At 68.5% G+C, this 56,261-nt stretch carries 57 protein-coding genes, 1 tRNA gene and 1 pseudogene (1 of these 59 running past the window's edge); 34 read left to right on the forward strand and 25 right to left on the reverse strand.

Going from position 1 to position 56,261, the window contains the following annotated elements; all coding sequences use genetic code 11:
- A pseudogene (locus AWB92_RS29885) lies at positions 1–245 on the forward strand (molecular chaperone); the annotation flags it as partial.
- 1 nt (position 246) lies between these two features.
- On the opposite strand, the gene AWB92_RS24635 reads toward AWB92_RS29885, so the two are convergent.
- From AWB92_RS24635 to AWB92_RS24645, 3 genes are all read right to left on the reverse strand, one after another.
- A complete protein-coding gene (locus AWB92_RS24635; protein ID WP_068182631.1) occupies positions 247–666 on the reverse strand; it encodes a hypothetical protein in 420 nt (139 codons plus the stop codon).
- Between the two features lie 72 nt (positions 667–738).
- On the reverse strand, positions 739–1,845 hold the full coding sequence (locus AWB92_RS24640) for an SAM-dependent methyltransferase (protein WP_085190348.1): 1,107 nt from the start codon (positions 1,843–1,845) through the stop codon (positions 739–741).
- A 13-nt stretch (positions 1,846–1,858) separates the two neighbouring features.
- Complete coding sequence (locus tag AWB92_RS24645; protein ID WP_085190349.1) at positions 1,859–2,815, reverse strand: SDR family oxidoreductase; 957 nt, start codon at positions 2,813–2,815, stop codon at positions 1,859–1,861.
- A gap of 86 nt (positions 2,816–2,901) precedes the next feature.
- Here AWB92_RS24645 and lnt point away from each other — a divergent pair, with 86 nt between their 5' ends.
- The 3 genes from lnt (at position 2,902) to AWB92_RS31175 (ending at position 6,305) form a co-directional block, all read left to right on the forward strand.
- Complete coding sequence (lnt, locus tag AWB92_RS24650; protein WP_085190351.1) at positions 2,902–4,350, forward strand: apolipoprotein N-acyltransferase; 1,449 nt, start codon at positions 2,902–2,904, stop codon at positions 4,348–4,350.
- Positions 4,347–5,072 (forward strand): SHOCT domain-containing protein, encoded by a 726-nt coding sequence (locus tag AWB92_RS24655; protein WP_085190353.1) that lies wholly within the window; start codon positions 4,347–4,349, stop codon positions 5,070–5,072. Before lnt ends, AWB92_RS24655 begins: the two co-directional genes overlap by 4 nt.
- Positions 5,073–5,153: 81 nt before the next feature.
- Entirely contained in the window at positions 5,154–6,305 is a 1,152-nt protein-coding gene (locus AWB92_RS31175) for a PE family protein (RefSeq protein WP_085190355.1), read from the forward strand.
- 53 nt (positions 6,306–6,358) lie between these two features.
- On the opposite strand, the gene AWB92_RS24665 is transcribed toward AWB92_RS31175, so the two are convergent.
- The 8 genes from AWB92_RS24665 to AWB92_RS24700 all read right to left on the reverse strand — a co-directional run bounded on the left by AWB92_RS24665 (position 6,359) and on the right by AWB92_RS24700 (position 12,095).
- Positions 6,359–6,634, reverse strand: coding sequence for a hypothetical protein (locus AWB92_RS24665; protein ID WP_085190357.1), 276 nt, complete (start codon positions 6,632–6,634; stop codon positions 6,359–6,361).
- 50 nt (positions 6,635–6,684) lie between these two features.
- A complete protein-coding gene (locus AWB92_RS24670) occupies positions 6,685–8,226 on the reverse strand; it encodes a multicopper oxidase family protein (protein ID WP_085190360.1) in 1,542 nt (513 codons plus the stop codon).
- Entirely contained in the window at positions 8,223–8,633 is a 411-nt protein-coding gene (locus tag AWB92_RS24675; protein WP_173817485.1) for a hypothetical protein, read from the reverse strand. Before AWB92_RS24675 ends, AWB92_RS24670 begins: the two co-directional genes overlap by 4 nt.
- A gap of 2 nt (positions 8,634–8,635) precedes the next feature.
- Positions 8,636–9,004, reverse strand: coding sequence for a DoxX family protein (locus AWB92_RS24680; protein WP_085190362.1), 369 nt, complete (start codon positions 9,002–9,004; stop codon positions 8,636–8,638).
- A 129-nt stretch (positions 9,005–9,133) separates the two neighbouring features.
- Positions 9,134–9,610, reverse strand: a complete 477-nt coding sequence (locus AWB92_RS24685; RefSeq protein ID WP_068182604.1) for a MarR family transcriptional regulator — start codon at positions 9,608–9,610, stop codon at positions 9,134–9,136.
- A gap of 44 nt (positions 9,611–9,654) precedes the next feature.
- The gene (locus tag AWB92_RS24690) at positions 9,655–10,293 is read right to left on the reverse strand and encodes an SDR family oxidoreductase (protein WP_085190364.1); all 639 of its coding nucleotides are present in this window, start codon (positions 10,291–10,293) and stop codon (positions 9,655–9,657) included.
- A 93-nt stretch (positions 10,294–10,386) separates the two neighbouring features.
- Positions 10,387–11,010, reverse strand: coding sequence for an MBL fold metallo-hydrolase (locus AWB92_RS24695; protein WP_085190367.1), 624 nt, complete (start codon positions 11,008–11,010; stop codon positions 10,387–10,389).
- Positions 11,010–12,095 (reverse strand): S-(hydroxymethyl)mycothiol dehydrogenase, encoded by a 1,086-nt coding sequence (locus tag AWB92_RS24700; protein WP_085190369.1) that lies wholly within the window; start codon positions 12,093–12,095, stop codon positions 11,010–11,012. The genes AWB92_RS24695 and AWB92_RS24700 overlap by 1 nt, the downstream gene beginning before the upstream one ends.
- Before the next feature lie 178 nt (positions 12,096–12,273).
- Here AWB92_RS24700 and AWB92_RS24705 point away from each other — a divergent pair, with 178 nt between their 5' ends.
- From AWB92_RS24705 to AWB92_RS24715, 3 genes are all read left to right on the forward strand, one after another.
- A complete protein-coding gene (locus tag AWB92_RS24705; protein ID WP_085190371.1) occupies positions 12,274–13,293 on the forward strand; it encodes a class I SAM-dependent methyltransferase in 1,020 nt (339 codons plus the stop codon).
- A complete protein-coding gene (locus AWB92_RS24710) occupies positions 13,290–14,114 on the forward strand; it encodes a serine hydrolase domain-containing protein (protein ID WP_085190373.1) in 825 nt (274 codons plus the stop codon). The genes AWB92_RS24705 and AWB92_RS24710 overlap by 4 nt, the downstream gene beginning before the upstream one ends.
- Before the next feature lie 123 nt (positions 14,115–14,237).
- Positions 14,238–14,750, forward strand: a complete 513-nt coding sequence (locus AWB92_RS24715) for a DUF3145 domain-containing protein (RefSeq protein ID WP_067160110.1) — start codon at positions 14,238–14,240, stop codon at positions 14,748–14,750.
- Between the two features lie 9 nt (positions 14,751–14,759).
- Here AWB92_RS24715 and AWB92_RS24720 read toward each other — a convergent pair whose 3' ends face one another.
- Positions 14,760–15,641 carry an LLM class flavin-dependent oxidoreductase gene (locus AWB92_RS24720; protein ID WP_241523568.1) on the reverse strand — a complete coding sequence of 294 codons (882 nt, stop codon included), beginning with the start codon at positions 15,639–15,641 and terminating at the stop codon, positions 14,760–14,762.
- Positions 15,642–15,740: 99 nt separating this feature from the next.
- On the opposite strand from AWB92_RS24720, the gene AWB92_RS24725 reads away from it, so the two are divergent.
- Entirely contained in the window at positions 15,741–16,751 is a 1,011-nt protein-coding gene (locus tag AWB92_RS24725) for an Lrp/AsnC family transcriptional regulator (protein WP_142282299.1), read from the forward strand.
- Here AWB92_RS24725 and AWB92_RS24730 read toward each other — a convergent pair whose 3' ends face one another.
- Both AWB92_RS24730 and AWB92_RS24735 read right to left on the reverse strand, forming a co-directional pair.
- On the reverse strand, positions 16,752–17,666 hold the full coding sequence (locus tag AWB92_RS24730) for a diacylglycerol kinase (protein WP_085190375.1): 915 nt from the start codon (positions 17,664–17,666) through the stop codon (positions 16,752–16,754).
- Positions 17,663–19,243, reverse strand: a complete 1,581-nt coding sequence (locus AWB92_RS24735) for an FAD-binding oxidoreductase (protein WP_085190470.1) — start codon at positions 19,241–19,243, stop codon at positions 17,663–17,665. Before AWB92_RS24735 ends, AWB92_RS24730 begins: the two co-directional genes overlap by 4 nt.
- 47 nt (positions 19,244–19,290) lie before the next feature.
- Between AWB92_RS24735 and AWB92_RS24740 the strand changes: the two genes are divergently transcribed.
- From AWB92_RS24740 to AWB92_RS24760, 5 genes are all read left to right on the forward strand, one after another.
- Positions 19,291–19,860: a TetR/AcrR family transcriptional regulator gene (locus AWB92_RS24740; RefSeq protein ID WP_085190378.1), complete on the forward strand. Its 570-nt coding sequence runs from the start codon at positions 19,291–19,293 to the stop codon at positions 19,858–19,860.
- Positions 19,848–21,383: a glycerol-3-phosphate dehydrogenase/oxidase gene (locus AWB92_RS24745; protein WP_085190380.1), complete on the forward strand. Its 1,536-nt coding sequence runs from the start codon at positions 19,848–19,850 to the stop codon at positions 21,381–21,383. The genes AWB92_RS24740 and AWB92_RS24745 overlap by 13 nt, the downstream gene beginning before the upstream one ends.
- 41 nt (positions 21,384–21,424) lie before the next feature.
- The gene (locus tag AWB92_RS24750) at positions 21,425–22,054 is read left to right on the forward strand and encodes a TetR/AcrR family transcriptional regulator (protein ID WP_085190382.1); all 630 of its coding nucleotides are present in this window, start codon (positions 21,425–21,427) and stop codon (positions 22,052–22,054) included.
- 78 nt (positions 22,055–22,132) lie between these two features.
- Positions 22,133–23,743 carry an FAD-dependent monooxygenase gene (locus tag AWB92_RS24755; protein WP_085190384.1) on the forward strand — a complete coding sequence of 537 codons (1,611 nt, stop codon included), beginning with the start codon at positions 22,133–22,135 and terminating at the stop codon, positions 23,741–23,743.
- Positions 23,740–24,483, forward strand: a complete 744-nt coding sequence (locus tag AWB92_RS24760) for a GDSL-type esterase/lipase family protein (protein ID WP_085190386.1) — start codon at positions 23,740–23,742, stop codon at positions 24,481–24,483. The genes AWB92_RS24755 and AWB92_RS24760 overlap by 4 nt, the downstream gene beginning before the upstream one ends.
- A gap of 81 nt (positions 24,484–24,564) precedes the next feature.
- Here AWB92_RS24760 and AWB92_RS24765 read toward each other — a convergent pair whose 3' ends face one another.
- From AWB92_RS24765 to aceE, 7 genes are all read right to left on the reverse strand, one after another.
- Positions 24,565–25,986 carry an acyl-CoA carboxylase subunit beta gene (locus AWB92_RS24765; RefSeq protein ID WP_068108940.1) on the reverse strand — a complete coding sequence of 474 codons (1,422 nt, stop codon included), beginning with the start codon at positions 25,984–25,986 and terminating at the stop codon, positions 24,565–24,567.
- A gap of 44 nt (positions 25,987–26,030) precedes the next feature.
- Positions 26,031–27,284 (reverse strand): 3-oxoacyl-ACP synthase KasB, encoded by a 1,254-nt coding sequence (gene kasB, locus AWB92_RS24770; RefSeq protein ID WP_085190388.1) that lies wholly within the window; start codon positions 27,282–27,284, stop codon positions 26,031–26,033.
- An 80-nt stretch (positions 27,285–27,364) separates the two neighbouring features.
- Positions 27,365–28,615: a 3-oxoacyl-ACP synthase KasA gene (kasA, locus tag AWB92_RS24775; RefSeq protein ID WP_085190390.1), complete on the reverse strand. Its 1,251-nt coding sequence runs from the start codon at positions 28,613–28,615 to the stop codon at positions 27,365–27,367.
- Complete coding sequence (acpM, locus tag AWB92_RS24780; RefSeq protein WP_068108932.1) at positions 28,612–28,959, reverse strand: meromycolate extension acyl carrier protein AcpM; 348 nt, start codon at positions 28,957–28,959, stop codon at positions 28,612–28,614. The genes kasA and acpM overlap by 4 nt, the downstream gene beginning before the upstream one ends.
- An 80-nt stretch (positions 28,960–29,039) precedes the next feature.
- Positions 29,040–29,948: an ACP S-malonyltransferase gene (locus AWB92_RS24785; RefSeq protein WP_085190392.1), complete on the reverse strand. Its 909-nt coding sequence runs from the start codon at positions 29,946–29,948 to the stop codon at positions 29,040–29,042.
- 140 nt (positions 29,949–30,088) lie between these two features.
- Entirely contained in the window at positions 30,089–31,414 is a 1,326-nt protein-coding gene (locus AWB92_RS24790; RefSeq protein WP_085190394.1) for a PucR family transcriptional regulator, read from the reverse strand.
- Positions 31,415–31,533: 119 nt separating this feature from the next.
- Positions 31,534–34,323, reverse strand: a complete 2,790-nt coding sequence (gene aceE / locus AWB92_RS24795; RefSeq protein WP_085190396.1) for a pyruvate dehydrogenase (acetyl-transferring), homodimeric type — start codon at positions 34,321–34,323, stop codon at positions 31,534–31,536.
- Between the two features lie 116 nt (positions 34,324–34,439).
- On the opposite strand from aceE, the gene AWB92_RS24800 reads away from it, so the two are divergent.
- The 14 genes from AWB92_RS24800 (at position 34,440) to AWB92_RS24865 (ending at position 47,533) form a co-directional block, all read left to right on the forward strand.
- Positions 34,440–35,030, forward strand: a complete 591-nt coding sequence (locus AWB92_RS24800; RefSeq protein ID WP_068108919.1) for a hypothetical protein — start codon at positions 34,440–34,442, stop codon at positions 35,028–35,030.
- Positions 35,031–35,123: 93 nt separating this feature from the next.
- Complete coding sequence (locus AWB92_RS24805; RefSeq protein WP_068108916.1) at positions 35,124–35,546, forward strand: DUF3052 domain-containing protein; 423 nt, start codon at positions 35,124–35,126, stop codon at positions 35,544–35,546.
- The gene (locus AWB92_RS24810) at positions 35,546–36,007 is read left to right on the forward strand and encodes a peroxiredoxin (RefSeq protein WP_085190398.1); all 462 of its coding nucleotides are present in this window, start codon (positions 35,546–35,548) and stop codon (positions 36,005–36,007) included. Before AWB92_RS24805 ends, AWB92_RS24810 begins: the two co-directional genes overlap by 1 nt.
- 65 nt (positions 36,008–36,072) lie before the next feature.
- Positions 36,073–36,144 (forward strand) — tRNA-Val (locus AWB92_RS24815).
- Between the two features lie 275 nt (positions 36,145–36,419).
- Positions 36,420–37,088, forward strand: a complete 669-nt coding sequence (locus AWB92_RS24820; protein WP_085190400.1) for a TetR family transcriptional regulator — start codon at positions 36,420–36,422, stop codon at positions 37,086–37,088.
- Positions 37,085–37,702, forward strand: coding sequence for an MmpS family transport accessory protein (locus AWB92_RS24825; protein ID WP_241523569.1), 618 nt, complete (start codon positions 37,085–37,087; stop codon positions 37,700–37,702). Before AWB92_RS24820 ends, AWB92_RS24825 begins: the two co-directional genes overlap by 4 nt.
- Positions 37,699–40,629, forward strand: coding sequence for an MMPL family transporter (locus AWB92_RS24830; protein ID WP_085190402.1), 2,931 nt, complete (start codon positions 37,699–37,701; stop codon positions 40,627–40,629). The genes AWB92_RS24825 and AWB92_RS24830 overlap by 4 nt, the downstream gene beginning before the upstream one ends.
- Positions 40,630–40,893: 264 nt before the next feature.
- Positions 40,894–41,223, forward strand: a complete 330-nt coding sequence (locus AWB92_RS24835) for a hypothetical protein (protein WP_085190404.1) — start codon at positions 40,894–40,896, stop codon at positions 41,221–41,223.
- A 182-nt stretch (positions 41,224–41,405) separates the two neighbouring features.
- Positions 41,406–42,254: a hypothetical protein gene (locus AWB92_RS29890; protein ID WP_085190406.1), complete on the forward strand. Its 849-nt coding sequence runs from the start codon at positions 41,406–41,408 to the stop codon at positions 42,252–42,254.
- Positions 42,255–42,567: 313 nt separating this feature from the next.
- Positions 42,568–42,876 carry a hypothetical protein gene (locus tag AWB92_RS24845; protein ID WP_142282302.1) on the forward strand — a complete coding sequence of 103 codons (309 nt, stop codon included), beginning with the start codon at positions 42,568–42,570 and terminating at the stop codon, positions 42,874–42,876.
- A gap of 141 nt (positions 42,877–43,017) precedes the next feature.
- Entirely contained in the window at positions 43,018–44,562 is a 1,545-nt protein-coding gene (locus AWB92_RS24850) for an arylsulfatase (protein ID WP_085190474.1), read from the forward strand.
- A complete protein-coding gene (locus AWB92_RS24855; RefSeq protein ID WP_085190410.1) occupies positions 44,559–45,488 on the forward strand; it encodes an HAD family hydrolase in 930 nt (309 codons plus the stop codon). Before AWB92_RS24850 ends, AWB92_RS24855 begins: the two co-directional genes overlap by 4 nt.
- Complete coding sequence (locus AWB92_RS24860; RefSeq protein WP_085190412.1) at positions 45,481–46,374, forward strand: formylglycine-generating enzyme family protein; 894 nt, start codon at positions 45,481–45,483, stop codon at positions 46,372–46,374. The genes AWB92_RS24855 and AWB92_RS24860 overlap by 8 nt, the downstream gene beginning before the upstream one ends.
- Before the next feature lie 40 nt (positions 46,375–46,414).
- The gene (locus tag AWB92_RS24865; RefSeq protein WP_085190476.1) at positions 46,415–47,533 is read left to right on the forward strand and encodes an epoxide hydrolase family protein; all 1,119 of its coding nucleotides are present in this window, start codon (positions 46,415–46,417) and stop codon (positions 47,531–47,533) included.
- An 85-nt stretch (positions 47,534–47,618) separates the two neighbouring features.
- On the opposite strand, the gene AWB92_RS24870 is transcribed toward AWB92_RS24865, so the two are convergent.
- Complete coding sequence (locus AWB92_RS24870; protein WP_085190414.1) at positions 47,619–48,434, reverse strand: oxygenase MpaB family protein; 816 nt, start codon at positions 48,432–48,434, stop codon at positions 47,619–47,621.
- Positions 48,435–48,510: 76 nt separating this feature from the next.
- On the opposite strand from AWB92_RS24870, the gene AWB92_RS29895 reads away from it, so the two are divergent.
- Positions 48,511–48,651 (forward strand): hypothetical protein, encoded by a 141-nt coding sequence (locus AWB92_RS29895; protein WP_156766715.1) that lies wholly within the window; start codon positions 48,511–48,513, stop codon positions 48,649–48,651.
- A 40-nt stretch (positions 48,652–48,691) separates the two neighbouring features.
- Positions 48,692–49,624 carry a cobalamin biosynthesis protein gene (locus AWB92_RS24875; RefSeq protein WP_085190416.1) on the forward strand — a complete coding sequence of 311 codons (933 nt, stop codon included), beginning with the start codon at positions 48,692–48,694 and terminating at the stop codon, positions 49,622–49,624.
- Positions 49,625–49,703: 79 nt separating this feature from the next.
- Here the strand turns inward: AWB92_RS24875 and AWB92_RS24880 are convergent, their stop codons facing one another.
- The 3 genes from AWB92_RS24880 to AWB92_RS24890 are packed head-to-tail and all read right to left on the reverse strand — an operon-like array spanning position 49,704 to position 51,638.
- Positions 49,704–50,516, reverse strand: coding sequence for an SURF1 family protein (locus AWB92_RS24880; RefSeq protein WP_085190418.1), 813 nt, complete (start codon positions 50,514–50,516; stop codon positions 49,704–49,706).
- The gene (locus AWB92_RS24885) at positions 50,513–51,016 is read right to left on the reverse strand and encodes a low molecular weight protein-tyrosine-phosphatase (protein WP_085190420.1); all 504 of its coding nucleotides are present in this window, start codon (positions 51,014–51,016) and stop codon (positions 50,513–50,515) included. Before AWB92_RS24885 ends, AWB92_RS24880 begins: the two co-directional genes overlap by 4 nt.
- Positions 51,009–51,638: an HAD-IA family hydrolase gene (locus AWB92_RS24890; protein ID WP_085190478.1), complete on the reverse strand. Its 630-nt coding sequence runs from the start codon at positions 51,636–51,638 to the stop codon at positions 51,009–51,011. The genes AWB92_RS24885 and AWB92_RS24890 overlap by 8 nt, the downstream gene beginning before the upstream one ends.
- Before the next feature lie 39 nt (positions 51,639–51,677).
- Here AWB92_RS24890 and cobC point away from each other — a divergent pair, with 39 nt between their 5' ends.
- The 5 genes from cobC to AWB92_RS24915 form a co-directional block, all read left to right on the forward strand.
- Positions 51,678–52,760, forward strand: coding sequence for an Rv2231c family pyridoxal phosphate-dependent protein CobC (gene cobC, locus AWB92_RS24895; RefSeq protein ID WP_277622333.1), 1,083 nt, complete (start codon positions 51,678–51,680; stop codon positions 52,758–52,760).
- On the forward strand, positions 52,757–53,902 hold the full coding sequence (locus tag AWB92_RS24900; protein WP_085190424.1) for a Nif3-like dinuclear metal center hexameric protein: 1,146 nt from the start codon (positions 52,757–52,759) through the stop codon (positions 53,900–53,902). The genes cobC and AWB92_RS24900 overlap by 4 nt, the downstream gene beginning before the upstream one ends.
- Before the next feature lie 4 nt (positions 53,903–53,906).
- Entirely contained in the window at positions 53,907–54,644 is a 738-nt protein-coding gene (locus tag AWB92_RS24905; protein ID WP_085190426.1) for a zinc ribbon domain-containing protein, read from the forward strand.
- Positions 54,641–55,756: a bifunctional RNase H/acid phosphatase gene (locus AWB92_RS24910; protein ID WP_085190428.1), complete on the forward strand. Its 1,116-nt coding sequence runs from the start codon at positions 54,641–54,643 to the stop codon at positions 55,754–55,756. Before AWB92_RS24905 ends, AWB92_RS24910 begins: the two co-directional genes overlap by 4 nt.
- A gap of 67 nt (positions 55,757–55,823) precedes the next feature.
- Positions 55,824–56,261: the 5' portion of a TetR-like C-terminal domain-containing protein gene (locus tag AWB92_RS24915; protein ID WP_241523571.1), read on the forward strand. 90 nt of this gene lie beyond the right edge of the window; only the first 438 of its 528 coding nucleotides appear in the window; its start codon is at positions 55,824–55,826; the stop codon falls past the right edge of the window.

Raw genomic sequence — 56,261 nt, forward strand, 5'->3', positions numbered from 1 at the left:
GCGCCGAGCCCAACCCGCCGCCCGCGAGCGATGCGCCCAGCCCCGCGCCGCCGGCGGCCCAAGAGCCCGTCGCACCGGCCGAGCCGCCCGCGCCGCCGCCGGCAGTCGCCGAGCCGCCCCTCCCACGGATCCCGCGAATCCCCGCGATCCCGGCCCTGCCGCCAATCCCGGGGATCAACGAACCGATCCCGGGCTTCCCGGAAATCCCGACCCTACTGAGCCAGCTCGCTCCGCGCGCCCGCTGAATCAGCTTCCGCTGGGGCGCTTTTCGCCCTTGTTCTCCTCGGCCGAGGCCTTCTTCAGCTCTTCGTTCAGGGCCTTGTCCTTCTCGATTTGCTCTTTGTAGGCTTCGGGGTCCCTGCCTTCGTCGTCCTGCTGGTCCGAGCCGGCGTTCGAGTCGGCACCCTCGGGCGTCTCGCATTTCGGGTTGCCCTCGTCGTCCAGCCAATCGTTGACCGCCGTGCCCGACACCATCGCACCGGAACCCGGCAGCACCAGAGTGGGGCGCTCTTCGTAGGCCGTCATCATCTCGGCGGCCTTTTCCTTGTGCTCCTCGTTCGGCTCCGGCTTTTCGGTTTGCTGCCGATCGTCTTGTTCGCCCGACTCCTGGTCGGTTGCCCGCTGGTCCTCTTCCTGGCCAGCCACTTTGTCGTCCTGCACGCTCATGACGTACCCCCTTTGGAGTCGCGGCGACTATCTGCGGGGGTTACCCGCTGTGGCGGCGCGCCGAAACTCCCGTCACTGCGATCGGCCGCGCTTGACGAGCACCACCGTGGCGATCGGAATGCGCATGGGCTCGGGCGCGGTTGCCAAGCGTCCAGCAACGGCGGTCTCCAGGTGGTCGACGAACGCGGTCGCTCGCGGGTCACCGGCGCCGCCATTCAGCCCGCCCACCAGGGCCGGAAAGAGCGCGGCCCGCGCGAACGCCGCCCATTGCGCCCCGAAAGCATTTGCGTCATCGTCAATTTGGAGCCGGGCCCAGAATCGGTCCTCGGCGTTGAACGTCTCGAGATGCTCTATCCTCAGGCCCTCGAACCGCCCGCTCGGCGCGAATGGCGCGTGAAAGTCCTTCTCGCTGCGGGCGAATGTGGGGATGGCCATGCGGCGCAGCTCGTCCTCGCCGAGCCGGCCGTCCCGTGCCTGATCGGCCAGCGCCGCGACGATCGCGTCGAGCAGCGGCCGGAAGCCCGACGTGCCGTCCTCGTCGACCGCCGATGTCATCACCACCAGCCGCCCGTCGGGAGCCAACTCGCGGCCGCGGAACGCTACGAAGTCGTTCCAGTCCACGGCGGCCTGGTGCGCGTAGGCCGCGCGGGCGGCGTCGTTGCTGCTGTAGCCGACGTGCACGTGATCTTCTAGCTCGCAGGGGATCCGGCTCACCCACTGCGTCGCCCACGACGTCCAGCCGAGGTTGACCGTGTTCGACGGCAGGATCTGACCGTAAAATGACCGCCCGATCGCCGAGGCGAAACTCGCTGTGTCCGAATGCAAGTAGCTGTCCGGGTCGTCGGACAGGGTGCGAAACAGCGTGGTGAAGTCATTGTCCGGGACGTCGGTGTGCGCGACCAGGATCGCGTGGTCGTGGCGGGTGCGGAGGCGCAGCACCGCGATGCCGGCCGACATCGGCTTGAGCGAGTTGTGCCCGTTGGCGGCGCCGTAGTCGGCGATGACGATCGGCTGCGGAGCTGCGGGGATCGGCACCTGTTCGGCGGCGCGCTCGAACAACGCGATGCCCTGGGCCAGGCCGGCGGCCTGCAGCCGGGATGACTGGGTGTAGGTCGCGCTGTCCGTCGGCTCTGGCCGGACCACGATGCTCGACTCGGGCAGTCGACGTTCCGGCCGCATGCACCAACGATAGTCAGTTCGGCCCCGGATAGCTGACTCCGGTGAGCTGCTCGGAAAGCTCCCAGAGGCGCCGGCAGTCGTCCTCGTTCTGGGCGAGCTTGGGCACCCGGGCGAGGGCGACGCCGCCGCCTGCCAGCTCCTGGAACCCGCGTGGCCCGTAGAAGACGCCGCCCTCGGCATGCGGCGCGGCGGCCGCGTACAGCGCCGGCAGGATCCCCTCGTCGATCTCCTGCCACAAGAACGGCGTGAACCGCCAGGACGCCTTGTACAGCCGCTCCATCAGGGCGGGCCGTTCGCGGCCGTGCGAGGGTCCGGCGATCTGCAGGTTGGTCTTGGTCAGGCCGGGGTGCGCGGCGTTGGACACGATGCCCCAGCCGCCCGCGCGGCTGCGCCGGTCGAGCTCGAGGGCGAACATCAACACCGCCAGCTTCGACTGGCCGTAGGCCGACATGGCGGCGTAGGACTTCTCGAACTGCGGGTCGTCGAAGTGGATCTTGCCGCTCTGGCGGGCCGCGAGGCTGCTCAGCGAGACGACGCGGGCGCCCTTGGCGGCGCGCAGCAGCGGCAGCACGTGTCCGGTCAGCGCGAAATGCCCGAGATGGTTGCTGCCGAACTGCAATTCGAAGCCGTCGGCGGTGGTGTCGCGTTCCGGTGGCGTCATGACGCCGGCGTTGTTGATCAGGATGTCGATCGGGCGGCCCTCGGCGTTGAGCTGTTCGCCCAGCGCGGCGACCGAGGTCAGCGACGACAGGTCGAGGGCCTTGATGGTCAGCTTGGCGTCGGGAACCGTGGCGCGGATTTCCTCGATCGCCTTTTCCCCCTTGGCGCGGTTGCGGATCGCCATCACGACGTCGGCGCCGGCGGCCGACAGGCGCCGGGCCAGCCCGAACCCCAGACCGCTGTTGGCCCCGGTGACGATTGCCAGCTTGCCCGACAGGTCGGGAACCGTGGCGACGAGATCGTTGGCCATGCGTGTCACTCCTCTCGTATGAGCCCGGTCTTAGTCTGCTCTTTGTGTCGCGGTCAGCGAACCCCTGCGGAAATCTGATCGCCGCGTTGGTGCTCGGTGCGCTGCCCGCCCTCGCCTTCCCCGCGCTCGCGTGGTGGTGGCTGGCCTGGGTCGGCCTGGTTCCGCTGCTGTTGCTGGTGCGCGCGGCGCCGTCCGCCTGGGCGGGGGCAGCGCGGGCCTGGTGCGGTCTGGCCGGGTTCGTGCTGGCCACCCAGTACTGGCTGGTGACCAGCGCCGGCCCGCTGCTGGTGCTGTTGGCCATCGGGTTGGGTGCGCTGTGGCTGCCGTGGGGGTGGCTGGCGCATCGGTTGTTGGCCGCGCCCGTCGGCTTTCGGCGCACCGTCGCGGCCGTGGTGGTGCTGCCCAGCGCGTGGTTGCTGGCCGAAGTCGTGCGGTCCTGGCCGCCGCTGGGCGGTTCGTGGGCGTCGCTGGGCGCGTCGCAGGCCGCCCAGCCGGTGACGCTGGCGTCGGCGTCGCTGGGCGGAGTGTGGTTGACGAGTTTCCTTGTGGCCGCGTGCAATACGGCTCTGGTGGGCGTGCTGGTGCACCGCAACGCTCTGGGCCGTGCCGTGGCGCTGGGGTGCGCGGTGGTGTGCGTCGCTGTGGGGCCGTTGTGGTACGGGCTGGGCCCGTCGCCGTCCGGCGGTGCGACGGTGCGCGTGGCGCTGGTGCAGCCCGGGCAGATCGCCGACGCCGGCGAGCGTCTAGAGGCCGGCGAGGCGCTGACGGCGGGGCTCGCCGGGCAGCGGCTCGACCTTGTTGTCTGGGGAGAAAGCAGCGTGGGCTCCGACCTCACGGGCCACCCGGAGGTGTTGGCCCGGCTCGCCGACCTGTCCCGGCGGGTGGGCGCGGACCTGCTGGTCAACGTCGACGCGCCCGCGCCGGGCGGCGGCATCTACAAGTCGGCCGTGCTCGTCGGGGAGACCGGGGTGTTGGGTAGTTACCGCAAGACCCGGCTGGTGCCGTTCGGCGAATACGTCCCGCTGCGAACGCTTTTCGGCTGGATCACCCGGCACAGCCGGGCCGCCGCGCAGGACCGGCAGCGCGGGACCGGCCCGGTGCTGCTGCACGCCGGCGACCTGCCCATCGGGCCGCTCGTCAGCTACGAGACCCTGTTCTCCGACCTGGCCCGCCGGGAGGCACGGCTCGGCGCCGGGTTGCTGGTGTACCAGAGCTCCACCTCGTCGTTCCAGGGCAGTTGGGCGCAGCCGCAGCTGGCCGCCCAGCCCGCGGTCCGCGCCGTCGAGGCGGGCCTCCCAGCGGTGCACGTCGGGTTGTCCGGCGACAGCTCCGCCTTCGACGCCCGAGGCCGCCGCCTGGCCTGGTGCCCGTCCGGATTCCGGGGCGTCACGGTGGTCAGCGTCCCGATGGGATCGACCGCCACGCCGTACGTACGGCTGGGGGACTGGGTGCCGGTGCTGGCGGTGGTGATCCTCGTCGGCGCCGTGCTGCTTACCTGGCGTCGCCTGGGCCGCGGTGCCACACTGCGGGGATGACCAGCCGTCGGCTCGCGAAGATTTCGCTGTCCACCGCCGTCGTGCTGATGGTGGTGTCGGTGGCCGGGTTCATCGTCGCGCTGGTGCTCAACGCGTTCTTTTTGGACAAGTACAACGCCTACGGCGAGGTGCCGATCCCGGGGTCGAACAGCCTGAACCTGCCCGCCGGCGAGGTCACCATCAGCCTGCACGCCGTCGTCGTCGGCAGTCCCAACGGCGGCCTGCCGGTGCCGCCGCTCGGGGTGACGATCGCGCCGCCCGACGGGGTCGCGCAACCCGCGCTCAACGAAAGCATCGGCAGCACAACGACGGTCAACAACGACGCGCACGTGCGCGTGTGGGTGGCCCAGATTCCCGTCGCCGGCACCTACAACGTCACGACCGACGGCCAAGTCAACGGGTACATCAACCCGCGACTGGCCTTCGGCCACAAGAGTTCGTACGGCTATCTCGTGTGGTTGTTCGTCGGCCTGTTCGTCGCGGGACTGGTCGGTTCGATCCTGTCGGGCCTGTGGCTGTCGCGCACCCGGCGGAAGGCGGTGGTGGCGGCCAACCCGTACTACCCACCGCCGGTGCCGGTGTCGCCGACGACCCCGGTGGAACCCAGCGACGACGGGGTCCGCCTCGAGCGGCTCAAAACGCTGGCGGCGCTGCGGGATTCCGGGGCGTTGACCGCCGAGGAGTTCGAGGCCGAAAAGCGCCGGATCCTCGAGGGGCATTGATTCGGCCCGAACCCTAGGATGTCCGTTCCGACCGCGCTACGATCCGCCGTACAAGGTCGACCTGGGGCTGGGAGGTAGCTCATGTCGCATGTGACCGCCACGCCGCACCTGCTGGCGGCCGCGGCCGGGGATCTGGCCTCGGTCGGGTCGACGATCAACGCGGCCAATTCGGCCGCCGCGGCCGGGACCGCGGGAGTGGACGCCCCGGGCGGCGACGCGGTTTCGGCGTTCGTATCGGCGCTGTTTTCCGCGCACTCGAAGGCCTATCAGGCCGCCGGCGCCCAAGCAGCGTATTACCACGACCAGTTTGTGCAGGCGCTGCGCGCGAGCGCGGGAACGTACGCCAGCACCGAGGCCGTCAACGCGTCGCCGCTGCAGAAAGTGCAGGAATTTGTCGGCGCGGCCAGCCAGTCTCCAGCCGGGCACCTGATCGGCAACACCGCCCATGGGGCGATGGATGCCGCGCAACATAGCGGAACCGGCGGGCCGGTGCCGGGCAGCGTCGGCGCCGCGCCCGTCAGCGCCAACCACGTGGGCGCCGGCGCCGGCGCATCGACCGGGGACGCCCACGCGGCCGCGGCCGGTGGCCCACCAGGCGGCAATGCCAGCGGTGCCAGCGCGGTCACCGGTGACGGCGGCGGCCCCGGCGGTGGCGGTGGGGGCGGCGACGCCCCTCAGCCGGCCGGTGGTGCCGTCAGCGTCGGCGGAGGCACCGCCGCGGCGGCCGTCCCACCTGCCTGGGGGGCGGCGCCGGCTGCGCCGGCCGCGCCGCTGGTGCCGGGCATAGCGACGCCGCCGCCAGCGCCCCACGTCATGGCGACTGCCTACCCGGCCGCGGCGGTGCTGCCGGGGCTGGACGGCGTCAGCGGCCATTCCGCCGCCGTCACCGGCTTGGGGGAGCCGGTCGCACCGGCGGCCTCCGTCGAAGCGGTACCTCCGCCCGCGGCCCCGGCCATACCAACGGCAGCCAAGGCGCAGCCGCTGCACCAGGGCGGCCCGGCGCACCCGGGCGATGCGGCGCAGCCGGATCACTCCGACCGCGACAAAGCGGCAGTGCCCCTGCCCATCCCGCCGCTACGGCTGCGAAGCCTTCGGGGGTTGCGCGACAAGCTGCGATTGCGGCTGCGCGACAAGGACGAATGGCGGGACGAACTTCGTGAGGCCGCCACCAGCAAGCCTTGGGGACGCGACGAACTGCTGGGTGCTCTCGGTCTTCGACCGCCCGCAAACTAAGGGTCTTCGTCGCGAGCGTAACCACACTGCGAAATCCGGCGGGCGGCGGAGCATCAGCGGGTTGATTCGATGGCGCGCAGCAGCCTGCGCAGCCGCGGTGCGTCGGCGCTGTGCGTGTATGCCCCGAGCCAGTCGGTGAGCTTGGTGATCAGCTCGGACGATATCGGCGCGCGCTGCCGTGCCATGGTTTGCAGCGCCGTGTCGATCGCGGTGTATGACTCGCCCGACCCGATGGCGGCGTAAAACCGGCTGCGGTCGCGGTCGGTCAGTAGCGGGCTGACCGCATCAGCCAGTTCCCACGCCAGGTCGGATTCGGCCCTATCGTCCACGTACTCATTGTCGTTGGCCGGGGCGGTTTCTGCTGAGCGAGCTGGGCGACCTAGTGCGTGACGAAGTCGGCCATCATGGCCATGTCTTCGTGCTCGAGGTTATGGCAATGCACGAGATACGTTCCGCGGTAGTCGGTGAATTGGACGGCGACCTCGACCGCCGCGGACGGCGCGACATCGACGGTGTCTTTCCATCCGCGATCGAAGCGGCTCGGCGGCCTGTTGTTGCGGGATAGCACCTGGAAGTGGTTGAGATGCACATGGATCGGGTGCCGGATATCTGTGATGAACCGCCAGATTTCGATGTCACCCAGGCGCGGTGTGGCCAGCGGAACCCCCGGCCGGTAGGGCTTGTTGTTGATCGTCCACATGCCCGCGCGGCCTTGCCCGAACAGGAAGGTGCGGGTGGCCACGGCGCGACCACGCTCTAGCGGGGTATAGCTGTCACCAAGTTTCTCGGGAATCGTCGTGTCGTCCGATCGGTCGGTGCCGACAATGTCGAAGCGCATGATCTCCGAGGTGGACTGGGCGCCAAGCGCGTTGGTGAGTCGCACCCGGGTTCCCGACGGGTAGCGGGAGAAATCGACGATGAGGTCGAACCGTTCGGCCGGGGCGATGTCGATCGCGTCGTGGTTGACCGGTGCGCCCAGCAGGCCGCCGTCGCTTCCTATTTGGGTGAATGCGGACCCGCCGGGCGGCGGCGGGTCGAGTTGTAGCCGATACCGGCGCGCGTTGGAGGCGTTGAGCACCCGGAATCGGTACCGCGCGGGGTCGGTTTCCAGCACCGGCCACGGCGCCCCGTTGACCAAGACGACGTCACCGAGCACACCGTTCATGTAGGGATGGGCGACGTCGCCGCCCTCCGTGGTCGGATACTGGAACGAGCCGTCGGCGCCGAACGACCGATCGGCGATCATCAGCGGTATGTCGCGGCGGCCGCGCGGCAGCGGCAGCGCGTCCTCTTCGTCGTCGTGCACGATGTGAAAGCCCGCGAGCCCCCGCCAGACGGCCTGACCCGTGTAGCCCATGCGGTGATCGTGATACCAGAGGGTGGCCGCGCGCTGCTGCATCGGGTAGACGTACTCACGTTGCCCGACAACCGAATTGCGCGACATACCGGACATGCCGGTGTGGCCGGCCGCGGCATCTGGCGCATGCGGCTCGATGAGATCGAGCGGGTACCCATCGCTGTCCGGTGGGGTGTGGCCGCCGTGGAGGTGCACCGCCACCGGTACGGGCAGGGCGTTGTGATGGCCGATCGCGGTTCGCCGACCCGACCGCGACTCGATCGTGGGCCCGGGAAACGTCCCCCCGTAAGTCCACGCTCGCGTGGTCAGGCCGGGAAGTATCGCCAAATCCGCGACCTGCTGGGTGATGATGTAGTAGTCCGTCGTGCCGTCGGTTTCGTTGGGGGCCAGCCGAACCGGGATGGGCAGCGGCGTCTGATAACGCGGCGGCAGCGGCGTGCGGCTTGGCAGCAGCGTGCCCGGCTCGGCCGGCCCCAGCGCCGTCTGCGCCGTCGGCAACGCGGCTGCGACGACGCCGACGCCCGCGGTGAGCAGCCCCGCGCGCAGCACGGCGCGGCGGTTCATCGTGTCGCCCCCAGGTCCGCGCCGGCGCGTCGCACCGGCAGGGGGATGCGCCAGATCATCGTCACCAGTTGGACAATCCCGGCGACCAGCAGCACACCGAGCGGGACGTGTAGGGCGGTGAGGCGCAGTTCGCCGGTTGCGAATTCGGCGACGAGCAGCAGGGTCTGCACGACGCCGGCGAAGAACGGTCCTCGGCGGCCAGTGCTGCGCCAGACCCACGCCAGGATCACGATCTGCACCGCGGAGGTGACGGTGATCGCTCTGGCGCCGAGCGCGTGCAGCCGCAGCGCGTCGTACTGGCCGCCGAGGAAGTTGCCGGCCAAGATCGCCTGCGTCAGGGCCCAGGCGATCATCAACGCGGTGCTGAAGCGCGCCAACAACAATGGCGCACGCGCGGCCGGTTTCATGGTCACAAGATCCCTGGGTGGGCCGCGATCGCGGCGGTCAAGGTGGCACAATTGAGCGCGAGCAGAAACCCGCCGAACATCATCTGACCGGTGATGTCGTGGGCGAGCACATGGGTGTACACGGCGCACACGAAGAACATCACCAACCCTGCCGCGGCCGCGATGCCGATAGCCGGAACCCAGAGGCCCACAACGAGTCCGACGGTCCCCAGCGTCTTCAACGTGCCGATGGGAAACCTCAACCAAGAGACCGGCACGCCCGCGCTTGCCATGCCCGGAAGTATCGGTGCGAAGTGAACCAGTGCCGCGACGCCGGAAAATCCATCGAAGGCGATCGCGATGAGCGTTATGACGAGATATGCGGTGTGCACGGCGCTCTCCTATCGAGCCAGAGGCATATTAGTCACATATAGTGATCATCATGATATGTGACAATCATGAGGAGTGCTAGACCCCCGCCGGTCTCAGTGGAGCTCGGCGGAGTGGTTGCAGAACGCGTGTCAGCGCGTCAGGCCCGGGTGGACCCCCGGGATGAGGCCCGCTCCGGCCGCGACTCGCTGCAAAAGTCGCCGCAGCGTGGCCCGTTCCGTCGCGGACAGCGGTGCGGCGATCTCGTCTTCGAGCTCACGGCCCTGGTCGTGCAGGGCCGGCAGCAGGCGGCGGGCTTTGGCGGTAAGGGTCACGGCCACCGCCCGTCTGTCGTCGGGATGGGTCAACCGTTTGGCCAGCCCGCGTTGCTCAAGGTTGTCGATGACCATGACCATGGCGTTGCGGTGAATGCCGAGGCGTTCGGACAGCTGGCGCTGGGACTGGCCGTCGGCGGCGGCCAAGGCCAGCAGCACCGCGTACGTGCGCGGGTCGGTTCCGATCGGCGCCAGCCGCCGCTGGAAATCGCTGCTGACATGGGCGCCCAGCTGTGAGAGCAGAAACGGGATCCGTTCGTCGAGTTCGGTGATGCCGGAGCCCTGTTCAGTCATCGGCCAAGGCTAACACCGGCCGGGATTGTCACGGGTCAGGATAATCAGTACGACACGCCGACTGGCTGCCGGATCGTCTGTGCCGACGCCAGGGCGTCGAGCATGGCGTGCGCAACGTCGGCCCTCGAAATGGCCGAGCCGCGGGCCACGTTGGCGCCCACCACCGTGCGGTAATCACCGGTGAGGGGCCGGTCGACAAGCCGGGGTGGACGCACGACGGTCCAATCGACGTCGCTGTGCTGCAAGAGAGATTCCATGTCCGCGAGGTCGGCATAGACGTTTCCCAGAACGGTTTTCAGCACAGGAAGCAACACCCAGCGCGTCATCAGACGCTCGCCTTCGGCCGTCGGACCCACCGGCAGCGCGCTGACGGCGACGAATCGCTTCGTCGCGCAGGCGTTCATCGCTGCCAGGATCGCGCGGGTGCTGCTGCTCACGACGGCCCCGTCTTTGCGTCCACGCGGACCGAGGGCCGACAGCACGGCGTCGCTGCCGCGGATCGCCGGGATGAGGGTGCCGGGATCGTCGAGCGCGATGACCGTGACGACGTCCAGCGCTGGATGTGTCACGGCCAGCCGCCCGGCATCGCGTACGACTGCGACCACGCCGTAACCGCGTCCCAGCGCTTGCTTTACCAGCTCGCGACCGACGCCGCCGGTCGCGCCGAATACCGTGATCTTCATAAGTCCGCCTTCCGCGATGATTATCACTAAATGTGACAATACAGGAGAATGACGGAATCGAACAAGGAGGTTGAGCTGGGTGGAGCGGGTGGCCTAGTGGCCGCGGGCGACCCACTCTTCGTAGTGCACGATCTCGTCGCCGATGGTGGTGCTATCGCCGTGGCCGGTGTCCACGATCGTCTCGCCGGGCAGCGTGCCGAGGCGCTCCGAGATGGATTGCAGGATCGTCGGGAAATCGGAGTACGACCGGCCGGTGGCGCCAGGGCCGCCGGAGAACAGGGTGTCGCCGCTGAACACGACGCCCAGGTCGTGCGAATACCAACACACCGACCCGGGGGAGTGGCCCGGGGTGTGCAGCGCCCGCAGCTCCGTGCCCCCCACGCTGAGCGTCTGGCCGTCGGAGATGGAGCGGAAGTCGCTGTCCGGGTGCGTCATTCGCCACAGGACCTCGTCGGCGGGATGCAGCAGCACTGGCGCGTCGAGGGTCTTGCCGAGCTCGGGCGCGACCGTCACGTGGTCGTTGTGGCCGTGCGTGCACACCACCGCGACCACGTGGCGGCCGGCCACGGCCTCGACGATCGGTGCCGCATCGTGGGCGGCGTCGAACACCACGACGTTGGAGTTGTCGCCGATCAGCCAGATGTTGTTGTCGACTTCCCAACTGCCGCCGTCTAATTCGAACGTGCCGTGGGTCACCACCCGATCGATGTCCACCATCAGAGCAGCACCACCGATCGCAATATCTTGCCTCCATGCATCTTGTGGAAAGCCTCCTCGACGTCGTCGAGACCGATGCGCTCGGAGACGAACTTGTCCAACGGCAGCCGGCCCTGCAGGTAAAGGTCGATCAGGGTGGGGAAGTCGCGCTCGGGTAGGCAGTCGCCGTACCACGACGACTTCAGCGAGCCGCCGTGGCTGAAGAAGTCCACCAGCGGCATCTCCAGGCGCATGTCGGGCGTCGGAACACCAACCAGCACAACGGTTCCCGCGAGGTCGCGGGCGTAGAAGGCCTGCTGCCAGGTTTCGGGGCGGCCCACCGCATCGATCGCCACGTTGACGCCGAAGCCGTCGGTGAGGTCCTGGATGGTCTTCACCACGTCGAACTCGCGGGCGTTGATCGTGTGGGTGGCGCCGAACTTGCGGGCCAGGTCCAGCTTGGTGTTGTCGGTGTCGACCGCGATGATCTGCCGGGCTCCGACCAGCGCCGCCCCGGCGATCGCGGCGTCGCCCACGCCGCCGCAGCCGATCACGGCGACGGTGTCGTCGCGGGTCACCGCCCCGGTGTTGATCGCGGCGCCGATGCCGGCCATCACGCCGCAGCCCAGCAGGCCGGCGACGGCGGGGTCGGCCTGCGGGTCGACCTTGGTGCACTGGCCGGAGTGCACCAGCGTCTTGTCGGCGAACGCCCCGATGCCCAGCGCCGGCGTGAGTTCCGTGCCGTCGGTCAGCGTCATCTTCTGGGTGGCGTTGAACGTGTCGAAGCACAGGTGCGGGCGCCCGCGCTTGCAGGCCCGGCACTGCCCGCACACGGCGCGCCAGTTCAGGATCACGAAGTCGCCCGGCTCGACCGCCGTCACGCCCGGCCCCACCGCCTCGACGCGGCCGGCGGCCTCGTGGCCGAGCAGGAACGGATACTCGTCGTTGATGCCACCCTCGCGGTAGGTCAGGTCGGTGTGGCAGACCCCGCAGGCGATGACGTCGACCACCGCCTCGCCGGGGCCGGGGTCGGGGACGACGATGTCGACCAGCTCGACGGGTTCGCCCTTCTTGCGTGAAATGACTCCGCGCACTGTCTGACTCATGGGCACCAACCTACTGGCGGGCTTTGCGGTCGTTGCGTCGAGTCTGCGCTGAGATCGCCCACTTGGGCCAAACGCACGCGCTGAGCGCAGACTCGGCGCGAGGGACCAGGTGTAGCGTCTGCAGAACGTGACGGCACCTGAGACAACCTCCGAGACCACAGAGGAATTCGCCGGGCGAATGGTCGCGGCCATCGACGGCGCGAGCCTCACGATCCTGCTGAGCATCGGGCACCAGACCGGCCTGCTGGACACGATGGCCGGACTCCCGCCGGCGACCAGCGCGCAGATCGCCGAGGCCGCCGGCCTCAACGAACGCTATGTGCGCGAATGGCTGGCCGGCATGACCACCGCGCACGTTATCGACTACGACCCGGCCGCCGCCACCTACACGCTGCCCGCCCACCGGGCGGCCGCGCTGACCCGCGCGGCCGGGCCCGACAACCTGGCATTGGTGGCCCTGTTCCTCCCGCAGCTCGGCGAGGTGGAGCAGAAGATCGTCGGCTGCTTCCGCGACGGCGGCGGGCTGCCCTACAGCGAGTTCCCGCGTTTCCACGCGCTGATGGCCGAGCAGAGCGCCGCGGTGTTCGACATCGCGCTCGTCGACGTCGTGCTGCCGTTGGTCGACGGCCTGCCCGACCGCCTGCGCGCCGGGGCGGACGTGGCCGACTTCGGCTGCGGCAGCGGCCACGCGATCAACGTGATGGCACAGGCGTTCCCGGCGAGCCGGTTCACCGGCATCGACTTCTCGGAAGAGGCCATCGCGACGGGCGTCGAGGAGGCGGCGCGGCTCGGCCTGACCAACGCCTCCTTCGAGGCGCACAACCTGACCGACCTGGACAAGGCCGACGCCTACGACGTCATCACCACATTCGACGCCATCCACGATCAGGCGCAGCCCGCCCGGGTGCTGGAGAACATCTACCGCGCGCTGCGCCCCGGCGGCGTTTTCCTGATGGCCGACATCAAGGCGTCGAGCCGGCTGGAGGACAACGTCGACGTCCCGATGAGCACCTACCTCTACACGGTCTCGCTGATGCACTGCATGACGGTGTCGCTGGCGCTGGACGGCGTCGGGCTGGGCACCGCCTGGGGGACGCAGCTGGCCACGTCGATGCTCGCCGACGCCGGGTTCGCCGACGTCCGGGTGACCGAGATCGAGGGGGACCCGATCAACAGCTACTACATCGCCAGGAAGTGACCGCCCTCGACGCGCTCGACGACTGGCCGGTAGCAAATGCGGCCGCCGCGGTCGTCGGGCCGGCCGGGGTCCTGGCCAGCCACGGCGACACCGCGCGGGTCTTCGAGCTGGCCTCGGTTACCAAGCCGCTGGTGGCCCGGGCCGCGCAGATCGCCATCGAGGAGGGCGTCGTCGAGCTCGACACCCCCGCCGGGCCGCCCGGCGCCACGGTCCGGCACCTGCTGGCGCACGCGTCGGGCCTGGCGATGCACAACGATCGGGTGCTGGCCAAGCCCGGCACCCGGCGGATGTATTCAAACCAGGGCTTCACCGTGCTGGCGCAGACTTTGGAGGCCGAGTCGGGGATCGAGTTCGGCCGCTACCTGTACGAGGCGGTGTGCGAGCCGCTCGGCATGGCCACTACCCGGCTGAACGGCGGCGCCGCGGCCGCCGGGTTCGGCGCCACCTCGACGGTCGCCGATCTGGCGGCCTTCGCCCGTGAGCTGCTGCGGCCGGCCGTCGTGTCGCCGCAGCTGCACACCGAGGCCACGACCGTGCAATTTCCGGGCCTGGACGGGGTGCTGCCCGGCTACGGGGTGCAGCGGCCCAACGACTGGGGCCTGGGTTTTGAGATCCGCGATGGCAAATCGCCGCACTGGACGGGGTCGCGCAACTCGGCGCGGACGTACGGCCATTTCGGCCAGTCGGGCGGGTTTATCTGGGTCGATCCCGAGGCCGACCTGGCGCTGGTGGTGCTGACCGACCGCGATTTCGGCGAGTGGGCGCACAAGCCCTGGCCGGCGGTTTCGGATGCGGTCATAATTGACCACTCCGCACACTAGCGCAACAGGGGCATCAGAGGGCACAATAGACACGCAGGACACAAAACTTTACATGCATCCCGCTTGTACGGGTCCACCAGGTCGTTGGGGAAGACGTCCCTCGTGGAACCGAAGGAGCAGGATATGCGTGCGTCGAACCAATTTGCCGACGTGACGACGGGTGTGGTGTACGTCCACGCCTCGCCCGCGGCGGTATGCCCGCACGTCGAGTGGGCGTTGTCGTCAACCCTGCAGTCGAAGGCCAACCTGGTCTGGACGCCGCAGCCGGCGATGCCCGGGCAGCTGCGCGCGGTCACCAACTGGGTCGGGCCGGTGGGCACCGGCGCCCGGTTGGCCAACGCCCTGCGCTCGTGGTCGGTGCTGCGGTTCGAGGTCACCGAGGACCCAAGCCCGGGGGTCGACGGCCAGCGGTTCAGCCACACCCCGCAGCTCGGCCTGTGGAGTGGGTCGATGAGCGCCAACGGCGACGTCATGGTCGGCGAGATGCGGCTTCGGTCGATGATGGCGCAGGGCGCCGACTATCTGGCCGCCGAGCTGGACTCGGTGCTGGGCACAGCGTGGGACGAGGCGCTCGAGGTGTATCGCGACGGCGGCGACGCCGGGGAAGTGACCTGGCTCAGCCGCGGCGTCGGGTAAGCGGCTCCGTCACAAGACCGCGTCCGCGAGGCGGTCGACCTGCTCGATATCGGCCACGAAGGGGTGGAACACCAGCCCGTCGAAGCCCAGGTCGCGGTAGGCGCGCACGGTCTGTGCCGCATCCTCCGGTGAGGCGACCATGTCGTCGACGTTGAGGGCGGCGTAGTCGGGTTTGAACCCGTAATAGCGGTACAGGTTTGCGCGACCGGCGGCGACGGTGTCCGCGTCGCCCAGCGCGAAGTTGACGCTGGCGTGCAGCCAGGGACGGCCCGACCGGCCCGCCTCCACCCACGCCGCACGCACCCGGTCGGCGAGCGCGGACTGGTTGGCGTACTCGCGCAGCGCTCCGGCGGCCCAGCCGTCGCCGATCCTCGCGGCGCGCCGGACCGTCGCGTCGGCGCGTCCACCGAACAAGATCGGGATCCGCGCCGGTGCCGGGCTGAGCGCCTTGTCGCCGGCGACGACCTTGGCGTCGCACGCGTCGCGCAGCACGGCGACGGTCTGGTCGAGGATGCGCCCGCGCCGCCGAAAATCGACGCCGACGGCGGTGTAGTCGTCGGGTCGACTCCCGACGCCCAACCCGAGGGTGAGCCGGTCACCGGATGCGGCGGCGACGGTGGTGATTTGCTTGGCCAGCAGCACCGCCGGATACAGCGGGGCCAGCAGCACATTCGTCATCAATCCGATCTCGCTGGTGGCGCCCGCGGCCACCGACAACGCGGCGATCGCGTCGAGGCTTTCGTACACCAGCCGGTCGATCGCGGCCACGCTGGCGAACCCGCGCTCCTCGGCTCGGCGGGCCCACTCGGCGGTCAAGGGCCCCGCCACGTGGGCGATATGGCCGGGCAGTCCGATTCCGATCCGCATCGTGTGCATGCCAGTCAGGTTCATGGGTCCCAGGCTGGCAGTGGTCGCATGAAATCAACGATCGATGCGCCGAGATTGAAGAGAAGTCCTCATCTAGACCGTGATTGACGGATACTTTCCACCGTGATCGATCGGCTTGACGCGCAGATTCTGCATGCGCTGCAGTTGGCGCCGCGGGTGTCGTTCCGGCGGATCGGCGCCGTGATCGGGGCCAGCGAGCAGACGGTCGCGCGGCGCTATCACCGGTTGCGCCGCGACGGCGTGATGCGGGTGGTCGGCCTCGAGAACCGGTGGACCGACGGCGAGGCGAGCTGGGTGTGCCGGATGCGCGCCGCCCCCGACCGCATCCCGCTGCTGGCCGACGCGCTGGTGCGCCGGCCGGAGGTGTCCCACGCCAACGTGCTGGCCGGATGGACCGACTTGGTCTGCGTCATCCGGGCACCGCTGGGCGATCATCGCGAGGATCTGTTGCTGCAACTACTCCCGCGCGCCACCTCGGTCACCGACATCACCGTGGACCTGATGCTGCACTCGTTCGGCCAGCCGGCGACCATGCCCTGGACCGGTTACGGCCACCGGCTCTCCGAGCGGCAGGCCGCGGAGATCCTGGCCGAGGGACCCCGCCCCGCGCGCTCTGATCGGCCGCCGGCGATCACGGCCGAGGACCGCCTCCTGCTGGACGCCCTCGCCGAGGACGGCCGCACGCCGCAGGCGCAACTGTCCGCCCGCACGGGCTGGTCGGTGGCGCGCGTGGGTCGACGGCTCGCGGCGCTGGAGGCCTGCGGCGCGCTGCTCTTTGACGTCGATGTGTTGCCCGAGCGGATCGGATACCAGCTCAGCGCCATGCTATGGATGACGTTGGCGCCCAAGGATATTCACAGCGTCGGCGAGCGGATCGCGGCGCACGACAACATCGCCTTCGCGGGCGCCACCAGCGGGTCCAAGAACCTGATGGCGATCGCCATCTGCCGGGACAGCGACGATCTGTACCGGTATCTGAACGAGGAACTCGGGCAGATAACGGAGATCCTCAGCTACGAGGTCAACTTGCGCACTCAGCGCCTCAAGCAACACGGCTCGCTCGTGAGCCACGGACGGCTCGTCAATCCCCGCCCGACCCGCCCCGGGCGTTGATCAGGCGCCCGCGCCTCGCAGGACGTGCAGCGCGGCGGGGACCGCGGAAATCTCGGCGGGCAGCGCGCAGGCGAAGTCGCCGTCGGCGTAGACGTTGATGCCGGGGCACTCGACGTGGATCGTCTTGGCGCGCGCCGTGGTCACCTCGTCGAGGTCGACGTGCGTGCCCTTCATGACGGTGGGGAACAGGCGCACCAACTTGGTGCGGGACGCCGAATGCGCCATGGTGATGTCGAGCAGGCCGTCGGTGGGATCGGCGTTGGGACAGATCAGCAGGCCGCCGCCGTAGCTGCGGGTGTTGCCGAACGCCGCCAGCGTGATGTCGGCGTCGATCTCGCGCGTGCCGTCGAGCACCATGCGAAAGGGCAAGAGCCGCAACTGCGACAGCTCGGCGAGCATCGCGAGGTAGTAGCGCAGCCGCCCGTGCGGCCAGGTCATCCGGTTGGCGCGGTCCGTCACCAGGGAGTCGAACCCGGTGGCCGCGACGGTGCCGAACCACTTCTCGGAATCGCCCCACGTGATCCGGCCCAGGTCGATGGTCTCCGTCCGGCCGTCGACGACGACGTCCGCGGCGGCCTCGGGATCCTTTGTGGGAATGCCGAATTCGCGGGCGTGGTCGTTGCCGGTGCCGGCCGGGATGATGCCCAGCGGAACGTCGGTGCCCGCCAACACCTGCAGCGCGTTGGAGACGACGCCGTCGCCGCCGGTGACCATCACCGCGTCGGTGCCCCGCTCGAGCTCGGCGGCGACCAGATGGCGCGCGTCCTCGGCGTCGTCGCCGATGATCTCGGTGACCTGCACGCCCCGCTCGTGCAGCCGGGCGATCGCGACCTGCGCGGCGCGGATCGCGGCGCCGTGACCCGAGACGGGATTGGTCAGCGCGGTCACCTTGCCGATCTCGCGCTGAGCGTTCACGGAATCAGCTTGCCGGGGTTGAGGATTCCGGCCGGATCGAGCGTCGCCTTGACCGCGCGCAGGACCTGCACTCCGAGCTCGCCGACCTCGTCGCGCATCCAGGGCCGGTGGTCGGCGCCGACCGAATGATGGTGGGTGATGGTGCCGCCCGCGGCGATGATCGCGTCCGAGGCGGCCTTCTTGGCGGCCCACCACTGCTCGATCGGGTTGCCACGCTGTCCGGCAACGATCGTGAAGTAGAGCGACGCGCCAGTGGGGTAGACGTGCGAGATGTGGCACATCACCAACGCGGGTGTGCCGGATTCGGCCAACGCGCTCGTAAGCGCCTCGGTGACAGCGGTTTTCAGCCTCGGCACGTTCGACCAGTCGGTGGCGGTCTCGAGCGTCTCACAGAGCGCTCCCGCGGACAGCAGCGAGTCGCGCAGATACGGCGCGGCGAACCGGCCCCGCTCCCAGGCCTGCGCCGGCGCTTCGCCCAGAGACGTGCCGCCGCGGGCCGCCAGCAGCGCGCTGGTCTCGGCGTGCCGGCTCTCGACGTGTTCCTTGGTGCCCTCGAACACGGTGATGCCCAGGCAGCCGCCGGTGATCTGGCTTTCGCCGATCGCCTCGGTGGTGGCGAGGTTGACCCCGGTCTCGACCTCGTCGGAGAGCCGAATGACGGTGGGGCCGGTGGCATTCTGGGTGACGGCGCGCAGCGCAGCGGTCCCGGTCTCGAAATCGGGGAAGGACCACGCCTGGTAGCGCACGGCCTCGGGGACGCGGTGCACGCGCAGGCACACCTGGGTGATGACGCCGAACGTCCCCTCCGAGCCGAGCAGCAGCTGGCGCAGGTCGGGACCCGCGGCCGATTCCGGCGCGCGACCCAGCTCCATCGTGCCCACCGGGGTCACCATCCGAAGGCCGCGAACCATGTCGTTGAACCGGCCGTAGCCGGCCGAGTCCTGACCCGAGGACCGGGTCGCGGCGAAGCCGCCGATCGTGGCGTACTCGAAGCTCTGCGGGAAGTGCCCGAGCGAAAACCCGCGTTCACCGAGCAGGCGTTCGGCGTCCGGGCCGGTGACGCCGGCCCCGAACACGGCCTGGCCGGACACCTCGTCGAGCTCTACGAGCCGGTCGAAGCGGCGCAGGTCGAGCGACACCACGGCGCCGAATTCGCCGCGGGTGGGGTCCAGACCGCCGACCACGCTGGTGCCGCCGCCGAACGGGATCACCGCGATGCGGTGCTCGGAGCAGTAGCGCAGGATGGCGCCGACGGTGTCGTCGTCCCCGGGCAGCAGCACGGCGTCGGGCGCGTCCTGCACGCCAGTGTCCCTGCGGCGCAGCAGGTCGAGCGTGGACTTGCCGCCGGCGCGCAGCAGGCGGTCGCGGTCGGCGGTGCGGCAGTGCTCGGCGCCGACGATGCCGGCCAGCGCGTCTTTGTCGGCTTGTGACAACGCCGACGGACGCAGCTTCACCTGGTCGGCGTCGAGCTCGGGTTGGTCCGAATCCTGCAGTCCCACCGCCTGTTTCAACAGTGAGCGGATGCCCTCGGAGAGCGGCTTCGCGGCGGCGGGATCTCCCCAGGCGTTCCACTTCATCGGCGGGAGGAGTTGCTCGGCGTGCGTCATGCGTTACAGTATTACACATGCTGTCAATCAGTAACGCACAGCCGGACACCCGCGACCGGATCCTGTCGGCCGCGGCCAGCTGCGTCGTGGACTTCGGGGTGGACCGGGTGACCCTGGCGGAGATCGCCCGGCGGGCCGGGGTCAGCCGGCCCACGGTGTACCGGCGCTGGCCGGACACCAAGTCGATCGTCGCGACGCTGCTGACCCAGCGCATCGTCGGCGTGATGCGCGACGCGCCGCTACAGGGCGACGACCGGGAATCGCTCGTGCGACAGATCGTCACGGTCGCCGACCTGCTGCGCCACGACGAGCTGGTGATGTCGGTGATGCACTCGGAGCTGGCGCCGATCTACATCACCGAGCGCCTCGGCGCCAGCCAGCAGATGCTGATCGACGCCCTGGCCGAGCGGCTGCGCGCGGCCCAGCGGCACGGCAGCGTCCGCGCCGGGGACCCGCTGCAGATGGCCACGATGGTGTTGCTCATCGCCCAGTCGACCATCCAGTCCGAGCGGATCGTCCGCCCGATCCTCGATGCCGACGCGCTGGCCGCCGAACTCGCCTACTCGCTGAACGGATACCTGTCGTGACCGCCTTGAACGCGGCGCGCCGCACGGCCGACCTCACCGCGCTGGCCGACGGCGAGCCGCTGGACGTCGTCGTGATCGGCGGCGGCATCACCGGGGTGGGGATCGCGTTGGACGCCGCGTCGCGGGGCTTGCGGGTGGCGCTGGTGGAAAAGCACGACCTGGCGTTCGGCACCAGCCGCTGGAGCTCCAAGCTGGTGCACGGCGGCCTGCGCTACCTGGCGACCGGCAACGTCGGCATCGCCCGGCGCAGCGCCATCGAGCGCGGAATCCTGATGACGCGCAACGCCCCCCATCTCGTCCACGCGATGCCGCAGCTGGTGCCGTTGTTGCCGTCGCTCAGTCACACCAAGCGGGCGTTGGTGCGGGCCGGGTTCCTGGCCGGCGACGCGCTGCGGGCGTTGGCGGGGACGCCGTCGTCGGTGCTGCCGCGGTCGCGGCGCGTCTCGGCGCAGCGCGCCGTGGAGATGGCGCCCACGGTTCGGCGCGACGGCCTGGCCGGCGGCTTTCTGGCCTACGACGGGCAGTTGATCGACGACGCCCGGCTGGTCATCGCGGTCGCGCGGACCGCGGCGCAGCACGGCGCGCGGATCCTGACTTACGTCGCGGCCTCGGAGGCGTCGGGCACCTCGGTGCGGCTGACCGATCAGCGCACGGGGCAGTCGTTCGACGTGTCGGCCCGCGCGGTCATCAACGCGGCCGGGGTGTGGGCGGGCGAGATCGACGGGTCGTTGCGGCTGCGGCCCAGCCGGGGGACGCACCTCGTGTTCGACGCCGGCGCCTTCGGGAATCCGACTGCGGCCCTTACCATTCCGATTCCCGGCGAGCTCAATCGCTTCGTGTTCGCCATGCCCGAGCAACTGGGCCGGGTATATCTGGGCCTGACCGATGAAGCCGCGCCCGGCCCGATTCCCGACGTGCCGGAGCCGGCCGAGCAGGAGATCGCGTTCCTGCTGGACACGGTGAACACCGCGCTGGGCAGCGAGCTCGGCACCGCCGACGTGATCGGCGCCTACGCGGGCCTGCGGCCGCTGATCGACACCGGCGAGGGCCGCACCGCCGACGTGTCGCGCGAGCACGCCGTCGCCGAGGCCCCGTCGGGAGCGATCAGCGTGATCGGCGGCAAGCTGACCGAATACCGCTACATGGCGGAGGACGTCCTGGACTTCGCCATCGGCCGGCGGGGGTTGCGCGCGGGCGACTGCCGGACTCGCAACCTGCCGCTGGTCGGGGCGCCGGGCAATCCCGGGCCGGGCGCGGTTGCGGGCGCCCTCCCGGCGTCGCTGGTGGCGCGCTACGGCGCCGAGGCGCCCCACGTCATCGCCCAGGCGACCTGCGACCGGCCGACCGAGCCCGTCGCCGAGGGCATCGACGTGACCCGCGCGGAGTTCGAGTACGCCGTCACCCACGAGTGCGCGCTGGACGTCGACGACATTCTCGACCGACGAACCCGGATCGGTCTGGTTGCGCGCGATCGCGAGCGCGTCGTGTCGGTGGCCAAGGAATTCGTGGCGAACTTCGGCTGAGGATACCATCGAACGGAACTAGCCAGTATCGTTAGGAGCATATGAAGCGCGAAAGCGGCCAGGCAAACGCGTCGAGCCGGACCCGCAGTCCGGGACGCCTCGATCGCTCGCTGGACGCGGCCATCCTCGACGCGACGCTGGCGGGCGTCGCCGAAGTCGGCTATGACCGGTTGAGCATGGACGACATCGCGTCGCGCGCCGGCGTCGGCAAGGCGGCGATCTACCGTCGCTGGCCGTCGAAGGAGGTGGTCGTCGCCGACGCGATCGCGCACTGGAGGCGGCGGCTGGGACCCATCGAACCGCCCAATACCGGCAGCCTTCGCGGTGACATCGACGCGCTGGTTGCGGCCACTCCCGACTTGAATGACGCTGATACGCACATGGTTCGGGTGGTTGTCGGCGTGGCGACGGCGGCCATGCACAATCCCGTCCTGGCGGCCGCCCTGGACGACCTGGTGTTGTCCACCCCGCGACAGGTGGTCCGCGCGGTGCTCGACCACGCGGTGGCCCGCGGGGAAATCCCGGCCGACCGCGACCTCAGCCTGATCCCCGACGTCGCGCTGGGCCTCAACGTGTTGCGGGTCGTCACCGGGCGTCCGGTCGACCGGGTCTACGTCCGGCGCATGCTCGAAGACGTGATCTTGCCGATGGCCGGGGGATCGGCGCCGTAGTTGTTGCGCATCCCGCCGCGCCGTGCCACATTGGAGCCTATGCGGAACTAACTAGTTCCGTATAGATGGGAGGCGGCGATGAACGTCAAGCACGTCCCGGTGTTGATCGTCGGCGCGGGAGCCGCCGGCCTGGCCACCTCTGCGCTGCTCGCTAAACACGGTGTCCGCTCGCTGGTGGTGGAAAAGCGTGGTGAGGTGTTCATCTACCCGAAGGCGCGCAACCTGAGCTTCCGCAGCCTGGAGATTCTGCGCGGCCTTGGATTGGCCGACGAGGTCCACGCGATCGCCCACGGCGTTTCCAACATGGTGAGCAAGCCGACACTCAACAGCGCCGAACAGCGTCAGGCGCTCGACGTCAACGCGATCTTCGCGCCGTTCAAGGATCTGAGCCCGGAGCCGGGCGGCCAGTACTGTCCGCAGAGCGCCTTCGAACCGATCCTGCTCACCCACATCCGCCGGCACGGTAGCGAGGCGCGCTACAACACAGAGTTGGACTCGTTCGAACAGGACGAAAGCGGCGTCACCGCGGTCATCCGCGATCGCGAGTCGGGCGCGACCGAGGCGGTACGCGCCGACTATCTCGTCGCCGCCGACGGTGTGCACAGCCCGATCCGCGACGCGCTGGGCGTGACGACCTCCGGCTACGGAGCACTGCCGATCTATGTCGTGTTCGTCTACTTCCGGGCGCCGTGGCGAAAATTCGCCCGCGATCTCGGCGCGGGCGACGGCATCCAGGTCAAGAACCCGGACGTGGAGGGCATCTTTCTGCCGGTGCGCGACGACTTCGGCATGTTCATCAACACGTACTTTCCCGCCCGCGGCGAATCCGCCGAACAGTTCACCGCGCAGCGCTGCCGCGAGATGCTGACGAAAGCGATCGGCGAGCCGATCGACGTGGAAATCATCGACGTCGCACCCTGGCAGCCATACGAGCGGGTCGCCGACCAATTCCGCTGCGGCCGAGTGTTTCTCGTCGGCGACTCGGCCCACACCATGCCGCCGTTCAAGGCCGGCGGAGCCAACACCGCCATCCAGAGCGCGCATAACCTGGCCTGGAAGCTGGCCAGCGTCTTGAACGGGACCGCCGGTCCGGCGTTGTTGGGCACCTACCATGCCGAGCGGCATCCGGTCGGGCGCTTCAACGCGCGCCAGTCGCTCACCGGGCCGTCGCTGGCCTTCCTGCGGTTGGACGACGACCGGCCGCTATTGCCGCCGGACGAAGAGGCGCCGATGTTCGCGCTGCTGATCGGATACCGATACCGTTCTGCCGCAGTGGTTTCCGATGATCCGGTTCCGCCGGATGCCGACGCCGTGTCGCTGGTGGACGAGTTGCGCGGGCAGCCCGGCACCCGCGTCCCGCACGCCTGGATCGTCGACGGCGGAAAGCGGGTCTCGACCCTCGATCTGCTCGGTCCCAGCTTCACGCTGCTCACCGGAGACGACGACGCCGCGTGGCCGGACGCCGCGGCCTGCGCGTCGAAGGCCGCCGGCGTCCCAATCACCGTGCGGCGCATCGGGACCGCGGTTGACGTCGACGGCTCGTGGGCCGCCGCCGCGGGACTCGCGCCCGACGGGGCGTTGTTGGTGCGACCCGACGACTTTGTCGCCTGGCGCGCCGACGAGATCCCGCGCTCACCGGGTGACGAGCTCGGTCGGGTGCTGTGCCGCATCCTCGGCCGCGCGCCATGACCGACCCGCCGCGTTCCGAAACCGTGGCGTGCCTGGGGTCGAGCACCACCGCGTCGAGGGGAACCTACAAATGGATCGACGAGCTGGAAAAGCGGCCCCGCAACAACCGGTTTCGCTTCGTCAACCTCGGCGTCGGCGGGGATCTGTCGCTCAACGCCGTCCGGCGCCTCGACCGGGCGATCGCGCGCCGGCCGGACCGGGTCATCGTGCTGATCGGAAGCAACGACATCATGGCGAGCGTCTTTCCCAACTTCCGGCGATTTGTCCGTATGTGGAAGGGGCTTCGTGAAGAACCGTCACCGGCGCGGTTCGAGGAGAACCTGGCCGTCATCGTGCGCCGGCTGCAACGGGAGACGAACGCCAGGGTCGCGCTGAGTTCCCTTGCCCCGGTGGGGGAAGCGCCCGGTTCACGCCAGCCGGTGCAGGCGCGGCTCAACGACCTGTTCGGCACGTACAACGGCATCATCCGCGAAGCGGCCGCGCGGGAGTCGACGGACTACATCCCGTTCTACGAAGCATTCCGGAAGCGCCTCACCGGGGCGGCGACGGCGAAACCGTTCACCAGGTTTTCGTTCGCGGCGCTCTACCGCGACTACCTGTGGCGAGAAATGGTGCTACGCCAAAGCTTTGACGAGATCGCTCGGCGCAACGGCTGGCAATTCCATATCGACGGCATTCATCTCAACACCAACGGCGGGCGCATCCTCACCGAGGCAGTTCAGCGATTCCTGGACTCCTGAGGTAGCCGCGAGCAGACGCAAAAGCCCCCGCACGCTCGGCGTGTCGGGGGCTTTTGCGTCTGCTCGCGGTAAAGAGGCGACTTACAGCGGGATGTTCTTGTGGCGTCCGCGGCGCGCCGGCGCCTGGGCCAGCGCCTCGGTGAGCTTGCTGCGGGTGTGCGCCGGGTCGATCTTTTCGTCGACCACGCCGATCTCGATGGCGCTGTCGACGCCGCCGGCGATCCGCTCGTGCTCGGCGGCCAGTTCGTCGTGCAGCGCTTCGCGTTCGTGGTCGGCCGCGGCGGCCAGCTTCTTCTTGTGCAGGATGCCGACGGCCGCCTTGGCGCCCATCACGGCGACCTCGGCGTCCGGCCAGGCGAACACCTTGGTCGCGTTCAGCGAGCGGGAGTTCATCGCGATGTAGGCCCCGCCGTAGGTCTTTCGGGTGACCAGGGTGACCCGGGGCACGGTGGCCTCGCCGAACGCGTGCAGCAGCTTGGCGCCGCGGCGCACCACGCCACCCCACTCCTGGTCGACGCCCGGCAGGTAACCGGGCACGTCGACGACCACGATCAGCGGGATCCCGAACGCGTCGCACAGCCGCACGAAACGTGCTGCCTTCTCGGCGCTTTCGGAGTTCAGGCAGCCGCCCAGCCGCAGCGGGTTATTCGCCAGCACGCCGACGGTGCGGCCCGACAACCGGCCCAGCCCGACCACCATGGACGGCGCCCAGTTGGCCTGGAACTCGTCGAAGGGTGTGTCGGAGTCCAGGATCGCGGTCACGATCGGATGCACGTCGTAGGCCCGCCGCGCCGACTCGGGCAGCAGCGCGTGGATGTCGGTGTCGCCGGCCTCGGCCTTGCTGCGGTCGAAATGCCCCTGCTGGCAGAACAATCCGACCAGCCGGCGGCCACGCTCGTAGGCGTCGAGCTCGTCGTCGGCGACGATGTGGCACACCCCGGACTTCTTGTGGTGCGTCTCCGGGCCGCCGAGCGACGCCATGTCGACGTCTTCGCCGGTGACGCTGCGCACCACGTCGGGTCCCGTGACGAACACCCGGCTTTCGGGCGCCATCACGACGACATCCGTCAGCGCCGGTCCGTAGGCGGCGCCGCCGGCGGCGAAGCCGACGACGACCGAAACCTGCGGAATGTAGCCCGACGCGCGGATCATGGCCTCGAACACCAGGCCGACCGCGTGCAGCGCCCGGACCCCCTCGGCCAGCCGGGCACCACCGGAGTGCCAGATGCCCACGATCGGGCTCTGTTCCTCGATGGCGGTGTCGTAGGCGTTGACGATGTGCGTGCACCCCTCGATGCCCATCGCGCCGCCCATCACGGTGCCGTCCGTGCAGAACGCGATGGTGCGCAGACCGTTTACGGTCCCCGCCGCGGCCAGCACGCCCGAGCGGTCACGCTCGTGCAGGAGTTCCACGCTGCCGTCGTCGAAGAAATTGCTCAGGCGCAGCAACGGGTCTCGGGGGTCGAGCGACTCACCAACCGACGAGGGGGCCATGATTGTCATCGCAGGTCTCCTGTTTCCGAGTGTGCCCGGGCTATAGGGCGGGGTTAGTACCGCCCGAAAGCGATCGCCACGTTGTGACCGCCGAATCCGAACGAGTTGTTGATCGCGTACTTGTAGTCGCCCGGCCGCGGCTTGCCCGCCACCACGTCCAAATCGATCTCCGGATCGAGGTTGACGAGGTTCAGTGTCGGCGGGATCACCTGCTCGCGCAACGCGAGCACGGTCAGGATGGACTCCACCGCGCCGACTGCCCCGACCGAGTGACCGAGAGCGGACTTGGGCGCATACACCGCCGGCTTGTGGCCGCGCAGCGCGTTGTTGATGGCCCGGCCCTCGGCCAGGTCACCGACCTGGGTGCCGGTGGCGTGGGCGTTGATGTGGTCGATGTCGCCGGGCGTGAGGTCGGCGAGCTGGATTGCCCGCGTCATCGCGTGCCCGGCGCGCTCGCCGTTGGGATCCGGCGCCACCATGTGGAAGCCGTCCGAGGTGATGCTGGCCCCCATGATCCGGGCCAGGATGTTGGCGCCACGAGCCTTGGCGCTCTCCTCGGTCTCGATCAACATGAGCGCCCCGGCCTCGCCGAACACGAAGCCGTCGCGGTCCTTGTCGAACGGGCGGCAGGCACCGGCGGGGTCGTCGTTGTTGGTCGACATCACGATGCGCATCTGGGCGAACCCGGCGATGGGCACCGCCTCGATCCGGGTCTCCACCCCACCGCAGATCGCGGCGTCGGCCTCACCGAGCACGATCTGTTGCCACGCCCGCGCGATGCCCTCCGAGCCGGACGCGCACGCCGAAATCGGCGTCATCACACCGGCTTTGGCGTGCCGTTCCAGGCCCACCGCGGCGGCGGCGCCGTTGGGCATGTACTTCTGCACCGCCAGCGGCGAGACCGCCTTCATACCGCGAGCGCGCATCTCGTCGTAGCTGAAGACGAGCTCTTCGGCCGAGCCCAGCCCGGTGCCGATGGACACCGCCAACCGGTCGGTGTCGAGCTCCGGGTTGCCGGCGTTCTCCCACAGCCGCCGGCTCAGAACGGTGGACATCTTCTGCAGGTAGCCCATCCGGCGCAGCTCGACACGCGTGAGCTGACTGTCGAATTCCTCCAACAGGTGCCCGCCGATGCGGACCGGCAGATCGAACTCCTCGACGAACGGGTCATCGAGGGTGCGGATGCCGCTTTGGCCGTCCAACAACAGCTTCCACGTGTTCTCCGCGTCTGTCGCGAGTGCGGTCGTCATGGCAACGCCGGTAACCACTACATTGGGGAGCGCTTTCCCCGTAACCAGCTCCGTCATGGCTTTAGCGATCGTTCCTTCCGTGTTGTCCGGCTCCTCCGCGGGCTGTCTTCGGCCGCGGGGTCGCCGGACGTCCTGCCTCAGTAGCGCCCGAACGCGAGCGCCACGTTGTGACCACCGAAGCCGAACGAGTTGTTAATCGCGTAACGGAATTCGCCGTAGCGAGGTTCGCCCGCGACCACATCAAGGTCGATCTCGGGATCGGGTGTTTCGTAGTTCAACGTGGGCGGTATGACGCCATCCCGAAGGGTCAATACCGTCAATACGGATTCCAGCGCGCCGACCGCGCCGATCGAGTGGCCCAGCGCCGACTTTGGCGCATACACCGCGGCGTTCTCGCAACCGGCGACACGAAGCGCATTGGCCTCCGCGGCGTCGCCGATCGGTGTCGCCGTCCCGTGCGCGTTCACGTGGTCGATGTCCTTGGCGGACAAGCCCGCCAGCTCCAATGACCGCGTCATCGCACGACCGGCACGAACACCGTCCGCGGCGGGCGCCACCATGTGGAAGGCGTCCGAGGTGATACCGGCACCCAGCAGCCGGGCCAGCGGCTTGGCACCGCGGGCCTTGGCGTGCTCCTCCGTCTCGATGAGCATGAGCGCACCGGCCTCGCCGAACACGAAGCCGTCGCGGTCCTTGTCGAACGGACGCGAGGCCCGCTCGGGCTCGTCGTTGCGGGTCGACATGGCCCGCATCATCGAGAACGCCGCGATGGGCAGCGCCTCGATGGGACCCTCGACACCGCCGGCCACGGCGACATCAGCGTCACCCATGACTATTTGACGCCACGCGTGCGCGATTGCTTCCGAGCCCGACGAACACGCCGAGACCGGGGTCATCACGCCGGCGCGGGCCCCGAGCTGCAGGCCGACGGTGGCCGCGGCGCCGTTGGGCATGATCATCTGAACGGCGAGCGGCGACACCTTGCGGGGGCCGCCCTCGTTCATCAGGTCATAGCTCTCGACGATCCGCTCGGCGCCACCCAGGCCCGTGCCGACCACGACGGAGAACCGGTCGGGGTCGACATCGGGGCTGCCGGCGCTCTCCCAGAGCTGACCGGACAGCAGCTTGCTCATCCGCTGGACGTAGGACATGCGGCGCATGTCGAGCCTGCCCATGTGGTTGTCGACGGGCTCCTTGAGGTGTCCGCCGATCTTGACGGGCAGGTCCCACTTGCTGACGAACTCGTCTTCGAGCACGTGGATGCCGCTTTCGCCGGCCAACAAACCCTTCCACGTGCTCTCGATGTCCGGCGCGATAGATGTCGTCGCCGTGACGGCGGTTACCACAACGCTGGGGTAACCGCCATTAGCAGTGGAAGGCTTGGTCACTTGCTGTCCGCTTCCATCCTCGCCTTGACGTTGGCAACGGCTTCGGGGTTCTCGGACTCGATCTTGGCGCGCAGCGCGGCGGCGGCCTCGGGGTCCTCTTCCTCGAGCTTCTGGATGTAGGCGACGACGTCACCGACGGTGCGCAGGCCGGCCAGGTCCTCGTCGGGGATCTTCACGCCGTACTTGTCCTCGGTCTGCACCGCGATCTCAACCATCGACAGCGAGTCGATGTCCAGGTCGTCGACGAACGACTTCTCCGGGGTGACCTCGGAGGGCTCGATTCCGGTCACCTCTTCGATGATCTCGGCGATACCGGCGATAATTTCTTCCTGAGTGACGGCCACGGCCTATTCCCTTCGTAATGTGTTGTGTGCAAATCGGATTGACGTTTGCAGTTTTTATTTCCTGGCGAAAAGCCGGCGGTCTAGAGGCTTGCCAACTCGTCCAGATCTGCGGGTGACTTCACGGCACGGGCCGTAACCCCCCGAAGTTCGCGCTTGGCGATGCCGGTGAGCGTCCCCGCCGGGGGAAACTCCACGATCGCCGCGACATCGTGCGCACGCATCGTCTCGTTGCACAGGTCCCAGCGCACCGGCTGGGTCAGTTGGGCGACGAGCGTGTCCATCGCTGCCGCCGCCGAGGCGACGGGCATTCCATCCCGATTGGACAGCAGCGTGGCGGTGGGCTCGGCGGTCGCGACGGCGGCCGCCGCGGCGGCGTAACCGTCCAGGGCCGGAGCCATGTACTTGGTGTGGAACGCCCCGGCGACACCGAGCGCGCGGACGCGGGCCTTGGCCGGCGGATCCTCGGCGAGCTTCTCCAGCGCGCCCCGCGGGCCCGCGGCGACGATCTGCCCGGGCGCGTTGCGGTTGGCGGGGAACAGGTCGAGTTCCTCGAGGCGGCTCAGCACCTCGGCCTCATCGCCGCCGAGCACCGCGGACATCCCGGTGGGCTCCATGGCGCAGGCCTTGGCCATTTCAGCGCCGCGGGTGGCGGCCAGCGCGACGGCGTCATCGGCGGCCAGCACGCCCGCGATGGCGTAGGCCGCGATTTCCCCGACGGAGTGGCCCGCGACGATGAATTCCTCACCGGCGAGCAGCTCACGCCTGGTCAGCTCCTGATGAGCGAGCAGCGTGGCCGCGACGATCAGGGGCTGGGCGACCGCGGTGTCGGTGATCTCCTCGGTCGATGCGGTGGTCCCGAGCCGAACCAGGTCCAGGCCGCTGGCCTTGGACCACAGGGCCAGCTGGTCTGCGGCGCCTGGCAGCTCCAACCACGGCGACAGCATCCCCTCCGTCTGCGAACCCTGTCCGGGCGCAAGCAATGCAATCACGTGTTTAAGAGAACACTGTGGAAACGGTTTTGGCGGGTGTAACAGATTATGAACCTCGTCTTAGGTTTTTGTGAGCACCCTACAAAATCGCCCCGTAAGCTACGGTTTTGATACCGGCCTGCGATCTGTTGCCTGAATCACTATCGCTCGCCGGTGCCCGCCACACCGGTCCTGACCGGCAGCGGGACCGGCGTCAAGACGTTGTTGTCGATGCTGGACGGCTGTGCAGGGTAGTTCAACTGGCCCACCGTCGACGCCACACGCAGCACGTATGCGTCGCGTGGCTGGGTGGGATCACGCCCGGTGAAGTCGGTGATGCGCTTGAGCCGGTATCGGACGGTGTTTGGATGAACGAACAACTTTCTGGCACAAGCCTCAATTGCGCCGCCACAATCTAAGTACGCGTCGAGCGTCTCGATCAGCGTCGGCCCGGCCGCGGCGAGCGGCCCCATCACGTCGGTGTGCAGTGCCACGATCGCCGAGGCATCGCCCATCAGGGCGCGTTCGGGCAGCAGTTCGCGGGCGAGCACCGGCCGCGGCGCCCCCCGCCAGCCGGCGACGGCGTTCATCCCGGAGATCGCCTCGCTGGCGCTGTGGTAGGCCGCGGTCAGCATGGGCGCCGTCGGCCCGATCACCACCGGGCCGTCCGACAACGCGTTCAGCAGGTCGCCCAGGAATTTGTCGGTTAGCGATAGTTGGCCGGACACGATCGCCACCAGCCAGGTGCCATGCACGTCGGTGAGCGCCGCCCGGCCGTGATGCGCGGCGATGTCGCGGACGTTCTGGCTGGCCCGCCGGGTGCCGCCGTCGCCGTTCGAGCCGTCGCGGTCCGGGGCCGGGATCCCGACGACGACCGTCGCCGGGGCGGTGGTGTCCCAGTTCAGCGCCGCGGCGCGGGACAGCAGCTCCGGGCCGGTGTCGCCGCGGACGACCGCGTCGACGACGCTGGCCTCCATCCGGCTGTCCCAGGTGCCGCGCGCCTCGGCCGCGTTCGCGTAGGACGAGGCTGCGGTGAACGCCAGGTCCCGGCTGTACTTCAGGATGCCCACGGTCAGGGCGGTCAGCTGCTCCTCGGAGCGGGCCACCAGGGGCACGACCTCCTCGAAGAACTCCATGGTGACGCGGGCCAGGTCCACGCTGTCGCGCAGCGCGATGCGGCGGGCGAGGTCCTGGGGCACCAATTCGAAGGCCTGCGCGGTGTAGCTGACGTCGCTGTGCGGGTCCTGCATCCACTCGACGAAGTTGTTGATGGCCGTCTGCACCACCAGGGCCACGCTGGCCCGCTGGGAGGCCTCCAGGTCGGCGAAGAACGGCAACCGATCGCCCATGACCGACACCGCCTCGGTGGCCAGCCGGCCGGAGTACTGCTTCAGCCGGCGCAGCAAAGACTCCGGGACCGTGTCGAGCAGCTCGAGCGGTGACCGCGGGTGCTTGGCGAACGGGCCGGCGAAGGGGTTGTCATTCACCCCTAAAACCTACGCCATTTTTTGGAAGTATTCGCCAAAGGGGCGGTGGCGTCGGGGCCCGGCTGGCCGGGCACTCGCGGCCCAGCGCCCGGCTGGCGGGGCGCAGGCGGGGCTTGGTCTCAGGCCACCCCGGGGTCCGACGTCTGTTCGGGCGCGGCCATGACGTCGTCGATGCGGTACTGGCGGGCGGCCGCGACCGGCACGGACGGGTCGATCTCGCCGTCGCGGGCCAGCGCCTCGAGCACCGCGACGACCTGCGACTCGGCGTCGGTGTTGAAGAAGCGTCGCGCGGCGGGCCGGGTGTCGGAGAAGCCGAACCCGTCGGTGCCCAGCGTGACGAAGGTGCCCGGCACCCACTGGCGGATCTGCTCGGGAACGGCGCGCATCCAGTCCGACACCGCGATGACGGGGCCGCTGGCGTCCGCCAGGGCGCGGGTCACGTAGGGGGTGCCGGCCGGCTGGTCCGGGTGGCGCAGCCGGGCCCGCTCGACGTTGACGCCGTCGCGGTTCAGCTCGCCCCAGCTGGTCACCGACCAGACGTCGGCGGCGACGTCCCATTCCGCGGCCAGCATCTCGGCCGCCTGCAGCGCCGCGGGCATGGCGACCCCGGAGGCCAGGATCTGCGCCTTATTGGCCCGCTGTTCGGTGGCGGCGCGGTAGCGGTAGATGCCGCGCAACACGCCCTCGGGATCGAAGTTTTCCGGCTCGGGCGGCTGCACGTACGGCTCGTTGTAGACGGTGATGTAGAAGAACACGTTCTCCGGGTTGTCGCCGAACATGCGGGCCAGCCCGCTCTCCACGATGTAGGCGATCTCGAAGGCGAACGCCGGGTCATATGACACCACCGCCGGATTCGTTGCGGCCAGCAGCAACGAGTGGCCGTCGGCATGCTGCAGGCCCTCACCGGTCAGCGTGGTGCGCCCCGCGGTCGCGCCGAGCAGGAAGCCGCGCGCCATCTGGTCGGCCGCGGCCCACAGCCCGTCGCCGGTGCGCTGGAATCCGAACATGGAATAGAAGATGTAGATCGGGATCATCGGCTCGTTGTGCGTCGCATACGACGTTCCGGCCGCGATGAACGAGCCCACCGAGCCCGCTTCGTTGATGCCCTCGTGCAGGATCTGACCGACTTCGCTTTCCTTGTAGGCCAGCATCAGCTCGGCGTCGACGGCCGTGTACAGCTGGCCGAGGCGGTTGTAAATCTTCAGCGAGGGGAACCACGAGTCCATCCCGAACGTGCGCGCCTCGTCGGGAATGATCGGCACGATGCGCGGCCCAACTTCCTTGTGCCGCAACACTTCCTTGAACGTTCGCACCGTCGCCATGGTGGTGGCGACCTCCTGGTGGCCCGACCCCTTCTTCAGCGCGGCATAGGTGTCGCGGCCCGGCAGCGAAAGCGCCTTGGCCTTGGTCCGGCGTTCCGGCAGGAAGCCGCCCAGCGCGCGGCGCCGGTCGAGCAGGTAGCGGATCTCCGGGGCGTCGGGGCCGGGGTGGTAGTACGGCGGCAGGTAGGGATCCTCTTCGAGCTGAGCGTCGCTGATCGGGATCCGGATGGCGTCGCGGAAGTCCTTGAGGTCTTGCAGCGCAAGCTTTTTCATCTGGTGGGTGGCGTTGCGGCCCTGGAAGTGCGCGCCCAGCGAGTAGCCCTTGATGGTCTTGGCCAGGATCACCGTCGGCTGCCCCTGGTGGTCGACGGCGGCGCGGTAGGCGGCGTACACCTTGCGGTAGTCGTGCCCGCCGCGCTTGAGGTTCCAGATCTCCGAATCGGTCATCTGCTCCACCAGCGCCTTGGTGCGCGGGTCGCGACCGAAGAAGTGGTCGCGCACGTAGGCCCCGTCGTTGGCCTTGTAGGTCTGGTAGTCGCCGTCGGGCGTGGTGTTCATCAGATTGACCAGGGCGCCGTCCTTGTCGGCGTGCAGCAGGGCGTCCCACTCGCGGCCCCACACCACCTTGATGACGTTCCAGCCCGCGCCGCGGAAGAACGACTCCAGCTCCTGGATGATCTTTCCGTTGCCGCGCACCGGGCCGTCGAGGCGCTGCAGGTTGCAGTTGATCACGAAGGTCAGGTTGTCCAGGCCCTCGAGCGCCCCGACGTGCGCCAGGCCACGGCTCTCCGGCTCGTCCATCTCGCCGTCGCCCAAAAAGCACCACACGTGCTGGTCGGAGGTGTCCCGGATGCCGCGGTCGTGCAGGTAGTGGTTGAACCGCGCCTGATAGATGGCGTTGAGCGGGCCCAGGCCCATCGACACGGTGGGGAACTCCCAGAAGTCGGGCATCAGCCGCGGGTGTGGGTAGGAGGGCAGGCCGCCGCCGGCATGGCTGTGCTCCTGGCGGAAGCCGTCCAGCTGGTCCTCGCTGAGCCGGCCCTCCAGGAAGGCGCGGGCGTAGATGCCGGGGGAGGCGTGGCCCTGGATGAAGACCTGGTCCCCGCCGCCGGGATGCGACTTGCCGCGGAAGAAGTGGTTGAAGCCGACCTCGTACAGCGCCGCCGAGGAGGCGTAGGTCGAAATGTGGCCGCCCACGCCGATTCCCGGGCGCTGGGCGCGGTGCACCATGATCGCGGCGTTCCACCGGATCCACGCCCGGTAGCGGCGTTCGACGTCCTCGTCGCCGGGGAACCACGGCTCCAGCTCGGTCGGGATGGTGTTGACGTAGTCGGTCGACGTCAGCGACGGAATCGCCACGCGCTTCTCACGGGAACGTTCCAGCAGCCGCAGCATCAGGTAGCGCGCCCGCGCCGGCCCCGAGCGCTCCAGCAGTTCGTCGAAGGACTCGAGCCATTCCGACGTCTCGTCGGGGTCGATGTCGGGCAGATAGGACGCCACGCCCTCGCGGATCACCCGAACGCGGTCGGGTTCGCTTGCGCTACTTGGGGTTTTCGCCAGATCGTGGCGCGCGAACTCGGTGGTCAACTTCCGCTCCTGTAGTCGGCGGGGCAACGTCGTGCGTTGTACCTCCCTATCGTGCCGCACCGACGTTTCGGCCGGGTAGCCGCGGTGACGATCCGGACCCGGTAACGTCTCCACTCGTGCTCATCGGATGGCGTGCCGTCCCTCGCATGCACCTGGGGGAGATCCCCAAGCGAGGCGCGCTGGCGCTTGGCTGTGTCGCGGCGGTGACCATCGGGATCGTGGGGTGTACCAGCGTTACCAAGGGGACCGCCACGCCCGACACGAATGTCGCCCCGGCCTACCGGCAGTCGGTGTCCGCGTCGGTGTCGGCCTCGTCGGCCACATCGCGCGTGAAGGAGTCCCAGCGCCAGCAGTCGCTGACGACCAGGGCGGTGCGCACCTCGTGCGACACGCTGGCCACATCGGCCAAAGACGCGATCGACCGGGTGAACGACTACGTCGCGGCGTTCAACGCGGGCCGCAACACCGGCCCGAACGAGGGCCCGGCGATCGGCGCGCTCAATGACAGCGCCACCACGGTCTCCAATAGCTTCAGTGATGCCCTGTCGCAGCAGCTGAAGGACGCGTTCAACGCCTATGTCGACGCGGCCCGCGGGGTGGCCAACGCCATCGGCACGCACGCGTCCATAGCGGAGTTCAACAGGCGGGTCGACCAGCTCAACGACACCAAGACGAAGGCGCTGAAACTCTGCCTGGCGTCCTACTGAGGCCCCTGGTGAGGGACGGGTATGGACCGCGTCGCGGCTATGCGACGATAATTCCCATCACACGGCGCGCGAACGGCTTAAGGAGGCTCCACGGTGGTCGCGGCGGATGACGCCCCGAGCTACGCTCGCAAACTCGGCATCCAACGGGACCAGGTTGTTCAGGAGTGGGGCTGGGACGAGGACACCGACGACGACATCCGGGCCGCGGTCGAGGAGGCCTGCGGCAGCGAGTTGCTCGACGAGGACAGCGACGAGGTAATTGACGTCGTGCTGCTGTGGTGGCGCGACGGGGACGGCGACCTGGTGGACACCCTGATGGACGCGATCAGCCCGCTGGCCGAGGACGGGGTGATCTGGGTGCTGACGCCCAAGACCGGCAAGCCCGGCCACGTGCTGCCCGCCGAGATCGCCGAGGCCGCCCCCACCGCCGGCCTGATGCCGACTTCGTCCGTCAACCTGGGCGACTGGAGCGCCAGCCAGCTGGTGCAGCCGAAGTCGCGGACCGGGAAGCGTTGATGCTGCCCGTCGGCGCCACCGCCCCCGACTTCACATTGCGCGACCAAAACCAGCAGCCCGTCACCCTGAGCTCCTACCGCGGCGACAAAAACGTCCTGCTGATCTTTTTCCCGCTGGCATTCACCGGAATCTGCCAGGGTGAGCTCGATCTGCTGCGCGACCACCTGCCCGAGTTCGAGAACGACGACAGCGTGGCGTTGGCGATCTCGGTGGGTCCGCCGCCCACGCACAAGATCTGGGCGCTCGAGAGCGGCTTCACGTTTCCCGTGCTGTCGGATTTCTGGCCGCACGGCGAGGTCAGCCAGGCCTACGACGTGTTCAACGCCGACGCCGGCTACCCCAATCGCGGGACGTTCGTGGTCGACCGGTCCGGGATAATCCGATTCGCGGAGATGAAACAACCCGGGGAATCGCGCGACCAGCGGCTGTGGACTCAAGCGTTGGCGGCGTTGCGCGCCTGAATGTTTGGGTTCACGGCCTTCAGGCGTGTAACCTGCGGCGGACCCGGGTTACCCCAAGGGGTCCAGGGCGCGTAGCTCAGTGGTAGAGCTCTGGTTTTACACACCAGCGGTCGGCGGTTCGATACCGTCCGCGCCCACGGCTGTTTAGACATGTTCGAACGGCGAACTCCCGTGTGGCGGGCCCTGAGCACAATCGCGAATCATGTTGAGTGCAAACATATTTGAACAACGATTGACGCGCGGGCGCTGACGGCTGAAGCGATCAGCGGTTGCGTACGTTCTCACTTGGCCGGTGCATCTACTCATGCGGCGGGCGGACCAAGCGGAGAAGGCAGTGCTCTCCTACGTGAGTGTCGGCCTACGCAAACGTTGTGCGTTATGCAAATCACACAATGTGCGTTAGGCTCGGTCGGTGGCGCAACTTACATTCCAGCGCGCTCGCACCGAGGAAGAGAAGCGCCAACGTGCGGAGGCCCTCGTGGAGGCCGCACGCTCGCTGGCAATGGAAACGGGCGTCGCGTCGGTCACCCTGACCGCGCTCGCCAGCCGCGCCGGAATTCACTATTCGGCGGTCCGCCGCTACTTCACCTCGTACAAGGAAGTCCTGCTGCATCTGTCCGCCGAGGGCTGGGTGCGGTGGTCCACTACCGTGTCGGAGAAGCTGGCCGAGCCCGGAGCGAAGTCGCCCTCGCGCATCGCCGAGACATTGGCCCAAGCCCTGGCCGAGGACCCGTTGTTCTGTGACCTGCTTGCCAACCTGCACCTGCACCTGGAACACGAGGTGAACGCCGAGCGGGTCATCGAGGTCAGGCGGATCAGCACCGCGGCCACGCTCTCGTTGGCCGATTCGATCGCATCCGCGCTGCCCGAACTCGGACGATCGGGCTCGCTCGACATCCTGCTGGCCGCCTACTCGCTGGCGGCGACGCTCTGGCAAGTCGCGAACCCGCCGGAGCACCTGACGAACGTCTACGCCGAAGAGCCCGAAGTGGTTCCGCCCGAGTGGAATCTGGACTTCGCAACCGCCCTCACCCGCCTGCTGACGGCCACCTGCATCGGCCTGATCTCGGGGTCCTCATGAACCTGAAAGGAGGCCGCAACGCTGTGGCTTGGCGAACTGCAACCGGTGAAGACGGTCCCGAACTCCTAGAGCGCTCGGGACCTGAGCCGACCGCGCAATCCTCCGCCGGCTCCGCCGGCAGGGCGGGCGACGATGTCGCACCGCGGCGCGCCAAGAAAAAGGGGCTGCTGGGGCGTTTCTGGTTGGTGCTCACCATCGCAGCCGTCGTCGCGGTGTCGGGCTTCGTCGTATTCCGATTGCACGGTGTCTTTGGCGTTCACAAGGGTTCGTTCGGTGGTGGCACCTCGGGCGAGGTCCTCGACGAGTTCAACGCCAAGACGATCACGCTCCAGGTCTGGGGCTCACCGGGCAGCACGGCAACCATCAACTACCTCGACGAAAACTCCCATCCGCAGCAGGCCCTCAACGTGCCCTTGCCCTGGAGCAAAGTATTGAGTTCAACGAAGCCCGGCATCCCGGCAAACCTGGTGGCGCAAGGAGACGGCAGTTGGATCGCTTGCCAATTCGTGGTGAACAAGCACGACGGGAGCGGTGACGTCATCAAGACTCCGAACCGCTCGGATGCCAACGAAACCGTGAACCCGTTCGTCTACTGCCTGGACAAGTCCGCATGAGCGAGCCAGCTCAGGCACCGCCGCGCGTCGATCAGCCGCTGATCCCGCCGTTCCTGCCGCGGATGATCCATCGGCTGGCCCTGCCGATCGTCCTGGTGTGGTTGGGCATCGTGTTCCTCACCAACACGGTGGCCCCGCAGCTGGAAGTCGTCGCCAAAAACCACTCGGTGTCGATGAGTCCGACTGACGCGGCATCCTTTCAGTCGATGATGAAGGTCGGGTCGACGTTCAAGGAGTTCAACTCCGACAACTCGGCCATGATCTTGCTGGAGGGCGACAAGCCACTCGGGGCCGATGCACACCGCTACTACGACGAAATCGTCAGGCGCGTCGAGCAGGACAAGAAACACGTTCAGCACGTCCAGGATTTCTGGAGTGATCCGCTGACGGCGGCGGGTTCCCAGAGCCACGACCAGAAGGCCGCGTACGTCCAGGTCTACCTCGCCGGCAACATGGGCAGCGGGCAGGCGAACGAATCTGCCCTGGCCGTCCGCAAGATCGTGGACTCGGTGCCAGCGCCGCCGGGAATCAAGGCATACGTCACCGGCGCCGGTCCGCTGTTCGCCGACCAGTCCCACGCCGGCGAGAAGGGCGTCGCGCTCGTCACCCTTGTCACTTTCGTGGTGATCGTGGTGATGCTGCTGTTCGTCTACCGCTCGTTCACCACGATGCTGATCATGCTGGCGATGGTTTTCATCGAGTTGTTGGCGGCTCGAGGCGTCGTTGCCTTTCTGGCCAACAACGAGATCATCGGACTCTCCACGTTCGCCAACAATTTGTTGGTGTTGATGGCGATCGCCGCCGGAACGGACTATGCGATTTTCGTTGTCGGCCGCTACCACGAGGCCCGCGGTCTGGGCGAGACTCGCGAACAAGCCTTCTACACCATGTTCCATAGCACCGCGCATGTCGTGCTCGGGTCGGGCCTGACCATCGCCGGCGCGATGTACTGCCTGAGCTTCTGCCGATTGCCGTATTTCCAGTCGTTGGGCGCACCGTGCGCCATCGGCATGTTGGTAGCGGTGCTCGCGGCGTTGACGCTGGGCCCCGCGGTGCTGACCGTGGCTTCGTTCTTCAAGCTCATGGATCCGAAGCGCAAGCTGGCGACCCAGGGCTGGCGTCGCATCGGCACCGCGGTCGTCCGCTGGCCCGCGCCGGTTCTCGCGGTGACCATTGGGATCGCATTGGTTGGTCTGCTCGCCCTGCCCGGTTACAAGACGGATTACGACAACCGCCACTTCCTGCCGGCGGACACCCCGGCCAATGTCGGTTATGCCGCCGCGGACCGGCACTTCGACCAGGCTCGGCTCAATCCCGAGCTGTTGATGATCCAGACCGATCACGACCTGCGTAACCCGGCCGATTTCCTGGTCCTGGACAAGGTGGCCAAAGCGGTCTTCCACATCCCCGGCATCGGACGGGTGCAGACAATCACCCGACCCTTGGGCACGCCGCTCGACCACAGCACCCTCGGTTTCCAGATGGGTGCACAAGCCGCAGGGCGGATCCAGACCCAGCACTATCAAGACGAGCAGGCGGCGAACCTGCTCAAGCAGGCGGACGAGCTACGCAAGACGATGGCAACGCTGCATGAGCAGATGCAGGTCACCCAAGACCTAAGCAACACCACGCACGAAACCACCAGGCTCACCAAGGAAACCGTGCAGATTACCGAGTCGTTGCGCGACGACATCGCCAACTTCGACGACTTCTTCCGGCCGATCCGCAGCTACTTCTATTGGGAGCGGCACTGCTACGACATTCCGGCCTGCTGGGCGATCCGGTCGATTTTCAACGCGCTCGACGGCATCGACCAGGTGGCCCAGAACATCGTGAACCTCAGCGCGAACCTGGACAAGCTGGATCGGATCCAGCCGAAGCTCGTGGCGCTGATACCGCCGCAGATCGAAAGTCAGCAGCACAACCTCGACACCATCATGTCGAACTACGCGACCCAGATGGGTCTCAACGAACAGGCCAAAGCGCAGTCCGACAACGCCACCGCCCAAGGCGATGCCTTCGACAAGGCCAAGAACGACGACACCTTCTACCTTCCGCCGGAGGCATTCAAGAGCCCGGATTTCGCGCGGGGTCTGAAGAACTTCATCTCGCCGGATGGGCACGCCGTCCGGTTGATCATCTCCCATGAAGGTGACCCGGCGAGTCCCGAAGGCATCAGCCACATCGAACCGATCAAGCAGGCCGTGCACGAGGCGATCAAGGGCACGCCCTGGGAGGGCTCCAAGGTGTATCTCGGCGGTACCGCCGCGACGTACAAGGACATGCACGACGGCTCTGACATCGACCTGCTGATCGCCGCAATTGCTGCAGCCACACTGATTTTCATCATCATGCTGGTGATCACCCGAAGCGTCGTGGCGGCCGTTGTCATCGTCGGTACGGTGTTGCTGTCATTGGGCGCCTCATTCGGACTTTCCGTGCTCCTATGGCAGTACATCCTGGGCATGAAGTTGCACTGGATGGTGCTGGCGATGGCGATCATCCTGCTGCTGGCGGTCGGCTCGGACTACAACCTGCTGTTGATATCGCGGTTCAAGGAGGAAATCCACGCCGGGCTCAAGACGGGGACGATCCGCGCGATGGCCGGTTCGGGCTCGGTGGTGACTTCCGCCGGTCTGGTGTTTGCCGCGACCATGGCCACGTTCGCGTTCAGCCCGCTGTTGGTGATGGCCCAGGTAGGTACGACGATCGCGCTGGGTCTGTTGTTCGACACCTTGATCGTGCGGTCGTTCATGACGCCGTCGCTGGCCACCTTGCTCGGGCGCTGGTTCTGGTGGCCACAGCACGTGCGTCCGCGGCCGGCCAGCACGATGCTGCGACCGTACGGACCGCGTCCCGCCGTGCGCGAGCTGATTCTCAGCGGCGTCGAGGAGCGCCCGGCGGGCGGAGTGGTACAACCGCGTTAGGAATCGACGGTGACTTCGAGACCCATTGCGGGAGAACGAGTTCGATCGTTGTCCGACTAGGGTCGAGTGGTCATGGGACTAAGCTGGCGCTCGACCGCTTCCGCGATTCGTCTCCTTTGCTCTGACAGGTGTGGTCGACCGGTGACATGAGCAGCCGGCTACTCGAATTCAAGGCACTGCGCGGCGACCCAGCCCTCGAATATCCGCGGGAAATAGGGGAAATCCCTGATGTAGCCGCGGTTATCGACACGTAGCGTCTCAGCGATGAGCGGTCGCGCCCACGGCACGCGGTACTTCCTCGCGGAGTGGTACCGCGGTGAGCTCGACCAAGACGAGATCGATCGCATCGCCGCCAGGCTCGACGAATCTTCGCAGTCTGTGTCGGCCGGCGGCGCATCGGTGCGACGCGTGATGACGATGGCGGTTCCCGCCGGCGAATGGATGTTTGGGATTTTCGAGGCCGACTCCGCGGACACCGTTGAGCAGGTCTGCCGACACGCGGGAATGGCACCGCAACAGCTCAACCCCGCCGTCGAAGACCGTGTTCGCGGCACCTGGCACCGTGACGACAGCACCTTGTCGGGGAACGATTGAGCGAGCACGCTCGTCAGCACCTACCGCGTTTGCCCTGGTAACGGCGCCGCTGGAGGGAAAAAGATTAGGGAAATCCCTGATTCCCGCAACGCACCTGACTCCTAGCATCAAATCCACAGCAGAGCACGCATGGACAGCGCCACACCGTCGCAAGTCCTCACCTGAATCCGCAAGGAACAGCGATGAACTACTCATTCACGCATCAAACGCTCGATGCCGGCGCGGCACCGGCGCGCATCGCCCGATCCCGCCGCAAACTAGCCGCGGCCTACCTCGGCGCGGCGGCGCTGAGCGCAGTGGGGGGGTTGGCGTCGAGCCCGCTCAGCCAGGCCGCTCCGCCGGTGCCGCTGAGCCCCCCGTGCTCGCAATGGCAATACAGCGGGAACATGCCGATCAGCCAGAGCAACGGTCAACGAGTCGACATCCCGTGGCAAGGAACTCGGGTAGGAGGCGCCATAGCCAACGCGTTTCAGGGCAACGAGAAAGTAGACGTGGGCGGTGACCCCGAAGGAGGAGTGAACGGAAACAACATTGATTTCACTGTCAACTGGACGCGCGGGCTTGGGCACTACACGGCGAGCATCAATAACGACGGCGCCGTCGTGTTAGGTGTCGCGACGGACAACCGGAACGGCCGCGCCGATTGGCACACCGATGCCAAATTCACCTGTGCGGTGACTGCGGCACCACCCCCGGCTGCGCCGCCCATCCCCGCCCCGGCGCCGGTTCCGGTCCCTCCCCCCGCCGCGGCGCCGGTGATCAACGCGATCCAATTGTCGTTCGGTCCGCCGAAGTTGGGCAGCATCACGGCGACGATCTCGAACTCGTCGGCCCTGACCGCAAAGTGCACCTATGACTCGACCCCTTTCAATACTCACCGTGACTTCACGGTTAATCCGCACGACAGTACGAACGAGACCTTCACAGGTATCAACACCCTAACCAGCTACCACGTCGTGGTTTCCTGCCACGACGCCAGCGGCAAGCAGTCCCAGGAGATCGGCCACTCCGAAACGAACGTGACGTTCTGATCAGGTGAGCGCCGGACCCGCCCGTACCGGTTCGCACCGGCCTAAGCAAGGAGCTGCGATGTCGGATGTCAGCATCGGGAGAAAGCCTGGATTGCTCTGTGCCGCAACGGCCGTCGGCTCGGTGGTCCTCATGTCGTCCCCAGGGCTCGCAGGGGCGCGGCCGCCGGTGCCGCTCGCGCCGGCGTGTGACCAGTTCCAGTTCATCGGCGATTACTCTCTGCATCAAGCCAATGGCTTCACGGTGCAATTCAGATCGACCGGCCCAGACGCGGGCGGCAGCGCGAGTGCGTTGGACTCAACGGGCAAAACCGCAATGACCGGCACCGTCAGCGGCGGCATCAACGGCACCCGCATCGACTTCACCATCCAATGGGGCAGCGGACCCCGCGGTCACTACACCGGCCTCATCGACGCCGACGGCTTTGCCCGCGGAACGACCGTCGACGAGGCGCATCCCGGACCGATCACGAATTGGGGCGGCAACGTGCCGCTTGGATGCGCGACACCCCAACCGACGGGGCCTCGACCTGGTCCCAACAACGGCCCGGTCCTCGCGCCCACCACCACACCACAGGCGCCGTCCGCCGGGCCCAAACCCACGGCGCCCAGCCGCCAACCGTGACGCCAGCGGTGACGCGCCGTTTGTCTTCCGCTTGTCGCGGGCGCCCTTAGGGCTTACCTGTGAATCGGTGTTCAGATATCGATTGAAACCGCTTGGCCTCCTAGGATTTGAACGCAGCGCCAGAAGGCGAAGGAGGCAATGATGCCGGGTGGAAAGCCGAACATCCTCGTCATCTGGGGCGACGACATCGGGATCACCAACCTCAGCTGTTACAGCCAGGGGCTGATGGGCTATCGAACCCCAAACATCGACCGGATCGCCGCCGAGGGCATGCTGTTCACCGATTCATACGGCGAGCAGAGTTGCACCGCCGGCCGCGCGTCGTTCATCACCGGCCAAAGTGTCTACCGCACCGGGCTTTCCAAGGTCGGCATGCCCGGTGTGGACGTCGGGCTGTCGGCCGATGACCCGACGATCGCCGAGCTGCTGAAACCGCTCGGGTACGCGACGGGCCAGTTCGGCAAGAACCACCTCGGCGACCTCAACAAACACCTGCCGACGGCGCACGGCTTCGACGAATTCTTCGGCAATCTCTATCACCTGAACGCCGAGGAGGAACCCGAGCACCCCGACTACCCGACCGAGCAGGAGGCGCCGCTGCTGCGCAAGGCGCTGCTGCCGCGCGGGGTGATCCACTCCTGGGCAACCGACCAGGACAGCGATGAGACTGACGAGCGTTACGGGCCGGTGGGTAAGCAGCGCATCGAGGACACCGGGCCGCTGACCAAGAAGCGGATGGAAACCGTCGACGACGAGTTCACCGCGGCGTGCATCGACTTCATCAAGCGCCAGCACGCCGCCAACACCCCGTTTTTCGTGTGGATGAACACCACCCACATGCATTTCCGGACACACACCAAACCCGACTCGCTCGGGCAGGCGGGGCGCTGGCAGTCGCCGTATCACGACACCATGATCGACCACGACCGCAACGTGGGTGAGCTGCTGGACGCGCTCGACGAGCTCGGCATCGTCGACGACACCATCGTCATCTACAGCACCGACAACGGTCCGCACTCCAACAGCTGGCCCGACGGGGCCACCACGCCGTTTCGCAGCGAGAAGAACACCAACTGGGAGGGCGCGTTCCGGGTGCCCGAAATGATTCGCTGGCCCGGGAAGATCCCGGCGGGCGTGGTGTCCAACGAGATCGTCCAGCACCACGACTGGTTGCCGACTTTCCTGGCCGCCGCGGGTGACCCGGACATCGTCGACAAGCTCAAGAAGGGCCATCAGGTCGGGGACAAGCGGTTCAAGGTCCATATCGACGGCTACAACCTGCTGCCGTATCTGACCGGCCAGGTCGCCGAAAGCCCCCGCAAAGGCATGATCTATTTCTCCGACGATTGCGACGTGCTCGGCATCCGGTACGACAACTGGAAGCTGGTGTTCATGGAGCAGCGCTGCGCTGGCACGCTGCGGATCTGGTTCGAGCCGTTCACGGCCTTGCGGGCGCCGAAGATGTTCAACCTGCGCACCGACCCGTTCGAGCAGGCCGACATCACGTCCAATACCTACTGGGATTGGCTCATCGACCGCATCTACATGGCGTTTTTCGGTGTGGCGCTGGTGAACCGGTTCCTGGAGACGTTCAAGGAGTTCCCACCGCGGGCCAAGCCGGCCTCGTTCACCATCGACCACGCGGTGGAACAGCTCAACGAGTTCCTCGCCTCTCGCGGTAAGTGAGGTCTGGGACGCTTCAGACGCTCAACACGTGGAACGACGGGCCGGCGAAATCGGCGATCGTCGACTTCGTTCACCGCGTAACAAGCGAAGGCTCAAGCGATTTCGTCGAGCGGGATGCCCGCGTGGCGGTGTTCGACAACGACGGCACGCTGTGGTGCGAGAAGCCGATGTACATCCAGCTCGACTTCCTGGTGCGCCGATTCGCCGAGCAGGCAACGGCGGACCCGAGCCTTCGCGAGCGTGAGCCCTACAAGGGCGCCTACCACGGTGATCTGACCTGGCTGGCCGGCGCGGTGGCCAAACACAACCAGGGCGACGACTCCGACCTCAAACCGCTTGTGGCCGCGATACTTTCCGCCCATGCCGCGATCACCGTCGAGGAACACCGTGCCCGGGTCGAGGCGTTCTTTCGCGACGCCACGCACCCGACGCTGGGGCGGCCGTACACGTCGTGTGCCTACCGGCCCATGGTGGAGCTGCTGCGCTACCTGGAGGCCCACGGATTCACCGCCTATATCGTCTCGGGCGGCGCGCGGGACTTCATGCGGCCCGTCACCGGCATGCTCTACAACATTCCGCCCGAACGGGTGGTGGGCAGCTCGGTCGGCCTGACCTATCGCGACGGCCACCTGTTCACCACGGAGCAACCGGAGTTCCTCGACGAAGGGCCGGTGAAGCCCGTGCGGTTGTGGAGCCGGATCGGGCGACGGCCGATCCTGGCGGCCGGAAACTCCAACGGCGACATCGAGATGCTGGAATTCACCGGCACACCGGCGACGCCGTCGCTGCGGCTGCTGATCCGCCACGACGACGCCGATCGCGAGTTCGCATACACCGGGGGAGCGGAGCGGGCCTTCGAGCTGGCCGAGCAAAACGCCTGGACGGTCGTCAGCATGCGCGACGATTGGAAGGCCGTGTTTGACTGACGATCTGATCTGGGTCCCCGAGCAGACCGCGATTCTCGGTTCCGACGAACACTACCCGGAGGAAGCCCCCGCGCGGCCGGTCGGTGTGGCGGGCTTCTGGATGCAGGCCCGCCCGGTCACGAACACGGAATTCGCCGAATTCGTCGCCGCGACAGGGTATGTGACCATCGCCGAGCGGGCCCCCGATCCCGCGGACTACCCCGGCGCCCCGAAAGAGAACCTGCAGCCCGGATCGATGGTGTTCACCCGGACCAGCGGCCCGGTCGACCTGCACCATCTGAGCCAATGGTGGACTTGGACGCCCGGGGCGTCCTGGCGGCACCCCGTCGGTCCGCACTCCTCGATCGCGAAGCGAGCCGACCATCCCGTCGTCCACGTCGCATACGACGACGCCCGGGCCTACGCGGCCTGGGCGGGACGCTCCCTGCCGACCGAGGCGGAATGGGAGATCGCGGCGCGCGGCGGGCTCGACCACGCGACGTACACGTGGGGTGACGAGCCCGAGGCGTCGGGGCAGCGCCTGGCCAACTACTGGCACGGCGACTTCCCGTGGCGCCCCGATGCGGGCTACGGGCGCACCACACCGGTGGGCAGCTTCCCGCCCAACGGTTACGGCCTGTTCGACATGGCCGGCAACGTGTGGGAGTGGACCACCGACTGGTATGCCGACACGCGCGCCGGCGAGCCCTCCGAGGCGGACAGCTACGACCCGGCCCAGCCGCAGTTCCGGGTGCCGCGCAAGGTGATCAAGGGCGGCTCGTTCCTGTGCGCGGACAGCTACTGCCTGCGCTACCGGCCCGCCGCGCGCCGACCACAGCCGATCGATACCGGCATGAGCCACATCGGCTTCCGGTGCGTCCTGCGGCCCGGCGCCGTTGTCGGGTGATCCGGCGGTATGGCACCCTCAGGGCGTGAACGAGCAACCCTTGAGGCGATTTCGCATCGACGTGCCCAATGGTGATCTTGACGATCTGCGCTCGCGGCTGGCGCGCACCCGGTGGCCGGAGGCCGAATGCGTCGACGACTGGAGCCAGGGCGTTCCGTTGGCGTACACCCGCGAACTGGCCGACTATTGGGCCAGCGAATACGACTGGCGGTCCCGCGAGGCGGCACTCAACCGCTTCGATCAGTTCGTCACCGAAATCGACGGGCTGGACATTCATTTGATCCACCAGCGCTCGCCGCACGACGACGCCTTCCCGTTGGTGATCACCCACGGCTGGCCGGGCTCGATCGTGGAGTTCCACAAGGTGATCGAGCCGCTGACCAATCCGGCGTCCGGGCGCGCCGAGGACGCGTTTCACGTCGTGTGCCCGTCGCTTCCGGGATACGGCTTCTCGGGCAAGCCCACCCGGACGGGCTGGGGCGTCGAACGGATCGCCGACGCGTGGGAGACGCTGATGCTGCGCCTCGGCTACAGCCGCTACGGCGCCCAGGGCGGCGACTGGGGTGCCGCGGTCACCACGCAGATCGGCCGAAACGGCGGGCACTGCGCGGCAATTCACCTGAACATGCCGATCGGGCGGCCCACCAAGGAGGCGCTGGCCGACCCGACCCCGGAGGAGCAACGCGCGCTGGCGTCGATGGCCGAGCACCGAAAGTGGGGCACCGGCTATTCCAAGCAGCAGTCGACCCGGCCGCAAACGCTGGGCTACGGGCTGGTCGATTCGCCGGTGGGGCAGCTGGCGTGGATCGTCGAGAAGTTCTGGGCGTGGGCCGATTGCGACGGGCACCCCGAGAACGTGTTCGGCCGCGACGAGCTGCTGGACAACGTGATGATGTACTGGGTGACCGGCACCGGCGCATCGTCGGCGCGGCTGTACTGGGAAAGCTTCCGGGTCTTCGGTCAGATGGACCGGGTCGAATTGCCCACCGGCGTCAGCGCTTTCCCGGGCGAGCTGCTGAAGGCGCCGCGACGCTGGTGCGAGCCGGTGTACAACATCACGCACTGGACGGACATGCCGCGCGGCGGGCACTTCGCCGCGTTCGAGCAACCGGAGTTGTTCGTCGAGGATGTCCGCGCGTTCTTCGCGACGGTGCGCTGAAATACCTTCGCCGAGTGTGAAATTCGCGACAAGACGCGCCGTGTGGGCGTCGCTGAATTCACGCTCGGCGCGCAAGGGATGATCGCTAGACGATCCGCCAGCCCCTCCGAGCCCGAAAACGCATGTCCCACAGGTAAACCTGATAGCCGAAGACCCACGCGCGGTGCGGGATGAGCCAGTCTGCCAGGCGCAGGGCGGTCAGCAGATATTCGAACCGGCGCTGCTGGGGCCGCGACCAGTCCAGCTCCATCATCGCCCGAAATTCCGGGGCCAAGAATCCCGTCGTCGCGAACAGGTTGAACGGCCCGCCAAGCGCCCGGAGCGGCAGCGGAAGGAACGCCATCGAGGCCACGCCGCGCAGGTGTTCGCGCACCGGAGGATCGATGCGCAGCTCGTCGAGGGAGCGCTTCCAATACTCGTCGAACGCGGCGAGGTCCGGCGGCCACATGCGCTCGGGCACCTGCAGCGTGGTCCCGAGCCGTTTCGCATCGCGATAGACGGCTTCGGCACTGGCGTCGTCCAGCGGGCCGTGCAGGAACTCGTGCTGGTCGACGAAATAGCGGTACAGGCAGGCGGCCACCCACAGCTGCAGCTTGGGGTCAAAAGCGTTGTAGGACACCGGGCTTGACGATGTCGAGCGAACCTGCCGGTGCGCGGTGTCCACCGCGTCGCGGATCAAAGCCCGGTCCGATTCCGTCCCGATGGCGGCGACGGCCAGGTAGGTCCCGGTGGTCCGCGCCCGCTTGAACGGATGCTTGTAGACGTTGCCGCTGTCCACCGGGCTTTCCAGCACGCCGTAACCGACGCCGGGCAGGGAGAGCTGCATGATCACGTTCGCGGCGGGCAGCAACATCGCCGCCGGGTTCAGCAAATCCGCGATCCGGGTTGCGGGCCGCTTCATCGCGGATTACCCCTCATGGACTCGAGTACACCACGGCAAACCGTTATATCCGCCCAAAAGTGGGCAGACCAGAGCGATGAGTACCCAACCTGGCCCGATCCGGCCGCTACCGCGCGCGCCCAGCCTGTCACCGACCGCCGATCCCGACGCATTGCTGTGGTGGGTGGTAGGCCTGCTGATCCTCGTGGTGATCGTGGCGGCCATTTTGGCCATCTAGTTGCCGACCCCGGTCGCGGCCGGTGTGAGACGCTGCCCGGGTGCGTGCGACTCGTCCCCGAACCGCGGGCGTGCTGGCCGGCTACGTGGCCGACCTCGCACTGAGCGACCCCACACGGGGCCATCCGGTCGCCCTGTTCGGCAAGGCGGCCGCGGCGTTGGAGCGCGCCACCTACCGCGACGCCAAGGGGCCCGGTGCGCTGCACGTGGGCGTGCTGGTAGGCGCGGTGACGCTGCTGGGTGCGCGGGCCTTGCGTCGGGGTGGGTTGTTGGTCACGGTCGCGGCGACGTGGGTCTGCCTCGGCGGGACGTCGTTGGCGCGCACCGGCCTGGAGATGTCGCGACTGTTGGAGAGCGGTGACGTCGATGCCGCCCGACGGCTGCTGCCGTCACTGTGCGGGCGCGACCCGGCCCGGCTGGACGCCGCCGGCCTGACGCGCGCGGCGCTGGAGTCGGTCGCGGAGAACACCTCGGACGCCGAAGTGGCGCCGCTGCTGTGGGCGACGGCTGGCGGGGCGCCCGGGGTGCTGGCGTACCGCGGCATCAACACGCTGGATTCGATGATCGGCCACCGCTCGCCGCGCTATGCCCGATTCGGTTGGGCCGCAGCGCGATTAGACGACGCGGCCAACTATCTCCCCGCCCGCGTAACCGCAGCGCTGGTGGTGCTGTGCGCACCGCTGGTCTCCGGATCGCCGTCAGGGGCGCTGCGGGCCTGGCGCCGTGACGCGGCGCGGCATCCCAGCCCCAACGCCGGGGTGGTCGAGGCGGCCTTCGCCGGCGCGCTCGGCGTTCGACTCGGCGGGCCGACGCAGTATCGCCACGAGCTGCAGATCCGCCCGACGCTCGGGGACGGGCGGCCGCCCGACGTGGCCGACCTGCGCCGCGCGGTGGCGCTGTCGCGGGCGGTGCAGGCGGCCGCGGCCTTATCGATCGGGCTCTTGGCGGCGTTCAGTGTGCGTCGCTGGCGATGAGTGTGCGGGTAGGGCGGAAAAACGAAGTTTTACCGCTGTGGGCACACTCTGAAAACCCTCAACGCACATTGAAAGCGGCCTACCGCCGGCGGCCGTAGCGATCGGCCAGCTTGTCCTCCACGGTCACCGGGGTGGCGGTCGTCTGCCCCTTTTCCCGCCGCCGGACACGCAGCTCGGAGTAGACGAAGTAGCCCAAGCCGATGGGCGCGAGGATGCCGAACGAAATCCACTGGATGCCATAGGACAGGAACGGCCCGGCATCGAGGTGCGGCACGCCGATCACGCCCAGTCCGCCGGGCTGGTTCTCGACCAACTGCAGATAGGACCCGGCCAGCGGCACCTTCGTCAACGCCGAGACCTGTTCGGTGTTAATCGAATACACCTGCTGCACACCGTCGGTGACGAAAGGATCCTTGCCCGCCACGGTGGGTTCGGAGTCCCGCAGCCGAGCCGTGATCGTCACCGTCTCCGCCGGCGGGCGGGCGATCGGCGGGACATGCGATCCCTGCTCGGGGCGCACGTAGCCGCGGTCGACCAACACGGTCGGGCCGTCGTCCACCACGAACGGTGCCAGCACCTCGAACGCCGGGTCGCCCTCGACCACCCGCAGCCGGGCCAGCACCTGCACGTCGGGCAGGTAGTGCCCGGTCGCCGTCACCCGCCGCCACTGTGCGCCCGGTGCCGACGAATCCTGCTGGGGCAGCAGGGTTTTCAGCGGCACCGGCGGGGTGTTGAGGGAGGACTCGATCTGGTGGTTCTCCCGCGATGTCCTGGTGTTCTTGCCCAGCTGCCAGGGCGCGAGCACCATGAAGCACAGGTAGGTGAAGGCGATCACCACCAGCGCCAGGGCTATCCAGCCCGGGCGCAGCAGGAACGCCAGGCCCCTTTTCACCGGAGCATCGCGCCTCTCCCGTTTTCCGCGAGTCGTTCGTCGACCCACGCGTGCAGTCCGGGCAGGGCGGCCTCGATGACGGCGAAGACGTCCTCGAAGTCGTCGTGGTCGCCGTAGTAGGGGTCCTCGACGTCGGGGGCGTGGGCGCCCGAGCGCGGGTCGAACGACCGCAGCATGCGGATCCGGTCTTCCTCGACGCCCAGCTGACGCAACATCCGAACGTGATTGCGCCCCAAGGCCACCACCAGGTCGGCCGCCAGGTGGTCGTCGTTGAGCTGCGCGGCGCAGTGGGCGGTGGGGTAGCCATGGGCATGCAGCACCCGGGTGGCCCGGTCGTCGGCGCAACTGCCGACATGCCAGTTGCCGGTGCCCGCGCTGGTCACCCGGACCGCGTCGCCGAGGCCGCGTCGCTGCAGCTGGTCGGCGAACATCTTCTCGGCCATCGGGGAACGGCAGATGTTGCCGGTGCAGACGAAGGTGACGTGCAGTGGTTCAGACACCGAGAGCCCTCCGCAACTCCTCGACCGTCGCCGCGTGCGTCACGCCGGTGAGGCTGAACCCGTCCTCGAAATCGGACCGCCCATAGCCCCAGCCGACCACCACCGTGTCGATGCCGTGCGCGGCCGCGCCGTGCACGTCGTGGCTGCGATCGCCGACCATCAGCACCCGCTCGGGCAGGGGCTGCAGCTGGTCGAGCGCGTGGGCCAGCACCTCCTCCTTGCTCTTGCGTGAGCCGTCGGGAGCCGCACCGGCGATCACCTCGAAGTACCCGTCCAGGCCAAAGTGGGCGAGGATGCGCCGCGCCGTCGGCTCCAGCTTGGAGGTGGCCACGGCCAGCCGGACCCCGGCGGCGCGCAGGTCGGCCAGCAGCGGCTCGATGCCGTCGAAAAGGGTGTTCATCGCCCAGCCCCGCTCGCCGTACTCGGCGCGGAAGGCCGTGATCGCCTCCTCGGCGGAGTCGCCGAACATCGACCGGAAGGTGTCGTCCATCGGCGGACCGACGATCTGTGCGGCCAGGTCCCCCTCGGGCACGGCCGCGCCGACGTGGTTGAGCGCGTGCAGGAAGCTGGCCACGATCCCGTCCGCCGAGTCGGTCAGCGTGCCGTCGAGGTCGAAGATCACCAGCTCCGCGGCGTCCGAGACAATGTCTGTCACCACACCATTGTCCTAGATGGCCGCACGCGCTCAGCGCGGCCCACTAGTGTTTCTCGGATGGCGACTCTGAACCCGAGCCCGCCAGCGGCGGCGCGCTATCACGGCGATCAGGCCGTGGCGCCCGGGATGCTCGACTTCGCCGTCAACGTCCGGCACGCGCAGCCGCCGGAGTGGCTGATGCGCCGGCTGGCCGCGCGGCTGCCCGACCTGGCACGCTACCCGGGTCCGGCGGACGTGCACCGGGCGCAGGACGCGGCCGCCGAGCGGCACGGCCGCAGCCGTGACGAGGTGCTGCCGCTGGCCGGCGCGGCCGAGGGCTTCGCGCTGCTGCCCAACCTGCGCCCGGCGCGGACGGCGATCGTGTCGCCGTCGTTCACCGAGCCCGCCGTGGCGCTGGGCGCGGCCGGGGTGCCGGTGCGGCACGTCGTGCTAGAGCCGCCGTTCCGCCTGGACGGCGCGGTGGTGCCCGACGACGCGGACCTCGTCGTGGTGGGCAACCCGACGAACCCCACCTCGGTCCTGCACACCCGCGCGCAGCTGCTCGCGCTGCGCCGGCCCGGCCGGATCCTGGTGGTCGACGAGGCGTTCGCCGATTCCGTCCCCGGTGAGCCCGAGTCGCTGGCCGGCGACGCGCTGCCCGACGTGCTGGTGCTGCGCAGCCTGACCAAGACGTGGGCGCTGGCCGGGTTGCGGGTGGGCTACGCGCTGGGCGCGCCGGAGCTGTTGGCGCGGCTGACCGCGCAGCGTGCGCACTGGCCGGTGGGGACCTTGCAGCTGACGGCCATCGCGGCCTGCTGCGAGCCGCGGGCCGTCGCCGATGCCGCGGCCGGTGCGCTGCGGTTGGCGGAGTTACGCGCCGAGATGGTGGCCGGCCTGGCGTCGGCGGGCGCCGACGTGGTCGACGGCCGGGGCCCGTTCGTCCTGTTCCGTCTGCCCGACGGCGACCGGATACGAAACCACTTGGAGCGCAAGGGGATTGCCATCCGTCGGTGTGACACCTTCGTCGGGCTGGACGGCCGGTACCTGCGGGCGGCGGTGCGACGGGACTGGCCACTGCTGATCCAGGCCATCGCGGAGGCGCTGCGGTGAGCGTGCGGCTGGCCGACGTGATCGAGGTGCTCGACGAGGCGTACCCGCCGGATCTCGCGCAATCGTGGGATTCGGTCGGCCTGGTATGTGGCGACCCCGACGACGCGCTGGACTCGGTGACCGTCGCCGTCGACGCGACGCCGGAAGTCGTCGACGAAGTTCCCGACGGCGGACTGCTGCTGGCGCATCACCCGTTGCTGTTGCGCGGCGTCGACACCGTGGCGGCCAGCACGCCGAAGGGCGCGCTCGTGCACCGCCTGATCCGCAGCGGGCGATCGCTGTTCACCGCGCACACCAACGCCGACTCCGCCTCGCCCGGGGTGTCCGACGCGCTCGCCGACGCGCTCGGGCTCACCGTCGAGGCGGTGCTCGAACCGCTCGCGGCCGCGGGCGATCTGGACAAGTGGGTCGTGTACGTGCCGACGGAGAACGCGCAGGCGGTGCGCGAGGCCGTGTTCGCGGCCGGCGCCGGCCACATCGGCGACTATTCGCACTGCAGTTGGAGCGTGAGCGGCATCGGGCAGTTCCTGCCGCACGAGGGGGCCGCGCCGACGATCGGCAGCGTCGGCAGCGTCGAACGGGTGCCCGAGGAGCGGTTGGAGGTGGTCGCACCGGCGCGGGCCCGGGCAGCGGTGTTGGCGGCGATGCGCGGCGCCCATCCGTACGAGGAGCCCGCGTTCGACATCTTCGCTCTGGTGCCCCCGCCCACCGACGCGGGGCTGGGCCGGATCGGCACGCTGGCGCGACCGGAATCGTTGCGCAGCTTCGTCTCTCGTGTCGACGCTGCGCTGCCGCGGACCTCGTGGGGCGTGCGTGCGTCCGGGGACCCCGACGCGCCCGTGTCGCGGGTCGCCGTGTGCGGCGGCGCCGGGGATTCGCTGCTGACCGCCGCGGCCCGCGCGGACGTGCAGGCTTATGTGACCGCCGATCTGCGCCACCATCCGGCCGACGAGCATCGCCGGGCCTCGGACGTGGCCCTGGTCGACGTGGCACACTGGGCCAGCGAATTCCCCTGGTGCGAGCAGGCCGCCGGCATACTGCGGTCCCGTTTCGGGGAGGCGCTGCCCGTTCGGGTGTGCACCATCCGCACCGACCCTTGGACGCTGGGGCAGGTGGCCGAGACGGGGAGAGACGGGGAGTAGAGCAATGAAAGCTGAGGTCGCACAGCAACTTTCGCTACTCGAGTTGTCGAAACTGGACGCCGAGCTGTCCCGCATCGCACACCAGGCCAGCCATCTGCCCGAGCAGGAGGCCGTGGAGCGGATCCGGGCCGACCACACCGCCGCCGCCGATCGGCTGGGTGCGCTGCGAATTGCGCTGGAAGACTTGGACGCCCAGGTGGCGCGGTTCGAGTCGGAGATCGAGGCGGTGCGGCAGCGCGAGGACCGGGATCGCTCGATGCTCAAATCCGGTGCCACGGACGCCAAGCAACTGTCGGATCTGCAGCACGAGCTCGAGACCCTGCTTCGGCGTCAAACCAGTCTCGAGGACTCGCTGCTGGAGGTGATGGAGCGCCGCGAGGAGTTGCAGGCGCAGCTGGACGGCGAGCAGCGCGCGGTCGAGGCGCTGCAGTCCGAACTGGCCACCGCCCAGGAGGCGCTCGACGCCGCGATCGCCGAGATCGACGAGGCCCGCCAGGCTCGTTCGTCGCGACGCGACACCCTGTCCGCGGAATTGGATCCCGCGCTGTCCGCCATGTACGAGCGGCAGCGCGCCAGGGGAGGGCCGGGGGCCGGGCCGTTGCTCGGGCATCGGTGCGGCGCCTGCCGGATCGAGATCGGCCGCGGCGAACTGTCCCGCATCTCAGCCGCCCCCGAGGACGAGCTGGTGCGCTGCCCGGAGTGCGGCGCGATCCTGTTGCGGGTCAAGGGGTTCGACCAGTGAAGGTCGTCGTCGAAGCCGACGGCGGGTCGCGCGGCAACCCCGGACCCGCCGGGTACGGCGCGGTGGTACGCACCGCGGACCGCTCGACCGTGCTGGCCGAGACGAAGCAGGCCATCGGCGTCGCGACCAACAACGTCGCCGAATATCGAGGCCTGATAGCCGGTTTGGACGACGCCCTGCAAATGGGGGCCACCGAGGTCGAGGCCTTCTTGGACTCCAAGCTGGTGGTTGAGCAGATGTCCGGGCGGTGGAAGGTCAAGCATCCCGACCTGATCGAGCTCCATGCGCAGGCGCGAAAGCTGGCGTCGCGGTTCGACCGGGTCTCCTACGCCTGGGTGCCCCGGGCCCAGAACTCGCACGCCGACCGGTTGGCCAACGAGGCGATGGACGCCGCGGCGGGTATCGACGAAGACCTGACCGAATCCGAGCCGCGGGTTGCCGAGCCGGCGAAAAGCGTTGCGGCCGAGGCCAGGACGTCGCCCGGCTGGACCGGGGCGCGGGGAACGCCGACCCGACTGCTGTTGCTGCGGCACGGGCAGACCGAACTGTCGGTGGAGCGCCGCTATTCGGGGCGCGGCAACCCGGCGCTGACGGAGGTGGGGCGCCAGCAGGCCGGGGCCGCGGCGCGCTACATGGCGGAGCGCGGCGGGATCGCCGCGGTGATCTCCTCGCCGCTGCAACGGGCCTACGACACCGCGGCGACGGCCGCCAAGGCGCTCGGGCTGGACGTCACGGTCGACGACGACCTGACCGAAACGGATTTCGGGGCGTGGGAGGGCCTGACCTTCGCCGAAGCGGCCGAACGTGATCCGGAACTGCACCGGCGGTGGCTGCGCGACACCGGCACGACACCGCCGGGCGGGGAAAGCTTCGACGCGGTGCTCGACCGCGTGCTCCGCGTGCGCGAACGGGTCATCGAAGCCCACCAGGGCGAGACGGTGCTGGTGGTGTCCCACGTGACGCCGATCAAGATGCTGCTGCGGCTGGCGCTGGACGCGGGGCCGGGGATCCTTTACCGGCTGCATCTTGACCTGGCCTCGCTGAGCATCGCAGAGTTCTATTCGGATGGGGCGTCGTCGGTGCGGCTGGTGAACCAGACCGCCTACTTGTAGGGGGCGATGGATGCAGCCGTCTCAGCCACTCGATGAGCCCGTTCCCGCCGATGTCCGGGCGCGGGTGATGCCGGCGGCGCTCGATGAGCTTGTCCGCTGGGGTGTGGAGCGGTTCAGCATCGAGGCGATGGCGGAGCGCCATCACCTCGATCCCGCGCTGGTCTACCGCTACTGGGGCAGCCGGCAGCGACTCATCGTCGATGCGGCCCTCGCCGACGCCGAGGCCTTCAGTGCGGTACCGGACACCGGTTCGTTGCGTTCAGACCTGCTGGCGTTCGCGCGCAGAGCGATCGCGCGGCTCAACTCCGAGGAGGGCCGCGCCTTCACGCGGGCGCTCGTCATGGAACGTCCCGGCCATCACGACGAAGAAACCCGAATGCTGGTGTGGCAGGCACGTTTTAACGCCTTGCGCGCGGTCATCGACCGAGCGAGGGAACGCGGCGAACTGCGCGCCGGGGTGAACACTTTGGCGGCCGTGCAAGTCGTGCTGGCGCCGTTGAACGTT

Origin of the sequence: Mycobacterium sp. IEC1808 (genome assembly GCF_002101935.1) — a bacterium.
Taxonomy (GTDB): domain Bacteria; phylum Actinomycetota; class Actinomycetes; order Mycobacteriales; family Mycobacteriaceae; genus Mycobacterium.

Excerpts from the sequence above, each read along its gene's own strand:
- AWB92_RS24635 (WP_068182631.1), bottom strand. The coding sequence starts at position 666 with ATGAGCGTGCAGGACGACAAAGTGGCTGGCCAGGAAGAGGACCAGCGG.
- AWB92_RS31175 (WP_085190355.1), top strand. The coding sequence starts at position 5,154 with ATGTCGCATGTGACCGCCACGCCGCACCTGCTGGCGGCCGCGGCCGGG.
- AWB92_RS24850 (WP_085190474.1), top strand. The coding sequence starts at position 43,018 with ATGCCGGGTGGAAAGCCGAACATCCTCGTCATCTGGGGCGACGACATC.
- AWB92_RS24720 (WP_241523568.1), bottom strand. The coding sequence starts at position 15,641 with ATGAACCTGACTGGCATGCACACGATGCGGATCGGAATCGGACTGCCC.
- AWB92_RS24845 (WP_142282302.1), top strand. The coding sequence starts at position 42,568 with ATGACCGGCACCGTCAGCGGCGGCATCAACGGCACCCGCATCGACTTC.
- AWB92_RS24760 (WP_085190386.1), top strand. The coding sequence starts at position 23,740 with ATGACCGACCCGCCGCGTTCCGAAACCGTGGCGTGCCTGGGGTCGAGC.
- AWB92_RS24715 (WP_067160110.1), top strand. The coding sequence starts at position 14,238 with ATGCGTGCGTCGAACCAATTTGCCGACGTGACGACGGGTGTGGTGTAC.
- AWB92_RS24705 (WP_085190371.1), top strand. The coding sequence starts at position 12,274 with ATGGTCGCGGCCATCGACGGCGCGAGCCTCACGATCCTGCTGAGCATC.
- AWB92_RS24670 (WP_085190360.1), bottom strand. The coding sequence starts at position 8,226 with ATGAACCGCCGCGCCGTGCTGCGCGCGGGGCTGCTCACCGCGGGCGTC.
- AWB92_RS24640 (WP_085190348.1), bottom strand. The coding sequence starts at position 1,845 with ATGCGGCCGGAACGTCGACTGCCCGAGTCGAGCATCGTGGTCCGGCCA.
- AWB92_RS24755 (WP_085190384.1), top strand. The coding sequence starts at position 22,133 with ATGAACGTCAAGCACGTCCCGGTGTTGATCGTCGGCGCGGGAGCCGCC.
- AWB92_RS24675 (WP_173817485.1), bottom strand. The coding sequence starts at position 8,633 with ATGAAACCGGCCGCGCGTGCGCCATTGTTGTTGGCGCGCTTCAGCACC.
- AWB92_RS24700 (WP_085190369.1), bottom strand. The coding sequence starts at position 12,095 with ATGAGTCAGACAGTGCGCGGAGTCATTTCACGCAAGAAGGGCGAACCC.
- AWB92_RS24905 (WP_085190426.1), top strand. The coding sequence starts at position 53,907 with ATGAAAGCTGAGGTCGCACAGCAACTTTCGCTACTCGAGTTGTCGAAA.
- AWB92_RS29895 (WP_156766715.1), top strand. The coding sequence starts at position 48,511 with ATGAGTACCCAACCTGGCCCGATCCGGCCGCTACCGCGCGCGCCCAGC.
- AWB92_RS24835 (WP_085190404.1), top strand. The coding sequence starts at position 40,894 with ATGAGCGGTCGCGCCCACGGCACGCGGTACTTCCTCGCGGAGTGGTAC.
- AWB92_RS29890 (WP_085190406.1), top strand. The coding sequence starts at position 41,406 with ATGAACTACTCATTCACGCATCAAACGCTCGATGCCGGCGCGGCACCG.
- AWB92_RS24685 (WP_068182604.1), bottom strand. The coding sequence starts at position 9,610 with ATGACTGAACAGGGCTCCGGCATCACCGAACTCGACGAACGGATCCCG.
- kasB (WP_085190388.1), bottom strand. The coding sequence starts at position 27,284 with ATGACGGAGCTGGTTACGGGGAAAGCGCTCCCCAATGTAGTGGTTACC.
- AWB92_RS24765 (WP_068108940.1), bottom strand. The coding sequence starts at position 25,986 with ATGACAATCATGGCCCCCTCGTCGGTTGGTGAGTCGCTCGACCCCCGA.
- AWB92_RS24750 (WP_085190382.1), top strand. The coding sequence starts at position 21,425 with ATGAAGCGCGAAAGCGGCCAGGCAAACGCGTCGAGCCGGACCCGCAGT.
- AWB92_RS24830 (WP_085190402.1), top strand. The coding sequence starts at position 37,699 with ATGAGCGAGCCAGCTCAGGCACCGCCGCGCGTCGATCAGCCGCTGATC.
- AWB92_RS24645 (WP_085190349.1), bottom strand. The coding sequence starts at position 2,815 with ATGGCCAACGATCTCGTCGCCACGGTTCCCGACCTGTCGGGCAAGCTG.
- AWB92_RS24655 (WP_085190353.1), top strand. The coding sequence starts at position 4,347 with ATGACCAGCCGTCGGCTCGCGAAGATTTCGCTGTCCACCGCCGTCGTG.
- AWB92_RS24825 (WP_241523569.1), top strand. The coding sequence starts at position 37,085 with ATGAACCTGAAAGGAGGCCGCAACGCTGTGGCTTGGCGAACTGCAACC.
- AWB92_RS24695 (WP_085190367.1), bottom strand. The coding sequence starts at position 11,010 with ATGGTGGACATCGATCGGGTGGTGACCCACGGCACGTTCGAATTAGAC.
- AWB92_RS24870 (WP_085190414.1), bottom strand. The coding sequence starts at position 48,434 with ATGAAGCGGCCCGCAACCCGGATCGCGGATTTGCTGAACCCGGCGGCG.
- AWB92_RS24740 (WP_085190378.1), top strand. The coding sequence starts at position 19,291 with ATGCTGTCAATCAGTAACGCACAGCCGGACACCCGCGACCGGATCCTG.
- AWB92_RS24810 (WP_085190398.1), top strand. The coding sequence starts at position 35,546 with ATGCTGCCCGTCGGCGCCACCGCCCCCGACTTCACATTGCGCGACCAA.
- AWB92_RS24735 (WP_085190470.1), bottom strand. The coding sequence starts at position 19,243 with ATGAAGTGGAACGCCTGGGGAGATCCCGCCGCCGCGAAGCCGCTCTCC.
- AWB92_RS24690 (WP_085190364.1), bottom strand. The coding sequence starts at position 10,293 with ATGAAGATCACGGTATTCGGCGCGACCGGCGGCGTCGGTCGCGAGCTG.